The sequence below is a fragment of the Fodinibius sp. GM21 genome (genome assembly GCF_058386955.1).
The window spans coordinates 1-57,671 of record NZ_JBYEIQ010000006.1 but is presented as its reverse complement, the minus strand read 5'-3'; the positions used below and the strand labels follow the sequence as shown (position 1 = coordinate 57,671).

The window sequence follows — 57,671 nt, the reverse complement described above, 5'->3', positions numbered from 1 at the left end:
TTATTTGATGCCATCCGAGAACTGTTCTGAAATTGTAGCGAGTTTGTATAATTTGAAGGAAATGAACAAGAGGTAACGCAATTTGTTCACGCAACCATAAGTATAATAAAAGCGTCACTCTTACCGAAGTGAAAGGCCCTATATTTTTCTAAAAAATCAGGGTTTTCCGCCCAGCTCATCATATCTTTTGCGGAGCAGTTGAATGTCTTTCCATGTAGGACGTTTCCATTTGGAATGCCGAAGTAATGCAGCCGGGTGGTAGGTGGCAAGCAACTCGTAACTGCCTCGAAAATCGTGAAATTGTCCTCGCATTTTTGTTAAGGAAAGGTTCTTATCAAGAAGTGTTTGAGCCGCTACTTTTCCAACAGCTAAGATCAATTTAGGCTCTATTAAGTCGATTTGCCGCAGTAAAAACGGTAGGCTTCTCTCTCGCTCTTCGGGCTTGGGATTTCGATTGTTGGGCGGGCGATGTTTTAGGATATTTGCGATGTATACCTCTTCTCGCTTAAAATCGATAGCAGCTAAAATTTTATCGAGAAGTTGCCCGGCTTTTCCCACAAATGGCTCGCCTTGTTTATCTTCCTCGGCTCCGGGCGCTTCACCAATAATCATTAAATCCGCATTGGGATTTCCCACGCCAAATACTAATTGTGTTCCCTCTAAATCAGTTCGGAGCACATCTGCTTTCCGACACAATGTCTTTAACTCATCCAGAGAATTACACTTATCAATATGGTAATACACATCGTTGGATTCATCCTTATTAAATAATCCTTCCTGAGGGGTAAATCCCTCGTCTTGCTGTTTGTTTCCACCTGATGATGTCTCTTGAAGAGAAGGTTCAGTTACTGCATTATTACCGGAAGATGAGGATTGGATATCATGGGATTCGTCCATGGGAGATTCTTTATTACCAGAATCCATCGAAAAATCCCCATATAATTCGCGTTCTTTTTTTATAAAGGAGATCGCGTCATCTACAATGTTTTTGGGATCTCTGTTTGAATCAGCCATAGAATGTAGTTATCCGACAAGTTCAGCGATTACGTTCTGCTCCTGTTTTGCTTCGGGTGTTAATTCTCCGATCAGGTAGCCTTCTTTTGCTCGTGCCCCGAGTCTGACCGGCAAAATTCTATTTTCATACTGCGGATTATAGGGAATGCCAACGCGGACGTAATTGTCTGTCCAACCCAGCATAGCACCATTCTTATTTGCCCCCTCGAATAATACCGGACGTACTTCTCCGGTAAAAGTGGTATCAAAATTAAATCGCTTTTTCTTGGAGAGCCTACGCATTTTATGGGTACGTTCCTTGCGTACGCTGTTTTGTACGTGGGGCTCGATATTGAGCGCATGCGTATTGGGACGCTCGGAATACGTAAACACATGCAGATAGGAAACGGGCAGACTATTGACAAAATCATAAGACACTTGGAAGAGTTCGTCCGTTTCCCCTGGATGCCCTGTAATGACATCTACTCCAATTGCGGCATCAGGCATCAATTTTTTAATAAGTTCGACTCTTTGTCGGTACAAATCAGATTGGTACCGACGCCGCATAAGCCCCAGCATTTTATCGCTTCCACTTTGCAAAGGCATATGAAAATGGGGCTGAATTTTATCTGATTCTGCTGTAAAGTGGATGATTTCTTCATGCATCAAGTTGGGCTCCACGGATGAAAACCGGATGCGTTCTAGACCATCAACAGTATCTAGCTCCTGCAGGAGCATAAAGAAATTTTCATTTGTATCGCGACCAAAATCTCCGGCATTTACTCCGGTGACCACCACTTCCTTAAAACCTTCCTTAACTAAGAATTTCGCGTTTTCAACAACGGTGTTAATTTTTGGGCTGCGGCTTTCGCCCCGAGCCATGGGTATTGTACAAAACGAACAGTTATAACTGCAGCCATCCTGTACTTTAAGAAATGCCCGAGTTCGGTCATCTGCTGAAAAGGCGTTATGGAAATCTACCGCCTCATTTACATCTGAATTATAAACAATAGGCTCAGATCGTTTTTCAAAGTTGTCAAAAAGTTCGAGTAGCTTGAATTTGTTCTTAGCTCCGAGAACTACATCTACACCGTCAATTTCGGCAATTTCTTCAGGTTCCAGCTGCGCATAACATCCTATTACTGCTACAAAGGCCTCAGGATTTCTGCGAAGGGCACGGCGTACTGTTTGGCGACAAGTGCTATTGGCACTTTGGGTCACTGAACAGGTGTTTACAACATAGATATCAGCCTCATTATCGAATTCGGTGATATCATACCCCTCCTGTTCAAAATCACGCTGTATGGCCATCGTTTCGGAGTAATTCAGCTTACAGCCAAGAGTTTTAAAGGCAACTGTTTTCATGTATTTGCAGATGAGAAGATTTTAGTTTGCTAATCAGACTATAGAAAATACGAAATCACTGTAAAAATATCGATGATGATAATTGTGGTTCACCAAGTAGAATTTTGGCTATTAAAGCATTGTAAAATTATTGCTCATAATGCCCGCTGGTATATAATTATTACTCGTAGATACATTATCTATTAGATCAAATGGGTAAGAGTAGTCTGGTTAGGCTAAGAAAGATAACTTAAAACAAAGATGGTACAGTTGTTGTATCTAAGCTGTATATGAAATGATTATTTCTTTGAATACAGAATATGAAAGACTATAAGATATATATCGCAGGTCATCGGGGGATGGTTGGTGCAGCAACGCTAAAGCTTTTTAAAAGCAAAGGCTATTCGAATATTGTTGCCAGAACCAGCAGTGAGTTGGACTTGCGAAATCAGCAAGCAGTAAAAGAGTTTATGAGTAATGAACAGCCGAACATCATAATTTTGGCTGCTGCCAGGGTAGGGGGAATTTTAGCGAATGATCAAAATCCGTATCCATTTTTGTATGATAACCTGCTTATCCAAAGCAATGTAATAAATGCGGCACATGAAAATGATGTGTCCCAACTAATTTTTTTGGGCAGTTCATGTATCTATCCCAAGCATGCCCCTCAGCCTATTAAAGAAGAATATTTGCTGACCGGTTCTTTAGAGCCTACCAACCAATGGTATGCGATTGCAAAAATTGCAGGCATAAAGCTGTGTGAAGCACTAAATCGCCAATACGGACACAACTATGTTTCTCTAATGCCGACAAATTTATACGGTCCCGGCGATAATTTTGATCTTGAGACCTCTCATGTGGTGCCGGCGATGATTAGAAAATTCCATGAGGCCACAGAAAATGGTCATACCCCGGTAACGTTATGGGGGACTGGAAATCCCAAAAGAGAGTTTCTCCATGTTCAGGACCTGGCTGAAGCTATTCTTTTTGCAGTAGAAAATAATATAAATGGAGAAATTTATAATGTAGGAACGGGTAAAGATATCTCAATTAGAGAACTGGCTTATTTGATACAAAAAATTACTAGTCATCAGGGAGAAATTATTTGGAATACCTCGAAGCCTGATGGGACGCCGAGGAAACTGCTTGATGTTACAAAATTGCATGCTGTTGGATGGAAACATAACAAAGCGTTGCAAGATGGACTTACTGAAACCTACCGGTGGTTTTTGCAGAATATAAATCATCTAAAGGAAGTAAAGCTATAATTTAAAACCTTTTTATAACAACATGAGGGATGGTTTGAAAGAGAAAAGAAAAGTGGCATTAATAACAGGCGTTACGGGTCAGGATGGTTCATATCTGGCGGAATTTTTATTGCAAAAGGGATACGAAGTACATGGCATTAAACGTCGATCAAGTTCATTTAACACCGGTAGAATTGACCATATCTATCAAGATCCTCATGCCGATGAACTCCCGTTTTATTTACATTATGGAGATCTGACTGACTCGACAAATTTAATTCGAATTATTCAGGATACTCAGCCAGATGAAATTTATAATCTGGGTGCGCAGAGTCATGTACAAGTGTCTTTTGAAGCTCCTGAATATACCGCCAACAGTGATGCATTGGGCACGCTTCGCATTCTTGAGGCAATTCGGATATTGGGTTTGACAGAAAAGACCAAGTTTTACCAGGCATCGACAAGTGAATTATATGGAAAGGTGCAGGAAGTGCCTCAGAAGGAAACTACTCCATTCTATCCGCGCTCTCCTTATGGGGTAGCCAAGCTTTATGCTTATTGGATCACCGTAAACTATCGTGAGGCCTATGGGATATATGCAGTAAACGGCATTCTATTTAATCATGAGTCTCCGGTACGGGGTGAAACTTTTGTAACACGAAAAATTACCCGGGCTGCTGTTCGCATTGCAGCTGGGTTACAGGAGAAAACGTATCTCGGAAATTTGGAGGCCAAACGGGACTGGGGTCATGCGAAGGATTATATCGAGGGGATGTATTTGATGCTTCAGCAGAACGATCCCGAAGACCTTGTTTTGGCTACGGGGGTTACTCATACTGTTCGGGAGCTTTGTGAGCTCGCATTTTATCATGCCGGTGTTACGCTCAAATGGGTTGGCGTAGGAATAGATGAGAAGGGGATTAACGCCGAAACAGGCGATGTGGTTGTAGAGATTGACCCCCGCTATTTTCGTCCTACCGAGGTGGATCTGCTTATCGGGGATGCTACTAAAGCCCGCCAAAAATTGGGATGGACGCCCCGATATACCTTTGAAGGACTTATTGAAGAGATGGTTCGTGAAGACCAAGAAAAAATTAACCTAATAATAAATAACAAAGATGAAGACTATTCCAAGCTTTCCAACTACATCCAATAACGTTGGCACTTTAAAGCCAATGCCTATTGTTGAATTACGAGAAGACTTTATTGATCGAATTCGAAATCGAACTGCCAAGGTAGGTATTATTGGTCTTGGTTATGTTGGGCTTCCCCTTATGTGGACATTCCATGAAAAGGGATTCCCGGTCGTTGGTTTTGATGTAGATCAGGACAAAATTAAGAATATTGAAAGTGGCAAGCCTTATATAAAGCATCTGGGTTATGATATGATGGAGAAGCTAGCGGCCTCTGACCATTGCTCTGCTACTCCTAATTTTGCCGAATTGCGAGAGATGGATGCTATTATTATGTGTGTGCCTACACCTCTGAATACCTACCGTGAGCCTGATATGCAGTATGTGGAGCAAACGACCCAGACGATTGCCAAACACTTACAAAAAGGCCAGTTGGTAATATTAGAGTCCACTTCATATCCCGGAACTACCGATGAGCTTATTATCCCGATCTTAGAGAAGGTTTCGGGATTGAAATCGGGCAAAGACTTTTTTGTGGCTTATAGTCCGGAACGTGAGGATCCGGGCAATCCGAATTTTAATACTGCGAAGATTCCCAAGGTTGTAGGGGCCGATGGCGCCGATGCCTTGGCAGTTGCTAAAGCCTTATATGATTCCGTGATTGTGCAGACCGTTCCCGTTTCTGATAATAAAACGGCCGAAGCGGTTAAGCTTACCGAAAATATTTTTCGATCGGTAAATATTGCACTGGTTAACGAGCTGAAGGTGGTATTTCAGGAAATGGGTATAGATATACACGAGGTATTGGATGCCGCAGCTACCAAGCCTTTTGGCTTTATGAAGTTTACGCCCGGTCCTGGATTAGGAGGACATTGTATTCCTATTGATCCTTTTTATCTAACATGGAAAGCCCGTGAGTATGAGCAAAATACACGTTTCATTGAGTTAGCCGGTGAAATAAACACCAGTATGCCGCGATATGTTGTAGAACGGACAATTAAGGCACTGAATGCACACCACAAGGCGGTTAATGATAGTAATGTGTTGATTATTGGTCTGGCTTATAAGCCCGATGTAGATGACCTGCGAGAATCACCGACCTTTAAGCTGATGGATCTGCTGAATAAATACGGGGCTAAAATCTCTTATTACGATCATTACATCCCGGAAATTTGGGAAACAAGAGAGCATAAAGAATGGACTGGACTAAAGACCGTGGCGTGGAATAAAGAGACCATTTCCAGTTTTGATGCAGTAATTATTTCAACGAACCATTCGGATATTAATTACCAGGAGCTGGCAGACTGGAATGATGTTATTATTGATACCCGTAACGCGATGAAAAATGTTCAACCCCGAACCAGTTCTCAGATTTGGAAAGCATAAGGGCAGGGCTTTAAATGGGATTAATAAGTTAACTGTTTTAGTATGAAAAAGTTATTAGTGGTTGTGGGTACGCGGCCTAATTTTATAAAGGTTACGCAGTTTAAAAAGGTGGCGGATCAAGAGTTTTCGGGAGTATTTGATATCAAAATAGTGCATACCGGTCAGCATTATGATGATAAAATGGCCGATGTTTTCTTCAGGCAGTTTGAATTGACTCCTGATTATTTTTTGGAAATTCCTCCATCATCACCAAATAACCAGATGGCAGAAGTGATGAAACGATTGGAGCCGGTGGTGCAAGAGGTACAGCCGGATATGATTATGGTAACTGGTGATGTGAATTCAACGTTGGCAGCATCCGTTACGGCCAATAAAATGGATATTCCATTGGCTCATATCGAAAGCGGACTGCGCAGTGGTGATCGGACAATGCCGGAAGAGATCAATAGAATTCTAACGGATGAAATTTCAGACTATCTATTTATTACAGAAGAGAGTGGGATGCGGAATCTGAATGGGAATGGAAAAACCGAAGATCAGCTATTTTTTGTTGGTAATACGATGATAGATACAATGGTGTCATTTGATGACAAGATTGAAGAATCACCAATTTTGGAGAAACTGGGGCTGAGCAAAGGCCATTTTGCACTTATGACCATGCATCGACCGGCCACGGTAGATCATAAGCCTGAGGTGCTTAAACTAATCCACTTGATTGAAGAAATAACTCAGTCTGAAAAATTGGTATTTCCTATCCATCCTCGAACCGTCAACAAGATTAAAGAGTTTGATTTATATGATCGTTTGGCTCAAAATAAGAATGTGATGTTGACAGAGCCAATGGATTACTTTGCCTTTCAAAAGTTGATTTCAAACTGCAAATTTATCCTTACTGATAGCGGCGGTATACAGGAAGAATCAACCTTTAGACGAGTTCCGTGTTTAACACTTCGACCCAATACCGAGCGTCCATCTACTATTCAAGTAGGAACTAATACACTTGTGCCTTTTGATTTGGATGAGATTAAGAGAGTCATTTGTTCAATAAAAGAGGGACGATATAAGAAGGGATCCATTCCCGATAAGTGGGATGGAAAGGCAACCTACCGGATTCTTAAGACTATCAAAGAAGAGCTTTAGTAACGGATTTTACTATTCTATTTTCGAAAGTAAAAAGGGAACCATGACAATATCCTGGTTCCCTTTTTACGTATGGATTTATAAGTAATAATTAATTTTCTACCTGTGGTAATCCATTTACTACAGCATGAGCAATGAAGTATATGTCGCCGGAAAGATCATTAATATCTGTACCATCTTAAGTTTATCCGGTTGTACAATTAATTTATTTGTTTTAGAGAAAGGGGCCGGATGTCTAAACGGGATTTGTAGAGTAATATTTACAATACCTACTGAGTAAATTTTCAACTTGAATCATTTTTTGAAGGAGGTTGGGTTACTGATATTGTCTTTGAGATCGTTTTCTGACGCATGGTTATAGTTGGCATACTTATTGAATCTCTTTTGCCTGAAGTTGGTCTTGCAAAACAAAAGAGACTGTAACGATTAAATAAATGCTGTTTCGTCTTTTAAAACTTGAGGCGTTTACTGCCAATTATAATAGGGAACTACTATGAAAATATTAGTAACGGGTACAGATGGGTATATAGGTTCAGTTTTAGGTCCATATTTATTGGAGAGAGGTCATAATGTAACTGGGCTTGATACCGGATTTTACCGAGCAGGATGGCTCTTTAACAATGGGGAAACAGTTTATCCGTCATACATAAATAAAGACCTTCGCGAAATTAGCCTTGAAGACTTGGAAGGATTTGATGCCGTAGCCCATCTTGCAGAATTATCAAATGATCCATTGGGACAGCTGAATCCGGAAATCACATATAAAATTAATCATGAGGGTAGCATTCGATTGGCAAGGCTTTGCAAACAGGCTGGAATTCAGCGATTTGTTTATACCTCTTCATGCAGTGTGTATGGAGAAGGGGATGACAGCTATAAAACAGAGGAGTCGGAAGTTAATCCACAAACGGCTTATGCCGAATGCAAAACGAGGGTAGAGCGGGATGTATCGAAGCTGGCTAATGAGCATTTTTCCCCTACGTTTTTACGCAATGCCACCGCGTATGGTGCCTCTCCCAGAATGCGATTCGATATCGTACTCAATAATCTTGCAGGACTTGCCTGGACAACGGGCGTAATTGAGATGATCAGTGACGGAATGCCGTGGCGACCGTTAGTGCATGTGAGAGATATCTGTAAAGCTATTGCCTGCTCGTTAGAAGCACCCATCGAATCGATCCACAACGAAGTGTTTAACGTGGGGGATACCAGTGAGAATTTTAGAGTTAGAGAGATTGCAGAAATAGTGGGCGCGGCTTTTCCGGGATGTAAAACAACCTTTGGTGATAATGGCGGCGACAACCGCAGTTATCGCGTGTCGTTTGACAAAATAAATAACCAATTGCCGGGCTTTTCATGTGAATATACTGCCGAGGATGGAGCAAAGGAGCTTTACGAGGTTTTTAAGCAGATTGACTTGGATCCAGAGATCTTTAATGCAAAACCATATACACGCCTCAAACAGCTAAAATTTTTATTGGCTACTGGTCAAATAAATGATGACTTATACTGGATAAATAATGGACTGCAAACAAAGAAAACGGTATCAACAAAATCAGCTGTGGCGAAATAGCTATTCAAATTAGATAGTTTCTGCATGAGTACCCCGATTCTTTTTCTTTCTACAGGTAATAAACCATAAATATAAAGAGATGAAATTTTTGGTATTAGGGATTGGGAATGCTCAGGCTGATCTGATAAAAAAAATTGCCAAAGACCATGAAATTCATGCATTGAGTTATGTATCTGAAGGGGCAGGCAAAGGAACTGCACATATCTTTAAGCAAATTGATATAAAAGATGAGCAGTCGGTTTATGAGTACGCCAAGTTGCACAGTATTGATGTTATTTATTCCGTTGGTTCCGATCTGGGAATGGTGACTGCTGCAGTAGTAAGTAATAAATTGAAATCACCCTCTCTTATAACTCCTGAAATTGCACGTGTTTGCCATAATAAAGGCTTGTTAAGAAAACAATTAGGGCAATCAGATTGGAATGTAAAGTTTAAGATATGGCGGGAGGGAGCTGAGCTTCCAGAATTCGAATATCCGTTTATCATGAAGCCCATAGACAGCCAAGGACAAAGAGGAGTGTCTTTGGTTAAAAATAAAAATGCATTTAGAAAAAACTCTTCCAATTCTCTGAGATTTTCCAGGAGTAAACGTCTAATTGTCGAAGAATATATACAAGGTCCTGAAATTTCTGTTAATGCTTATATAATAGATAGCGATATTCAGTTTACTTTCATCAGCGATCGAATTGTTTGGCCTGGGTTATCAGGAGGAATTATTCAGAAACATCGTTATCCATCGCAGTTTGTGACTAGTGAGAGTATGATTAAAATTCGTCAACTAATAATGGAGGTAATTAATCGTATTGGTATCAAGAATGGTCCGGTTTATTTCCAAATCAAATTGAAGAATAATAATGAACCTAAGCTTATCGAAGTTACGCCAAGACTTGACGGATGCCATCTGTGGAGATTAATAAAATATGCAACAGGAGTAGATCTATTAGAAATCACTATTAAACACTTGACGGGAGAGGTTAAAAACAGCTTTGTTTTCGGCCGTACTAACGGCACTTCTAAGAATAAAGCAAGTTGGGTATTGGAGTTTATGTGTGAAGAGCCGAAAAAAGAAGTGAATATAAATAAATTCGATACGAGCAATTCACTCTATCAAGATTGGTATTATAAGGACGGTGAGACCGTAAAGCCAATAAATATGCACATGGAAAAATGCGGTTATCAAATTTTAAAACGTAGATGATGAAGATTGCATTAACCGGGGCTTGGGGGCTCATTGGGCGTGAAATCCTGAAAATATTGCCAAAAAACTACAAAGCTGTCGTTTTATCTCGAAACCCTCTAAAGAATCACCCAGGTATAAAATATTCAAATTTAAACTTCACACATTTCGAGACAGATTATTCAGTTGATTCACTTCGCAAAATTCTAAAAGGTTCGGACGGCATTATTCATCTCGCAGCTCAGCGTTTGCAAAAAACGAATACTAACAGCTCATTTAAAAATGTTTTAGTTGATTATAATGTTTTCCAAGCATGCGAGAGCTTAAATATTTCAAACATTGTATTTGCGTCATCATGCGGTATATATGGCAGAAATCCCAACACTCCTTGGCTTGAAGAGTATGAACCTTCTCCCGAAAATCCGTATTCACTGGCCAAGGTGGTTTCTGAAGAAGCGGCAAATTATTTCAATAAAAAAGGGCTATGCATCAAATGCTTGAGACTGGCACATGTATTAAGTATAAATGCCAGAAAAGAATATATGTTAGGAACATTTTTAGAAAATGCGCTAAATGGAGAATTTATTAAACTCTATGCGTCAGATGATCAACGACGGGAATATATTTATGTGAAGGATATAGCTCAGGGAATTTTGGCTGGTCTACATAAACCTGAGGTGAAAGGAATGTTTAATTTCGGATCTGAAGAAGTGGTTAGTATTCCCCAATTAGCTGAATTAATAAATGATACGTTCTGTAATAGAAGACGAATCGTCAAGTGCGAGCAGAATTCTAAAGAAAAAGAACTTTCGCTAATGAATAGTAAATTGTTTTATTCGACTTTTGATTTTCAGCCTAAATGGAGTATTCGAGAAGCACTTATTGATATGTATAATTTGGCAAGTTTAAAGAGGAATAGTCTTATTCGATAAATACTGGTCTCTTGGCTTTTTTTACATAAGCCAACATAATTAATTTGAGTCAGATTATATTAATACTCTATCGTGTCTATCGTTCCAGCTCACATGAATAAATGACCAAAAAATATCAACGCCTTACATTTTGTGGATCAAAAGCCGCAAAAATTACTTTCAGGACTCACAGAAGTGTACAGATCTGAGAGCTATTCTATTCTATCTATTAGAATTGATGAATTGAACTAATCATTAACGAGAGAAGGTGAAAATTGAGACGAGTAAATTCTTTCTACCCAGCAGAAAAAATTACTCATTTATAATTGTTAATGCTATTTATTCTCTCCCATTTAGAATTCTTAAACTACAATTTACAGGTGTAAAATGCATTGGGAGGTCTAAAAGAAGAGTCTCAATCCATCATAAATGATCAATTGCATAGAAATATTAGAAATTGGCACACCTATTGTGGCATGTAAAAGGGATAAAGGTGCGGTTTGTAGAATTTATCTCATGTTGAAGGCTTTTAAAAAATGAGATCAACAACCAAGAGTGAAAAATTATGGAAAAGTTAACATGTCTGAATTGTGGAAGTAAACTGGAGTACACATTCGCAGATTTGGGAACGTCTCCTCTTTGCAATGAGATTCTAAAACCGGACCAACTCAATGAGGGGCAGATGAGTTATCCTCTGCACACCTATGTTTGTGGAGAGTGCTTTTTAGTGCAGGTGGGCAAATGTGTGAGCCCTGAAAAAATTTATGAAGATTACAGTTATTTTTCGTCCTACTCCGATTCCTGGCTGCGTCATGCCGAGGAATATGTAGATTCTATGATAGAGCGGTATGATATTAATAGAGAGAGTTTTGTGGTCGAGATTGCCAGTAATGACGGATACCTGCTTCAGTATTTTAATGAGAAAAAGGTGCCAATGTTAGGCGTAGAACCTTCTGATACCGTTGCCCGAGCAGCATTAGATAAGGGTATTCCCACCGAGATGGTATTTTTTGGTACGGACTCGGCTCAAGCCCTTCGAAAAAAGTATAAGCCGGCCAACCTGATTCTTGGAAATAACGTGTTGGCTCATGTCCCGCGTTTCCATGACTTTATTGAAGGACTTGATATTATGTTGCAAGAAAAGGGAATCATGACGTTTGAATTTCCTCATTTGATGCAGCTTGTCGAAAACAACCAGTTTGATACTATTTATCACGAGCATTTTTTCTATTACTCGCTGCACAGTGTACAGTCTCTGTTTAAAAAACATGGATTTAAAATATTTGATGTACAGGAATTAAGTACGCATGGGGGATCTATTCGGATTTTTGTGACTCGGGATGAGAATCAAAAATATCAGGTATCAGAGAATGTACGAGAATTGTTGCGGGAGGAAGAACGTAAAGGATATCTGAATGTAGAATTTTATAAGTCATTTGGGGAATACGTAGAACAGACGAAAAGAGATATTTTGCGATTGCTAATCAGTCTCAAAAATCAAAGCAAGTCTATTGTGGGTTATGGAGCTCCCGGAAAAGGCAATACACTCTTGAATTACTGTGGTATTGGTACGGACTTCATTGACTATACGGTAGATCGAAGCCCTCATAAACAAGGTCATTATTTACCGGGATCGTTAATTCCCATTTTAGCACCGGACAAGATCAGAGATACCAAGCCGGATTATATTTTTATTCTACCCTGGAATTTGAAAGATGAAATTATAAAGCAGCTTCAGTACGTGTCGGAATGGGGCGGGCAATTTATTATCCCAATACCACAACCGATGATCATCAATTCAAGGCCGATAGAACAGCAGTTGCCGGTATTAACCAGTGGTTTATAGGATTGCCGAGTTAGCCTGACATAGATGTTAAGTATCTGCCGGATGATTTTAACTGCGAAATCTGATGGATGGCTAATTATTCTATGAATAAATGAGATGGCTTTCTGTGATTTGATCCCCTTCTATAATTAGATGGACGAGAATAGTTAATAGAGGTTACATTTGAGCAAGGGGCTTCACTCATATAGAAATTGTGCTAATGATTATGATAAAATTGATATTAAAAAAACTCAGATATTTTGACTTGGTAAAATATCTGAGAAATAACTATGCGTTATTTGCCAAATATTATACCTATTTATCGCTGGTCCGAAAGGAAAAAAAACAACCTATCTTAGTTTATACAATGGGCAAGGTGGGTTCAACTACTGTTACACATTCTCTTAAAAATAAACTGGAAGGGTATTCAGTTTATCATTTGCACTGGCTGAATAAGAGGAATTTGAATACAGACCAGAAGTTTTTAGCTACTCACTTTCGCAAAAATAAAAATGCGGGAATAACAATCGATGTATTTCCCAACTATCTCTCCAGGGGATTTTATTTTAGCAATAAAATTGAACGTTCTGGGAAAGGGGCCGATCAATACAAGATAATAACTCTTACAAGAGATCCTATTGCCAGGAATATCTCATCGTTTTTTCAAAATCTTAAAAAATGGTTTAACTATGATATTCTCTTAAAGCGTAGGCAAATGAGTGAAGATCTTATTGTGGATGAACTACAAACGCTTTTTGTTGTAGAATATATTGTTGGAAATCGAATTCACTTTATTGATTGTAACCCGCTTACCTGGTTTGATCAGGAATTAAAAACGGTCTTTGATATCGATGTATTCCAATATGATTTTTCCAGCAAAAAAGGCTACCACATTTATAAGAAAAACAATATATCTGTGTTACTTCTTCGAATGAAGAATCTTAACAGTAGTTTTGAAGAAGCGTTTAAGGAATTCCTTGGGACAGATTTAACAATTAAAAGCATTCAAAATAAAGGTGATCAAAAAGAATATTCGGGTGTGTACAGTAAGTTCAAGCGCACTATTAAAATTCCTGATTGGTATTTAGATCAGATGTATGAATCACATTATGTTCGTCACTTTTATACGGACAAGGAAATTGCATCCTTTCGAAAAAGATGGGCTTAAAAGTTGTTATTGGGAGTACTCATTTCGAATAATTCATTGATATATGAGTCAAGCCAAGTCAATTACATGTACATTTTAATGAGTATTTATTTCATTGTCTTCTGTAAGAATTACTCGGTTTTTAGATCCTGATCACAGTACTGCATTTCTAAAAACGTTATCCATTATAACATTCTACCCCCCTGAAGCCCTTTAACACAATGGATGGGTCAACTAGCTATGGGGGTTTTTATTTTTATGAGCTTTAATGAATTGGCACAACTCTTGTAATAAAAATTGTGGGTATGAAGGTAGATGGGGAAAAAGTATAAGAGTTAACTATTGCATCTAACATTTAATTAAGAAAACAATGAATGAATCGGGGAATTTGAAGTGTCTTAATTGTGATAACGTACTTAAGCATACCTTTGCGGATTTGGGTACATCACCACTTTGCGAAGAATTTGTAAAGCCGGAATATATTAATAAAGGACAACAATGTTATCCACTGCATGCTTATGTATGTGAAGAATGTTTATTGGTTCAGGTTGGTGAGTACGTGAAACCCGAAGATATCTATTCGGATTATTACTATTTCTCTTCTTACTCAGACTCTTGGCTAAAACATGCCAGTGATTATGTGGATATGATGGTGAAAGATTACGGAATTGACCAGAATAGCTTTGTCCTTGAAATTGCAAGCAATGACGGGTATCTGCTTCAATATTTTAAGGATAAAAAGATTCCAATTCTCGGTGTTGAACCTTCAGAAAATGTGGCGCGAGATTCAGTAGCCAAAGGAATACCAACTGAAAAAGTATTTTTTGGAGAGAAAACGGCTAATAATCTCAAAAAGAATTACCGGCCGGCTGATCTGATTTTAGGAAACAATGTTTTAGCACATGTTCCAAAGATCAATGATTTCATTAAGGGTTTAGAAGTAATGCTGAGTGAAAAAGGAATTATGACGTTTGAGTTCCCTCATCTTATGCAGCTTGTTGATAACAATCAGTTTGATACGATCTATCACGAGCATTTCTTTTACTACTCACTTATTGCCGTGAAATCAATATTTGAAAAACACGGGATGAAAATTTTCGACGTTCAAGAGTTGAGTACGCATGGTGGATCAATAAGGATATTCATTGCCAGAGAGTCTAATGTCAATTATCAAGTAAGTGAGAATGTGGAACGTATAATAGAATGGGAAAAAGAAGAGGGATATCTGGACATCGATTTCTATAAATCATTTGACCAAAATGTACAGCAGACAAAACGAGATATTTTAGCGATGCTTATCGATTTAAAAAATCAGGGCAAGTCGATAGCTGGTTATGGGGCTCCGGGTAAAGGAAATACATTGTTAAATTATTGCGGCATTGGTACCGACTTTATCGATTATACTGTGGATCGGAATCCCCACAAACATGGCCAATATTTGCCGGGTTCGCTAATCCCAATATTACATCCAGATAAAATCAGGGAAAACAAACCGGATTATGTCTTTATTCTGCCTTGGAATCTAAAAGAGGAGATTATGAAACAAATAAGCTATATCTCAGAGTGGGGAGGGAAATTCATTATTCCAATACCTAAACCGGAAATCCTGGATTCCAAATCCAAAATTAGTCAAGAGCAGGTTACAGCCGGTAACGGAAGTATTTAATGGAAAACTTCAAATAGAAAAACAAAAAAATGAAAGTAGTATTATTTTGCGGTGGACTTGGGATGCGAATGCGTGATTATTCAGAAGAGGTTCCTAAGCCAATGATTAAGGTGGGTTACCGGCCGGTACTCTGGAATATTATGAAGTATTATGCTCATTTCGGACACAAGGACTTTATCCTTTGTCTTGGGCATAAAGGCGATTTCATTAAACGATATTTTGTTGAATACGAGGAGTACACGTCTAATAATTTTGTATTGAATAATGGCAAAAGGGAAATTGAACTGCTCAATTCTGATCTGGATGACTGGAATATTACGTTCGTTGATACGGGGATGACCTCGAATGTGGGACAACGTCTTATGAAAGTACGTCCCTATCTTGAAGGAGAAGAGATGTTCTTGGCAAATTATGCAGACGGGTTGTCCGACATGCCCCTCAATGAGATGATCGACCAGTTTAAAAAGTCGGGCAAGACAGGAGGTTTTTTAGCCTACCAACCTACACAGAGTTTTCATGTGGCAGAGCTTGGAGACAATGGCATGGTCAACAGTATAAATCCCATATCGAAGTCAGGGCTATTTATTAATGCCGGCTTTTTTGTATTGAGAAATGAAATTTTCGATTACATAAACTATGGGGAAGAGTTGGTTATGGAACCTTTTCAACGGTTGATAAAGGAGAAGGAATTGTATGGACACCGGTACGAGGGGTTTTGGATGCCGCTTGATACCTTCAAGGATAAGCAACAAATAGATGATATGTATGCCGAAGGGATAACCCCTTGGCAAGTATGGGATCAGAATGGTCAGGAAATTGCAACAACAAAAGTGCAGAATGGAGCTAAGGCGTTATGATAAGTGCTAAGTTTTCCACTCCCAACAAGGAAGGATTAAAAATGCTCTTTTTAGGGGCACATTGTGATGATATTGAAATAGGGTGTGGTGGCACAGTCTTGCATATGATTGAGAATTACAAAATAGATCACATTAAATGGGTTGTCTTTACTTCAAATGAAGTACGTAAAAAAGAAGCAGAATCAAGTGCGAAAGAATTTCTGAAATCAGTAAAGAATGCAGATGTAGATGTTTATGATTATCAGGATGGATTTCTGCCGTCGGTTTGGAGTGAAATAAAAGTAAGATTTGAGGATCTGAAAAAAGAAATTGAGCCTGATATCATATTTACTCATTACCGAAATGATCTGCATCAAGATCACAGAACCTTAAATGAATTGACGTGGAATACCTTTCGGAATCATCTAATTTTTGAGTACGAAATACCTAAATACGATGGAGATATTGGAAATCCGAATTTATTTGTTCCGCTAAATGAAGATCAGATTAAACAGAGAAATGAGATTATAACGAGTTGTTTTAAAAGTCAGCAAAATAAACAGTGGTTAGATGATTCTTTGTTGACTTCAATGCCTCGAATAAGGGGTATAGAGTGTGCTTCAAAAGGTAAATATGCCGAAGCTTTTTACAGTAGAAAATTGACCATTTAGTCAAAAAGAGATTAAAAATATTATCACTGGACTTTTTATGCTGAAAAATAAATCAGAAATATTGAGTATTAAAGAAGAGCCGTTTGTTTCCGTTGTAACCCCGGTATACAATGGGGGAAAGTTCTTGCGGGAATGTATAGAAAGTGTCCTCAATCAGGATTATGATAACTGGGAGTATATACTGCTAAATAACTATAGTACAGACGACAGTTTGCAGATTATGCAGGAATACGCCGAAAAGGACGACCGGATTCGTATTTATGATAATGAGGAGTTTTTACCCCAGATGAAGAATTTGAATCATGCTTTTCGTCAGATATCACCGGATAGCAAATATTGCAAAATGATTTGTGCTGATGACTGGATATTTCCGGACTGCCTGTCAAAGATGGTGGAGATTGGGGAAGAATATCCCAGTGTGGGAATTGTAAGTGCGTATCGGTTGGTAAACAATAAAGTCCATTTAGATGGGCTTCCATATCCCAGCAACTTTAATCCGGGAAAAGATATTGCCCGGAGATACCTATTGAACGGATCTTCTGTATTTGGGTCTCCAACTTCATTGTTGTTTCGGTCCGATCTGATATTAAAAAGGGATAAGGTATTTGAAGAGTCACACCAAGCTTCGGACACGGCAGCTTGTATCGATATACTAAAAGAGTGTGACCTGGGATTTGTGCATCAAGTTTTGACGTTTTCACGTCGTCACGAAGACACGATATCTAATACGGAGGCAAAAGAAAGCTTCGCATTCATTCATGCGAAACTGTATAACCAATTGACCTATGGGCCATTTTTTCTAACTGAGAAGGAGCTCAAGAAAAGTTATATGCAAAGAATAAATCTTTATTACATTCTGCTCGCGAGAAATTTCTTTGACTCAAAGTCAATGGAAGATTTCAAAAGACAGTTGGAAGTACTTGATGAGTTGGGATTAGAATTTGAAACAGGAAGGTTTCTGAAAAACTTTACTCGAGAGCTGCTTTTACAAGTACTTAAAACATTTGGTTTTGAGCTTAGGAGGAGTTCCTAAAATGAAGTTTTCTGTCATCATACCTACTTATAACGATTGGCAAAGGTTGCAACAGTGTGTTATGGCCTTGGAAGATCAAACATTGCCTCGTGATCAGTATGAGATTATCGTGGTAGATAATAGTGAACATGGGGTAAGGCCAGAAGAGGTGCATTTGTCGAGTAATGTTCAACTTATCCATGAGCCCAAACCGGGCTCTTACGCCGCGAGAAATAAAGGAGCAGCCGTAGCTACCGGTGATATTTTTGCATTTACAGACTCAGATTGTATTCCCGATAAAAACTGGTTGAAAAATGCTCAACAATATTTAAATGAAGCGAATGATCTGGTTGGGGGGAAGGTAGAGATTTTTCAGCCGGTAGGTGGGAGTAAATATGGTTATTTATACGAGCGTGTAACTGCATTTCACCAACACAATAATGTGCCTATGGGCAAAGGGGTAACAGCTAATTTATTTGTTAAAAAAGAAGTTTTTGAAAAAATGGGTGGGTTTAATGTGGTAATTAAATCAGGTGGTGACTGGGAGTTTACACTTAGGTGTACCGAGGCCGGTTACCAAATGATTTATGCTGATGATGTGCAGGTTAAACATCCGGCACGGAATTTGTCAACTATATTTAAAAAGCACTACCGCTTAACGTGTGGAGGAGCATTGAATATCAAAAGAGAATATGGACACAGCCAATTGCGGATGCTTGGCAGTCATATTAAAAGCGGATTTACGGGCAGAAAAAAGAGATCAACAATAGCATTAAGCATGAATGAGAGGGTCATTGTGTACTCTATTGACCTAATGAAATTTATGTATCGCGCTATTATTTATCTGGGAGTAATACTTCGATTGATTAATCCTGAAAAAGTAAGGGAATAAAAAGGAATAATGCTCAATACAGAAGTATTACCACAAAAAAATTATAAAAATGAAGAAAAAAATTTTAATAGTATCCCGCTCTTTTTTTCCCATGAATTCTCCCCGCTCCTTTCGGACGACGGAGCTTGTAAAGGAGTTCGCACGTCAGGGTCATGAGGTTACGCTTTTAACGGTAAAAGATGATGAACACCATATTTCTTTTGAAAAAAAGTACGGTGTAACAATTAAAGATTTAGGTCCTTTACGATTATCTAATATCAATTTCAATGGTCATACTGGTTTGTGGCGATTGGGGAAACGGGTAATTCGTAGAGGACTGTATCAGTTCTTTGAGTATCCAGATATCGAATTAATGTATAAGGTGAAGAAAGCTTTAGCTATCGAATTCGGATATAATTTAATGATCTCTATTGCAGTTCCTCATCCCATACATTGGGGCGTAGCTTGGGCATGGAGAGAAAACAATCCTATAGCGAAAACGTGGGTAGCAGATTGTGGAGATCCCTATATGGGGAATACACTCGATTCGTTAGATAAAATGTTTTACTTCAAATATTTAGAGAAAAACTTTTGTTGTAAGTGTGATTATATAACAGTGCCTTTTGAGGAGGCCAAACAGGGATATTATCCAGAATTTCGGGAAAAGATAAAAGTAATTCCTCAGGGATTTAGTTTTGATGATGTTGGTATTGATCAATCAGTATATAAACCGAATGCAGTTCCGACATTTGCCTATGCGGGTGGATTTATTCCGGGAGGGCGTGATCCAAGGGCTTTTTTAGAGTATCTAACCAAGCTCGATTGGGATTATGAGTTTATCATTTATACCCAAACCAGAGATCTTGTTGAGCCTTATGTCCAGAAATCACAAGGAAAAATTGAAGTCCGTGACTATATCCCAAGAGAAAAATTGTTGCAGAAGTTAGCTTATATGGATTTTCTGGTTAATTTTGAAAACAACTCTTCCTTGATGATGCCTAGTAAACTTATCGATTATTATCTGACTAGACGTCCTGTACTTTCAGTTTCAAGTACCTACATTAATACCAAAGTAGTAAATGAATTTTTGTGTGGAGATTACAGTCATAGTTATAAGTTTGGGGATATGAATCAATATCGTATAGAAAATGTCTGTAAGCGGTTTTTAAGTCTATCTCATCGTGGTGAATTACAATGCAGAATGTAAACGACAAATCTGGATTTTATGCTGTTTTCTTGTTTTTTATCTGGCCTCTGTTAGCGGTGGCTTCGGCTTTCCGGAATTATCAGTCTAGTTGGGGTAAAAATATACTTTGGGCATTTACCGCCTTTTATGGATTTGCATTTGCGATTGGTGCTGAAAATCAAGGGAGTGATATAGTCCGATATATTACTGAAATACAGATGCTTGCTTCTGAACCGATGACTGTCGCTTCTGCTTTTGACTTTTTCTTGGAAACAGGAGAGATAGATATAATAGATACCTTAATCTCTGTTTTAGTATCTAGATTTACCAGCAACCAGTCTTTGATAACATTAATATACGGCCTCATATTTGGTTTTTTCTTTTCTCGGAATATGTGGTACGTGCTTGAAAGGTTGAAAGGTAAGATTAAGCCAGTAACCATTTTGCTTTTTGCATGCTTTTTCTTGATAGTCCCAATTTGGGACATGAATGGATTTCGTATGTGGACTGCTGCGCATGTCTTTATCTACGGATTACTCCCATATTTATTTGAGGGAAAAAAAGAGGGAGTTGTTATTTCTTCTCTGTCTATACTAGTCCATTTTTCTTTCTTTGTGCCCGTTGGTGTATTATATGCCTATATGATAGCCGGAAATCGTATTATCCCTTATTTTATTTTTTTTATAACTACATTTTTTATTTCCCAAATTAATTTGGATGCATTTAACCAGATTGTGGAAAATTATGCTCCTGAAATAATTCAAGAGCGAACAGCTGGGTATAGGGGGGAACAGTATGTTGAGAATTTCAGAGAAGGCGAATTGCAGGCAAGTGCGTGGTACGTAATTTGGCATGGAAGAGCTCTAAGCTGGTCGGTGATGGGTTTCTTAATAATCCTTTTTATTCAGGGACGTACGTTTTTTGCAAAAAATAAGAAATGGTTGAGCCTATTTTCTTTCACACTTCTTTTTTATGGGGTGGCCAATATTTTTAGTTCACTTCCGTCGGGAGGACGTTATTTGTCAATAGCAAATTTATTAGCTCTTGCAGTTATAACACTATATATCCAAAATCGAAATCAAGAGATGGTTATGGAGAGGTTTGTTTGGGTAGCTATTCCGGCCCTTTTGCTTTTTATCGTTGTTGCATTTCGGATTGGGCTTTACTCGATGAGTGCTACCTCGGTACTGGGTAACCCTATTATTGCCATATTTTTTATGGGAGAACACATTTCTTTGAATGATGTTATGAAAATGATTTTATAGGACAAACTATGTTGCAAAGATTAAAAAAAATAGCATATCAAAACTTGGTCAACATTCCTGGCTGGAGAACCGATCGAAAGATTGTGGTTTTTGAGAGTGATGACTGGGGAAGTATTCGGATGTCATCTAAAGAAAATTTACAAAAGCTTACCATGATGGGTATTGAGATGGAAAAATGTCATTATATGCAAAATGATGCGCTAGCTTCTGAGGAGGACTTAAATCTACTTTTTAATTTGTTGTACTCTTATAAAGATTCAAATGGGAGTAACCCTACAATAACAGCAAATGTAATAATGGCAAATCCAGATTTCGAGAAGATTAGAGCGTCTAATTTTTCAAAGTACTGTTACGAACCATTTACCGATACACTAAAGCGATATCCTAATCATCAGAATAGTTTTGAGATTTGGCAAGAGGGAATAAAGGAAGGCGTTTTTTATCCTCAGTTTCACGGAAAAGAACATATTCAAGTTATTAGGTGGATGAATTTTTTGCAAAATCCAAAATCCTATACTCGAGAGGCATTTTATTTAGATGTATTTGGGATAAGTACAACAGTTGTTGCAGAAAAAAGGGGAAGTTTTTTGGCAGCCTATGACTGGGATGATGAAAAAAGTAGAAGTTATGTATTAAATGCAATAACTGAAGGGCTTGCACTCTTTGAATCTTTATTTGGATTTCAATCATTGACAACGGTAGCTCCCAATTATACTTGGCATCCTGACGTAGAAAAAGTTTTTAATAACAATAATATAAAATACATCCAGGGTTCTTCAGTACAAAAGTCACCAGACTATAGGCATAAAAAGGTTAAAAAAATTCGCCACTTCACAGGCCAAAGGAATAGTATGGGGCAAAGGTATTTAGTTCGAAACTGCAAGTTTGAACCAAGTTCATCACCAAATAATGATTGGGTCGATAGGTGTATGGAAGATATAAGAAATGCATTTATATGGAAGAAACCTGCAATAATTGCTACACATAGGGTCAACTATATTAGTAGTATTAATACGCTAAATCGAGATCGGAATCTGAAAAAGTTGGAAACTTTAATAGGTGAAATTATAAAGACTTGGCCTGAAGTAGAGTTTATGACATCAGATCAACTAGGAAAAGTAATCGATGAAAATGAATGACAAGATTAAAATAGTAATTACGGGAGATACCTATTTAGGTGGAGGTAGAGTAAAAGAACTGGCACTAAAAAACAACGTTGAACAATTATTTGGAAGTTTCATTGAAGTAATAAAGAGCGCAGATCTTGCAATAACTAATTTGGAAGCACCTTGTATAGATAAAGGTACTCCATATCCAAAGATAGGCCCTAATTTAAAAAGTCCGACTAAATCATTGAGGATACTAAAAAGTGCGGGATTTCATCTTCTTACTCTTGCAAATAATCACATTATGGACTTTGGGAAAAAGGGGTTGCAATATACACTTAAAGAATCAGCAAAAATTGGGATCAATTGTGTTGGGGCAGGAGTAACTACTAAAAAAGCTAAACAACCATTATCAATTGAAATGCACAGAATTAGCATAGCAATCATTAATATTGCTGAGAATGAATTTGGTACTACAGTAAGCGGTTCAGCTGGTGCAAATGCTTTAAACCCGGTTAAAAATTTTTATCAAATAAAAGAAGTTCGCAGCAATTTTGATCATGTCATTGTGATTATCCATGGTGGTCATGAAAATTATGAGCTTCCAAGTCCAAGAATGAAAGAAACGTATCGTTTTTTTGTTGATGCTGGAGCAACTGCAGTTGTAGGTCATCATACACACTGTTGCAGTGGATATGAAGTCTATAAAAATGCCCCTATATTTTATAGTGTGGGTAATTTTCTGTTTGATGACGGCTCTTTTGCAAAAAGAAAATGGAATGAAGGGTTTATTTGTCAACTAAAAATTAAAAAAGACAAGTTGGATTTTGATATCATCCCATATATACAAAATGCTGAAAAAGCAGGTCTGCGGAAATTGAGTAACGAAGAGCATCAAATGTTTAATCAGAATATCAAACGTTTAAATGACGTAATACACGATGATGAAAACTTGAAGGAGGGATTCAAAAACTTTTGTAAGTCATCTCAAAAATTGTACAGTTCATATATTGAGCCACATTCCAACAGATATTTACATGCGCTGAGAAATAGGAAATTATTTCCTTCGTTTTTATCTGATAGAAAAAAAAGACTTTTACTTAATTTAACCCGATGTGAGTCTCATAGGGATATCCTCCAAAATATACTTGAAAATGAAAATAGCTATACATCATAAAGAGAACGATTTTAGTTCTAAATGGGTCGAATATTGTCAGAAAAATAGTATTCCCTATGGCATTGTAGATTGTTACAATTCTGATATTATCGATCAGATGGAGAGTTTTGATGCTTTAATGTGGCATTTCAACCAATCAAATCCTAAAGATGTGTTATTTGCCAAGCAGCTTTTGTATTCACTGCAAATAGCGGGAAAATTAGTATTTCCTGATTTCCATACAGCCTGGCATTTTGACGATAAGGTAGGTCAAAAATATCTTTTAGAGTCAATAAAAGCTCCATTAGTTCCTTCCTATGTTTTTTATGACAAAGAAGTAGCTTTGAAATGGGTGGAGGAAACGGATTTTCCAAAGGTTTTTAAACTACGTCGAGGGGCAGGTTCTGCTCATGTAAAACTTATAAGAAATAAATCAGAGGCAAAAAAATTAGTATATAAAGCATTTGGCCGTGGATTTAGCCAGTATAATAAAATTACAAACTTAAAAGAGCGATGGTATAAATATCGAAAAGGGCATACTGGTTTCTGGAATGTTATAAAAGGGACAATCCGATTAGGGTATAGTACTGAGTTTGCAAAAATTGCTGGCAATGAAAGGGGATATATTTATTTTCAGGACTTTATACCCGCCAATGATTATGATATTCGTGTTATTGTAATTGATGGTAAAGCATTTGCGATTAAACGTATGGTTAGAGAGGGTGATTTTAGGGCCTCTGGAAGTGGCAATGCGCTATATGAAAAACAATATTTTGATGTCCAAACTATCAGCCTTTCACTTGCTCTTGCCAAAAAGCTCAAAAGTCAATGTCTGTCCATAGATTATGTCTATCAAAATGAAAAGCCATTAGTTGTGGAAATTAGTTATGGCTTTCCTCCTTCTGGTTTTATTGAAGATTGTACGGGCTATTGGGATTCTAACCTAGATTGGCATGAAGGTTCATTTAACCCCTATGGGTGGATGGTTGATAGCATTATTTCTAATTCCGAGTAGTAAGTATTTTAATATAAATCGTTTGCAGCTTACCGAGTCTATTTTTCTTATTGCTGGCGCAGCAATAAGTATTCCTACCTAAGGTATGCGAACAATTTGAACAAAAATCTTCTCTTTCAGGAGATTTTATTCTTTTCATTTCTCATAATTATGTTTCTCCTTGAGAGTTGGATTCTATAAACATATGTGTGCCAATATATTACAATAAAAAATTTTCCACATTAATTTTTAACTAAAAAGTGGAACAATCTGTGTAGGAGAAAGTACTATATACCTTGTAATAATTATCGGTAAGTTACTGTAATTATTACGCTTAAAAATACATCTATAAACGGTATGTAGCAGGAAAAATAATCCCACTTCCTGCTCTTCTAAACCCCAAAAGCACTCATCTACTATGAGATCTAGATTACTATACCTAATAACGGGTATCGTTATGCTCGTTATGCTCACCCAATGCGACACAGCCCCTACAGCGTCAGAAAACTCTGACTTCGAAGAACTACCTAAACCAGAGTTGGTTTCTCCAACTCAGAACACACAAAGTGATGGAAATGCAGTAGAGCTTTCTTGGGAACAAATCAAGGATGCCGACAAGTATAGGCTCCAAATATCTGAGAGTCCGGACTTTTTGTCATTTCATATTGATTCTACAGTAACCGGGACTAGCTATACGGCTTCTTCGCTTAAATTGGAAACAACCTATTACTGGAAGGTCAAAGCAGTAAAAACTGTTGGACAAAATGGCCGCGACAAGGTTGTTGGTCCATGGTCTGATGTTTGGCAGTTTACCACTGGTTCGGAAGAAGTAGAAGTTGTCGATTTGTTAAGTCCTGATGATGGTAAAACACTTTCAACGACTTCTCCCAGCTTTAAGTGGGGTACTGTTTCTACGACCGACAGTTATCACTACCAATTATCGAGAAGTTCTGATTTTTCAGACTTGGTGAAAGATTTAGTAATAGATTCTTCCCAAGCAACAATCTCAGGGCTTGAAAGTGGAAGTCAATACTACTGGAGAGTAGAGCCTGAAGCTGACGGAACTAGTGGCAATTGGTCCAATGTTAATGACTTTACAATTGATACAGATACAACAACTACAACATTATCTGTCCCAGTACAATTGTCTCCGGCTGATGGTGCCACGGGTGTTTCACTGCAACCCAGCTTTGAATGGGAGGCGGTGGACGGAGCTGATTCGTATGAAATCCATGTAAGTCACGACAGTCAGATGGTTATTGAGAAACAGGTCATCGGCACCACCTTTACTCCGTCGAATGATCTTATTTCTTCTGCAACGCACTACTGGAGAGTTCGTGCTGTTAGCGATGGAAATAGTGGAGACTGGTCTGCTATTGATGAGTTTATCACCACTTCCAGTTCTTCCGATGGCACATCTACTGTAACACTTACGTCCCCTGAAGATGGTTCTACAGGTCAGTCCACGACATTGACCCTTGATTGGGAGCCCCTCTCAGGAATCAGTAATTATCAAGTACAAATGGCTACGAGTAGTGATTTTTCTTCTCCTGTTCTTGATCAAATAGTTTCCAATACCTACTATGAAGTATCGGGATTAAGCAACGATCAGCAGTATTACTGGAGAGTACAAGCAGACGGTGATGGCAATACAAGTAATTGGTCAACGGTAAATAATTTCAGGACTAAAACATCGACAACTACCAATCCCTCAGGCAGCGTAGAAGTAGACCGTCAGGCGCTGATGGATTTGTATGCGGCGACCGACGGGGACAGCTGGGACAATAATGCGGGCTGGGGTGACGGTAATCCCTCCGGATCCTGGCATGGGGTGGAAGTAGATGCCAACGGCCGGGTGGTGCGACTGGACCTATGGAAAAACGGACTGCAAGGGCAGTTACCAGCCTCTATCGGTAATCTAACAAAGCTCACCTATCTAAATATCAAGCAGAATCAGTTGACAGGTACTATTCCTTCAGAAATAGGGAATATGTCGAGCATGGAATGGTTAATATTGTCCGGCAATTCATCTGTTAAAGAACCTCCACAAGATCTTAATTCTGCATATCATCCAGGTAAGGGAGATAGGGCAACGAACGACTTTAGTGGGGCGATTCCATCAACAATTGGAAACCTAACGAACCTGAAACGATTTGAACTTTCGGGGTCTTCCATAACCAGCATTCCAGATGAACTTTTTACCATTACAAGTTTAGAAGGAATATATTTGAATATGAATTACAATTTATCAGGGGCTACCCTTTCAAATGATATAGGGAATCTTACGAACATACAGCACTTGTATATGTGTTGTAATGAATTAGAGGGTGAGCTTCCTGCGTCGCTATCAAACCTTACCAAACTCACGTATATAAGTTTAGGTGAGATATCGAATTCATTGCCCAATAATAATTTTACGGGATCTTTGCCTGATTTTAGTGGAGCTACCAATCTTAGATCAATCATTCTTGATAAAAATGATTTAAGTGGTGATTGGCCGCACTATTGGAACAATGGGAGTTTTGACAAGCTGAATACCCTTCGCGCTTCATGGAATGAGTTTACAGGTACGATGCACGATTTTGACAACCTTCCATTGATGAGAAGTTTTGCTATAGCAGGTAACAATATGACGGGGGGAGTCGATTGGCTAACCACCATCGACCATGGGGTAATAATTATTGCGGCTGGATGGAACAACTTTAGTGGAGAATTGCCCCAAAATTGGGGTGATGAATATTGGGATCTGCGCCTTTTCCGGCTAAACGATACTAGTGTCAGTGGACATGTTCCTTGTGATTTTTGGAACAGCGTTGATGGCAGTGATGATCTGAAGTGGATCTATTTGCAGGATAACGAGCTTGATAGCAATGCCACCAGCTGCATGGAAGCAGTGGATAGTCCGGAACTACAAACTATTAATGTCGGGGGTAATAATTTCTGACTCTGTGTATAAATATTGATTTAGTTCTTGGGCCGGAATTGTCATCTGACAGTTCCGGCTTTTTTTCTGTAATTTTTCAAAAACTGGTATAGTTTTTGAGCTAATATTTAGCTAAACAACTATTACTATCTTCAATGGGCTTTAAAAGTATTTACTTGATAATTTTTTTCTGTAGCTTAGTTTTTAGTGGTTTGAGTCAAACCTCAGGCAGCGTAGAAGTAGACCGTCAGGCGCTGATGGATTTGTATGCGGCGACCGACGGGGACAGCTGGGACAATAATGCGGGCTGGGGTGACGGTAATCCCTCCGGATCCTGGCATGGGGTGGAAGTAGATGCCAACGGCCGGGTGGTGCGACTGGACCTATGGAAAAACGGACTGCAAGGGCAGTTACCAGCCTCTATCGGTAATCTAACAAAGCTCACCTATCTAAATATCAAGCAGAATCAGTTGACAGGTACTATTCCTTCAGAAATAGGGAATATGTCGAGCATGGAATGGTTAATATTGTCCGGCAATTCATCTGTTAAAGAACCTCCACAAGATCTTAATTCTGCATATCATCCAGGTAAGGGAGATAGGGCAACGAACGACTTTAGTGGGGCGATTCCATCAACAATTGGAAACCTAACGAACCTGAAACGATTTGAACTTTCGGGGTCTTCCATAACCAGCATTCCAGATGAACTTTTTACCATTACAAGTTTAGAAGGAATATATTTGAATATGAATTACAATTTATCAGGGGCTACCCTTTCAAATGATATAGGGAATCTTACGAACATACAGCACTTGTATATGTGTTGTAATGAATTAGAGGGTGAGCTTCCTGCGTCGCTATCAAACCTTACCAAACTCACGTATATAAGTTTAGGTGAGATATCGAATTCATTGCCCAATAATAATTTTACGGGATCTTTGCCTGATTTTAGTGGAGCTACCAATCTTAGATCAATCATTCTTGATAAAAATGATTTAAGTGGTGATTGGCCGCACTATTGGAACAATGGGAGTTTTGACAAGCTGAATACCCTTCGCGCTTCATGGAATGAGTTTACAGGTACGATGCACGATTTTGACAACCTTCCATTGATGAGAAGTTTTGCTATAGCAGGTAACAATATGACGGGGGGAGTCGATTGGCTAACCACCATCGACCATGGGGTAATAATTATTGCGGCTGGATGGAACAACTTTAGTGGAGAATTGCCCCAGTTGGGATGGCCAGACTTCTATCAGCTGCGGTTGATATCTCTTAACAATAACAGCCTCAGTGGATATATTTCGGGTAGTTTCTTGGAAGCCATTGATAATGATGATTTGAAATGGATCTATCTTCAGAATAATGACTTTTCCGATATTGATATTTATGCATTAGGAAATATCTCGAGCAAAAGTCTTAAGTTGATTGATATCGGTGGAAATCATTTGGTTAATAAGGAGCATATTGAAAAAGCTGTAAAACAACTGCCTGAAAATAAGGTTAAGTATGGAAATCAACGTCCGCTATCCAATAGTTTGCTAGACAATAATATGTAACTGATCAAGGAGTAAAGAATCTGCTAATAGTCTTTTTTTGAGTAATTTTTTCCCTCCATTCTTATCTATATTGCAGTCTTTTATTTTTAAACATTCGCTCTCTCTATTAGGATGTAGGAGAATATTACTTAATGGAACCAATAAATAGAGGTATTAGGTAAAGTCTCGGGAATAAATGTAGACTGGCATAGATATTGTTTAATAATATTCTAAAGATTGCAATAGAGCATTACTTGTTGAAACAATTGAAAAGGTAAAATTTGATAATTAATGATTAAGATTGGCCTTGTTATACCGTCACTGCAAACAGGTGGAATGGAGAGAGCGATGTCTGAGTTAGCTAGGTTTTTTAGTAAAAAAAGGGGAGTAGAAGTACATCTCATATTATATGGAAAGAGCAGAGATATCTTTTATTCTCTACCTGAGAACATCAAAATATACACACCTCCATTCAACTTTACGGATTATTCAAGAATTAGAAGCACATTAAAGACGCTAATATTTTTGAGAAAAACGATAAAAAAAATTAGCCCGAAAGCTATTTTGAGTTTTGGTGAATACTGGAATAATTTTGTGTTACTTGCTCTCTTTGGGATTAAGATTCCAGTAATTGTTTCCGATCGTTGTCAACCAGATAAATCACTTGGGTTAGTACAGGACTTTTTACGAAATCATTTATATCCAAGTGCTGCTGGTATTGTCGCTCAAACTTCTACCGCAAAAAAAATATATCAAAAGCAATGTTTAAATGACAATATCAGAGTAATTGGAAATCCAATTTATCAGATTTCAAAAAATGGGGAACCTTTAGGAAAAGAAAATATAATTTTGTCCGTCGGACGACTCATTGAAACAAAGAACCATGACCGGTTAATTAAAATATTTTCAAAAATATCTCCACCTGGGTGGAAATTGGTAATCATTGGTGGGGATGCTTTAAAACAGTCTGGAATTGAAAGATTAAAAAAGCTCATCAAAGATTTAGGAGTAGAGGAGCGTGTAGAATTGACGGGAACTGTATCTAATATTGATCCCTACTATTTAAGAAGTAAAATATTTGCTTTTACATCTAGTTCAGAAGGATTTCCAAATGTAATAGCTGAAGCAATGTCAGCCGGTTTACCAGTAGTAGCCTATGATTGTGTAGCTGGACCTTCAGATCTTATTGATGATGGAGAAACTGGTTTTTTGATACCTCTTTTTGAAGACACAAAATTTGCGCAAAAGTTAAAATTATTAATTGAGAAATCTGACTTAAGGTTGAAGATGGGGGGAAAAGGCATGGAAAAAATTTCTGCTTATGATACACAAAAGATAGCAGAAGAATTTTATTCATTTATATCTTCTGTCCAGTTGAATGGATATAAGCAAAATTAAGATGAATACACACTATAAATGTAAGCTTTGGCTTAGACATTTAATCTCAAGTAAAATTTTATGGTATAAAATGTGGTTTTATACCATAAGAAAATTTAGGGGTGATCAAGTTAGGTTACCAGCAGCGGGTGACGACTTTTATTTCGATGGATACCCCAGATCAGGAAACACTTTTTTGTCAGAATTATTGAGGAATGTATATCCTAACAGAGAATTTGCTAGTCATTTGCATTCTATTTCGGGATTAAAAATTGCTTTACAATTGGGGCTCCCAATCTTTGTCGTAGTTCGAAATCCTAAAGATGCTGTAGTATCAAATCTTTATAGAAAAGCTGTGGGAAAAAATAAGCCATTTAATCCTGACCTGCTAGAAATGTTGATCATTAATTATTTCCAGTATTATTCGTTTGTAAAGGAGCATATTACGGATATAAATATCCTAAGCTTTGATTCATGTATCCATAATCAACTGTTGTTGATTAAAGAGATACCTAAAAGAATAGGATTTCATTCTAAATCAGATGCATCTTTACAAGAAAGTCTGTCTAATTATGAAACGATGATGAAAAATAAAGAAAGTCAAAAAAAGTCCCACGCTTCGAGTTTACCAAACAGTGATAGGATCGCGTTTAAAAAAGAGTATTTAAATAAAGTAATAATGTCATCCTCGTATAATCTTGCAGAAAATATTTATAAGAAGCTTTGTGATTATGACATGCTTGAAAAGATAAATGTAAAAAATGATTGTTAAATATTATTGTACTAAGAAATGAAAGTCCTGCAAATAAATACAACTGTAAATACGACGAGTACCGGCCGGATCACTGAAGAAATTGGACAAATTTTGCAAGAAGATGGTCATGATAGCTTTATCGCTTACAAAAAAGCAGGACCTAAAGGGAGTACGTCTAGGTTGATCGGAATCGGTCATAAGCTCGATAATTACTGGCATGTACTGCAAACTCGAATGCTGGATCGTCATGGATTTGGATCAAGAACGGCAACAAATAATTTAATCAAAAAAATTGAAAAGATTGCCCCTGATGTAATCGGATTACATAATATTCATGGTTATTATCTGAACATTGAAGTCCTTTTTAGTTATTTAAAGATTGTCCAAAAACCTGTCATCTGGACTTTGCATGACTGCTGGCCGTTTACGGGTCACTGTAGTTTTTTTGATTATGTAGACTGTAAAAAATGGAAAACAGGATGTCATACATGTCCACTCTCTAACAAATATCCCGCTAGTTGGTTTATCGATAATTCAAGCCAGAACTATCAACAGAAAAAGGAGCTTTTCAATGGTTTGGAGAATTTAACGATTGTAACTCCGAGTCGATGGTTGGCAGATCTTGTTTCTCATTCTTTTTTATCGTCCTATCCTGTAAAAGTAATACCCAATGGGATTGACTTGGAACAATTTAAACCGGTAGATAGGCAGCAAATTATAAATACGTATAATCTTGATGGAAAAAAGGTCTTATTAGGCGTTGCAAGTGTTTGGGATCGCAGGAAGGGGTTAAAGTATTTTCTAAAGTTAAATGAGCAGTTGGATGATAGCTTTAGAATAATTTTAATAGGCTTACCTAAGGAAAATATTCAAGATCTCCCGGAAAAAATTATTGGGATTGAGAGGACTGAAGACATCAATGAGTTGGTAGCTTTTTACAGTGCTGCAGATCTGTTTGTGAACCCAACACTGGTTGATAATTTTCCTACAACTAACCTAGAAGCACTTGCCTGTGGAACGCCGGTTATAACATTCAACACCGGTGGGAGTCCAGAGGCTATTGACGAAAAAACTGGATATGTTGTTGAAAAGGGTAATTCTGAAGAACTGCTTAATGCGGTTCAGTGGTTTTTTGAAGGTCAATTGCCTATTAATATAGAACACTGTCGGGAAAGGTGTACACGGCTATTTAACAAAGAAGACCGGTACAAAGATTATGTAAACTTATATGAGCGTAAGAAAGAGGAGCATGAATATTCTATTCGTAACAATATCTTGGCCTGAAAATGGTAAAAGAAATCTTTATACGGATTTAATCCAGAAGTTTTCGCAAGAGGGACATCAGTTGTGTGTGGTTTCCAACCAACCCCGGAGAAATGGGAAATCCACTTCATATAAAACAGAAGATGGAATACATGTATTACGGGTAAAAACCGGTAATATCACGAAAACCAACCCACTGGAGAAAAGCCTGTCATTACTTTTATTGGGTTGTCAATTTAGAAAGGGTATCAAGAAATATTTAGGTGAAAAGTCTTTTGACTTAATTCTATTTAACACACCACCGATTACTCTTTCAAATTTGATGAAGTATTTAAAGCAAGAATGTAACTGTCCGCTTTATGTACTATTAAAAGATATTTGGCCTTATGGTTTCGCAGATATGGGGCTCATTAAAAGAAACGGATGGGTATATAATTACTTTAGAAAACATGAAAAAAAGCTATATGAGCTCGCGGATTACATCGGTTGCATGTCACCAAAAGGAGTTGAATTTGTATTGGATAAGCACCCCTATTTAGAGCCTGGGAAACTAGAGGTATGTCCCAATTCTATTTCTGTAAATGGTAATATTGTTGAAAAGAACAGTTCCATCAGGAAAAAGTACGGTATACCTAAAGATGCAACTGTATTTCTTTTTAGTGGGAATCTCGGGTTGGGGCATGGGCTTGATTACCTCAGTGAAGCTATCCTGAAGATGAGGGACTATAAAAAAGCCTTTTTTATGATTGGTGGGGCAGGGACTTATTATTCAAAACTCAGAGAAGTATTTGACAAAGAAGATCCTCAAAATGCATTGTTGTATAGCTACTTGCCAGACAAGGAGTATGAAGCATTAATTGCTACTTGTGATGTAGGGCTCATTTTGTTGGATCAGAAATATACCTACCCGCAGTTTCCCTCACGCCTTTTGTCATATCTTGAAAATAAAATGGCTGTATTATGTGCTGTCAATCAAGAGACAGATATAGGTGAAATAGTAGAGGAATATGAAGCTGGAATAACTACAATACACGGAGATTATGAAAGCTTTAGAAATGCTGTACAAAGGTTATGCGAAGATAAACAGACAGTAAAAAATATGGGAGAGCAAGCCTGGCAGCTATTGAAAGACAAATATGAGGTTACTCATTCATATCAAACGATTGTAAACCATTTTGAATAAAAATAATCACCATAACACTTTTGATGTTGTTTTAATTGGGATGACGGATAGGCCCCAATCGATCAATGCCGTATTGGGTATACTTGAAAAAAGTAACCATAATCTTCGTGGAGTCATTCTGGAGAAAAGGTTCGCCAGGCGTGCCAGTTCAATAAAATTTTATAAAGATCTCTTTGCGAAATTTAGTTTCTCTTTTCTTAAATCGAGGTTGATTGAGCTTGTTAAAATAAAATTGAAGAAACTAAACAAAAAGGTAAGCTTCGAAAAACAGTTACAGTCCCGAGGAATTGCATGTAATGAAGTGAACAACATTAATGGGCAAGATGTAGAATTGCTTTTAGAAAAGGCGAAACCAGATGTAATTGTATTGGCAGGGGCACCTATTATCAAGCCAAATATTTTAAACAATGCTAACTATGTCATAAATGTACATCGGTCTTTATTGCCCAAATATGCTGGATTAGATGCAATATTCTGGGCGTTATATCATGGAGAGGATAAAATTGGAGCAACAGTCCATACGGTAAGTGAAAAGATTGATGCTGGCAAAATAATCCTGCAGAAAGAAAAAAAAGTGCTTCCCGATGATGACTTGGATTCACTTACAACATGGTATAACAATATAGTTCCAGATATGTTGGTGGAAGCTTTGAGTTTACTTGCTGATCCGAAATTTGTCCCAAGAGAACAAGATTTTAGCAAAAGGTCATATTTTTCATGGCCAACCAAGAAACAGCGAAAGGAATTGCAAAAGAGATTAAGCAAGAGTATGGATAAACCAAACAATTTGGACTTCTCCAATGTCTAAAAAGATTCTCATACTGGATGGGAACTCGAGTCAATGTCTTCCGTTGATGCGTTCTTTTTATCAAGCAGGCCATTGGGTAACATTAGTTTGTCCAGGTAAACTTTGTTCTGGTTATTTCTCCAGATATGCCAACAAAAGGATTGTTTGGTCAACAGTTACAGGGAAAGAAGAACAGTTTTATCAGCAACTATTAGAACATCTTAAAAAAGAAAAATATGATTTGGTCTTGGGATTAAGTGATGCTAGTTCCAATTTAATAGCCAGCCACAAATCAGAGATCGAGGAATATGTGCAAACGACTGTCCCGGAGTATCCAATATATTCAATAGCCGCTGATAAATATTTAACAATGAAACTTTGTATGGAGCAAAACATCCCATGTCCGGTTTCTTGTGCTGTTGATGAATTTGAAAACAATGATTACAAAATAAATTTCAAATTTCCTGTTGTTGTGAAACCTAGAAAAGGAGTAGGGGCAGTTGGTTTTACGATCTTGGAAGATCAGGAGGGCTTGTCTGAGCAACTTCCTGAATTGAAAGAAAAATTTGGAAATTTACTAATTCAGGAGTACATCCCTAATAAAAAACAATTTACGGTCGAAGCATTCTGTGATAATAATAGTGAACTTAAAGGCTGTGTTGTCTCAGAAAAAACTCGATTCTTCCCGGTGAGTGGTGGAACCAGCAGTTGCAATGTTACGGTTGACCGTCCTGAGGTGGTTTTAATCGTTGAAAAATTACTTAAAGCCCTAAAATGGGTGGGTGTAGCTAACATTGATTTTGTATTTGATCCCAGAGATGATACCCCAAAGGTGATTGAAATAAATCCCCGGATTGGTGCAACAGCAAAAATAGCATTTATGGCAGGTATCGACTTAGCCCAAATGTTATTGAGTTTAGCAGAAGGAAAAAGAATGCCTAAATATTCCAATCATGAAAAGGGCATAGTCATGAGAAATCTACTTCTCGACATATTGTGGTTTCTGTTTTCTTCGTGGGAACGAAAGCGCAATACTTATCCTGGCTTTTTACAATTTTTAGGTAGAAAGGTGCATTACCAATCTTTTCGGATGGATGATCCTGCCCCTCTGCTTGGATTTGTACTAGGATACATTATGAAATATGCAGATTTGAATTTACTGAACAAGAAACTTGGGGCTGGAACTAAACCAAAATTAAAAAGTAAAGTTAAAACGTCTTGAAACCTGGAAAGGCAGCATTTACGGTTGATGTCGAAGATGGCATCAGTATTGCCATGCGAGATATTTTTTCCGTTGAATCAAAACAAACCAATAGGGTTGTTAATTTAACGGAAAAAATTCTTGATCTGTTGGCTCGACATGAAACAGAAGGTACTTTTTTTGTTTTGGGGCAGGTTGCAGAAGAGTTTCCACAGCTTGTAAAAAAAATCGCCGAAGCAGGACACGAATTAGGTGTTCACGGTTATAAGCACTATCAATTTTTTAGGATGAAAAAGGAGCAGGCTTTTGAAGAACTAAGCAGTGCCAAAAAACTAATCGAGGATCTTACAGGCCATGAAGTTTTTGGCCATAGGGCACCTGCATTCTCAATTACACCTAAAACCGAGTGGGGACTAGACGTTATTGCTGAAGCAGGATTTAAGTATGATAGTAGTGTCATGCCTGCTAGTGGTATTCGCTATGGTTGGCCAGGTTTTTCAAAAGATATCCATGAACTAAAAACTCCTTCTGGCCAAAACCTCATAGAAGTGCCCTTATCTACTGTAAAACTATTTTGGAAAGATATACCGGTTTGTGGAGGCGGATATTTGAGGCTTTTTCCTTACGCTTTAACTGAGGCAGCTTTTAAAAAAATCCAAAAGGAACGACCTGTAATCCTGTACATGCATCCCTATGAGCTGGATACTCAAGATTATCCAGACTACTACTTTGAACAACTTGACAAAGTAGATCTACTTACAAGATATAAGATGAAATCAATGTGGTTTAACCGAAAATCAGTATATCCCAAGCTGGCACGACTATTGCAAAACTATACATTTGACAAAGTTATAAACTTAGTAAACAGGCAATAGGGAGTCGGGAATTACATAGCTGAAGAATTTTTATGATAAAAAACTTTAAAAATAACTTCCTTTTAAACGCGAAAAACCTGTTCGGTTGGCGAGCCAATCGAAAGATTGTGGTATTTGCGGTCGATGACTATGGGAACGTTCGGTTACATTCAAAAGAAGCCCGGGAGGAACTAGACACAGAAGGCTATCCGGCAGAAAATCGGTTTGATGCTTTTGATACTCTGGAGACCCAAGGAGACCTTGAAATGTTGTACGATACACTACAGTCAGTTGAGGACAAAAATGGCAGAAATGCTGTTTTTACCCCTCTTGCTGTACCATGCAATATCAATTTTGAGAAGCTTTCCGAGACTGAATACCAGGAATACCATTATGAATTACTGCCTGAAACATTTGGAAAACTGAGTGCTATCGACCCTGGTAATTATGAAGGTACTTGGGACTTTTGGCAACAGGGGATGGAAGAAGGATTGATCAAACCCCAGTTTCATGGGCGTGAGCATCTGAACCTTAAGGTATTTGAAGAAAAACTCAGAGCCCAAGATCACGAGTTACTGACATACCTAAAAAATAGGTCATTTGGTGCGATATCTGAAAGCGGATACAATACCATTTCGCCTATGGGGGCTTTTGAGTTTTGGGATTATGAAGAGAACGAGCGTTTACAAAGTATTATTGAAGATGGGCTTGACCAGTTTGAGAATGTTTTTGGTTATCGCGCTACGAATTTTACTCCCCCTGTATATAATTTTCACCCGGTTTTAAACTCAACATTGAAAAGAAATGGAATTCGATTTATCGATACCGCTCTAACAGTAAATGAGCATCAGGGTAAGGGAAGTTACAAGCGAAAATTTAACTTTACAGGTAAAGAAACGGCTGAAGGCTTGCAGTTGATCGTCCGGAACATAGTGTTTGAACCTAGTGAGGATCGTGGAATCAACTGGCCGGCCTATGCAATGAAACAGATTGAGGCCGCTTTTCGATGGAATCGTCCTGCGGTTATCAGTTCTCACCGGGTTAATTTTTGTGGTCATATCGATGAAAAAAACAGGCAAAAAGGGATTAACGCTTTGAGAGAGTTATTAAAAAAAATTGTCCAGCGATGGCCTGATGTGGAGTTTAGGGCAGCTAACGAATTGGGGGATATAATATCAGATAGTAAAAAAATAGGATCAGCTAGCCTACAGTATTGAGTATTTTTTACTTGCCAGAGTGAATAAACGTACCATCTGCAATACTTTTATTGATAAAAGCTTTCAAAAAAAGTGGTTTTTAAATAAGTGAAAGGGATAAAATTTCTATAGTGGGCTAATTTCAATGTTGGCATAGCAATTGTAACTGTATGTGTGGAATCTATTTGTTAATTGAACCACACAGCATGAAGGCAAAACGAAGCGTATATCTGGGTTACTATCTAAAACAGTTAGACCGCCAGAAATTCAATCATTTTCTCGAGTTTGCGTCCAGTGAAACGGGGTTATCGAAATCAGCCATTATCCGAGATATAATCCACTCTGTTTTTGAATACAATATTTCTATCCTTGAATATTTTCAATTTCGATTTTTTGAATTAGATCACCGGCAGCGGAGTGAATGGGCGGGCACCGGCTATATGTATGAGTACCAGCTGGTGATGAATCCCCCAGACCATCGACAGATTCTTGATGACAAAACCCTTTTTTATAAGCACTACGGCGATTTTGTGGTTCACGCTGTTGCTGATGTAACTGATCTCAAAAACTATCCCCAAAAAGCGGAAAGATTACTGAATAATACATCCGGCAAATTGGTGTTTAAGCAGTCGGATGGGAAATGTGGTGCCCAGGTTGAAATCAAGGATTGTAGTGCGTTTGACCGAGCTGGGATGATTGCCTTTATGGAGAAAGGGAATTACGGATTGGTTGAGGAGTTTATTATTCAGCATCCGGATATAAATCGTCTTTCGCCATCAGCAGTCAATACGGTCCGTATTATAACGCAAATTAACGATCAGGGACAGGTAGATATATTAGGTTGCCGATTACGGATTTCAGTTGATTCACCTGTTGATAATATGGCGGCGGGAAATCTTGCCGCTCCGATTGATGAGGATACAGGATTGGTGAGCGGACCGGGTGTATACAGTGATATCACAAAAATTGATCAGAAAGTTCATCCTGTTACCAGAGTACAAATACCGGGCTTTCAAGTTCCTTTTTGGAAAGAAACGCTAGAAATGGTGAAAGAGGCAGCATTAAGGCATCCACAAAACAGATCTATTGGATGGGATGTAGTAATCACCGAAAAGGGACCGGGATTAATTGAAGGCAATCATGATTGGTGTAAATTGTTATGGCAGCTTCCGGTTAAAAGGGGTTTAAAATCTATGTTAACCGATTATGCCTATACTTATGGTTTATAAACGTTATATAAAACGGATTATGGACATCATGGGCACAATAGTGGTATTTGTGCTGATATCACCCATTTTTTTGATGATCTCGCTGGTCTTGTTTATTCAAAATAAGGGCAAGGTATTTTATTATCAGCATCGTATCGGATACAAGGAAAGGGATTTTGAGGTTGTTAAGTTTAAGACGATGACTGATGAAAAAGATCAGGAGGGAAATCTATTGCCTGATGTGGAACGTATCACTCGTTTTGGAGAGTGGATAAGAAACTTGTCGCTGGATGAGTTACCACAGTTGATTAATGTAGTAAAGGGGGATATGAGCTTGATTGGACCTCGTCCACTGCTACCCAAATATTTGCCGCTTTATTCTGAGCGCCAGCATCGTCGGCATGTTGTAAAGCCGGGCATTACCGGTTGGGCCCAAGTGAATGGACGAAATTCAATAAGTTGGACGCAAAAGTTTGAGCATGACCTCTATTATGTTGAGCATCTCTCATTTCTGCTAGATGTTAAAATTATTGGACTCACGATCTTGAAAGTAGTACAACGTGAAGGAGTCAATCAATCTGATGTTCGCCCTATGCAACCATTTGATGGAACAAACTAATGAATAAAGAACTTTATATTATCGGAGCTGGAAGTGTCGGTGGTCATATTGCTAATAATATTAATGAATACTCCGATGATTTTATTGTGGCAGGTTTTTTTGATGATAATTATGAAAAAGTAGGAACTTTGCAGTTTGGTATTGAAATATTGGGTACGGTTAATGATGCTTTGGAGCTTAAGGGCGCTTGTATTTGCATTGGAATTGCTTTTCCAAAAATTAAGCGAAAGATCTTTGAGCTTTTATCTGCAAATCCCACACTGAAATTCCCAAACCTAGTACATCAAAAAGCATGGATATCATATGGTGTATCGATGGGAAAGGGATGCATTATTTATCCTGGCACTACAATTAATTATGGATCAAGCATTGATGATTTTGTATGTATCAACATGAACTGTTCCTTAGGGCATCATACTGATGTTGGATGCTATTCTAGTTTTGCACCAGGGGTAAATACAGGTGGATATACTAAGTTAGCGGAAGGTGTGGATATGGGTATTGGTGCTTCAACGTTGCCTAAAGTGTGCATTGGAAGGAATAGTATTGTAGGAGGCCAGGCAATGGTCATTAAGGATGTGCCAGCAAGTTCAACAGCAGTAGGAGTACCAGCAAAGAATATTTCAACATCTTCAACAATTCTAAGTAATCCTGAAATCTGATATTATAACTATTCCTTTTATTAAAATTGCGATTGATGAAAAGTGATTAGATCTCAATAGTTTTGACGAGATAAATTAAAATGACCAAAAGAAATTATCTACGCCACTATTGAATCCATTTTAGGCGTGTTCAAGACGGTAAAGTTGCTTGATAGTTGAATTTTTGGTAACAAATTGTTGTAGCTTTGCCAGATCTGATGTAGTGACATGGTCTGTCAGATTAATTTCAAAAATCGGGATGCCTAACATCTTAATAAAACCGAAATTGACTCTCGCAATTTTATGAGTATAAGCGACCAATTCTTCCAGCTGACCTTTATTTAGGTTGTTATGAATGGTGCTAATACTCCCTGTAAGTGCCAACCTGTTTTTGATACGCTCAATATTATCAGCTATACCTAAAGTGCAGTAAATAACAGCATTAGGTAAGGTGTTTGGGGTTATATTATTAGGATGAATTTGATCGAGCCCGTGATGATTTTTTAAAGGTCCTTCAGCAAAAAGTACTGTTTTGGCATACCCGAATGTTTCTAACACGAATAATTTTTTAAGAGCTTGTATGTGCCAGTTTAAAAAGCTGCATTTATTTATTGGTGAAATGTCAAGGCTCAATGTTTGAATAGCTTGTAATTGGGCCTCTACCAGATATTCATACTTTTTTTGTATTGCACCGGCAATTTGAGGGACAAGTTCTTTTAGAATGGTATTGCTGATACCAAGTCTTTTAAAGTTAGTAAAATTAACTTTATTGATTAGATAGAGGAGTTTGCTTTTTGAGTTATTAAGTTGATTCCAGTCAAGAGTATCAATGATATTGTAGGTTGCCTCTACATACGTATTCCATTCATTCGTATGCCTTGAATCAGCAAGAGTATTGAGGAGTGTTGTTTTACCAACACCCGGTGGACCAATCAGCTCGATATAGTTCATTATAATAATTGACGAGTTAGAAACTTTTCAATCAAGTGTAAAGGTATATACTCTACTTAGATCGAAAAGTTCTTCGAAAATATTGGGACTACTCGCTGTCTGTGGAAATAGATCTTATGATCTAAGGGAAGGAGAAAAGTTAATGGCTGAACGAACTGTGCTTTAAATCTATTACTTTTAGAGTCTACCGCTGTTTTTTATAACAGTAAATAAACTGAAAAAGTAATGGCCATATTTTGATGCTTGAAGAATGGTTTTTCAGGATCATCAGCAGAATCTATAACAGAAAACTGGGCTCGGGTTTCAAATCCTAGCTTACGATAATGACCATGCTCAAATCCCAATCCAAAAACAGCCCCTGCGTCGTATTCGGAGTATTGAGCTATAACATCATTAGCAAAGTCACCTTCAAATGCGATGCCGATTGGGGCGCCGGTGTTTGTTCCTTCAAACTGGGCATCCAATAAATATGCCCCAAATATACCACCACTTAAATGAAAGGTCGTTTTAGGTTTTTTGCGTCCGTATGTGGTGTGCTCTTTTGGTGCTGTCGTGAGTTGGAGTAACAATGGAAGCTGAATATAGGTGAGTGATGTTCGACTATCTGTTTGAAACTCCGTGCCCCGAAGTGTAAAGGTATCATCATATTTGGCCCCGAGCAGAATTAGTGACGGCTCTGCTTGCAGTCGCAGTTTTCGTGAAAGCTTAGTCCGGGTTATAAATCCAACGTTGTATCCTACTGCAACATTAGGTTTCAGTTCCAAATTGATGTCATCTTCGATATACCAAAAATTGTGGAGGTGTGAGCTTACCGAGATTCCTGCGGTTAGTCCCCAATCAAAAGATTGTGCTTTTGTTGTATTAATAATTCCTGATGCAACAAAAAATGCCAGGAATGTGAGAATGGGTTGAATTCGAATATTACGCATTATTTTTTTCAGAATTAGGATGCCTGTTACTTTTTTAAATACACATTGCGCTCAAACGGATTCAATAATTTTCCGTTAGGTGCTTTTTCAGTTCTCATAAACTGGCAAGCTATTTGGATATAAAATCATGCAAGAATGGGTCCAAAACTAATTAATGCTGATGTATTTTTAATGTATCATCCATAGAGATTTGTATTGAACTGTTATCAAATGACAGTAGCTTAATCTTATGATAAAATGAGGGAGAGATGTTTGCGATAGGTAAAACAAGTGAATTCACAAGTAAATATTACTCACCCATTTGCATAAAAGTAACACCTTGAGTTCTTGGAGCTAATGTTTAATCCTCATTGGATTCACTTATTTGGTAATAGCTGAGGCCGTGCTAGGTCTTATCGTGGGATACCTACTTATAGGATATTGAGTTGGCATAACTATTGTATCACTGTAAATCACATTACAACAATTGGTGGTATACCGATGAGTTTTTATCCGGTGATATATGAATAAGGCCAACCCTCGAATTTATCTTTCCTCTCCACATATGGGTGGTGATGAGCTGAATTATATCCATGAAGCATTTGCAAAAAACTGGATCGCCCCGCTGGGTGCCAATGTAGATGGATTTGAGAAAGACTTACAGGATTATACCGGAAGAGAGCATTCTGCTGTTCTAACATCCGGTACTGCTGCTCTACACTTGGCTCTTATCTTGTGCGGTGTAAAAACGGGCGATGAGGTGATTTGTCAGTCGATGACATTTGCAGCTTCGGCCAATCCGATTTTATACCAAGGGGCAACGCCGGTTTTTGTGGATTCGGAACCTGAAACCTGGAATATGGATCCGCAATTATTAGAGAAAGCAATAAGGGATCGCATCCAGAAGAAAGGGAGGCCTAAGGCAATTATCGTTGTCCATTTGTATGGAATGCCGGCAAAGATGGATGCTATTTTAAAGATCTCTGAGAAATATGATATTCCTGTAATCGAAGATGCTGCTGAAGCCCTGGGTTCATCAATGGCTGGACAGCAATGTGGTACTTTTGGACTACTTTCGGTGCTTTCGTTTAATGGTAATAAAATTATTACTACTTCCGGCGGCGGGGCTTTGTTAGGAGATCGGCAAGATCTAATACAAAAGGCTCGGTTTTTAGCTACGCAGGCTCGCGATGATGCTCCCCACTATCAGCACTCTGAGCTGGGTTTCAATTACCGAATGAGTAACATTTCTGCAGGAATCGGGCGGGGACAGATGAAAGTTTTAGAAGATAGAATTTCAGCCCGCAGAAAGAATCATGAGTTTTATTTTGATGAGTTGGGAAAAACGTGGTTGAATGCTACTGATCTGAAGTTCCAAGATGAGAAAGCATTTCAGTCTTCAACCTTTGAATTAAGATCTGAGTCCACGACCGGTATTTATTTCTTGAAAGAACCAAAGGGGTATTTTAGTAATCGATGGTTGACAACTATTCTTATTAACCCTGCAGAAACCGGGGGGATAACTAATGATGATATACGCCGTAAATTAGAAAGAAAAAATATTGAAACACGTCCGCTTTGGAAGCCCATGCATTTACAACCTCTCTACTCTGATTATCCTTTTTATGGACAGGGTGTTTCAGATATGCTTTTCAACTATGGACTTTGTTTACCGTCGGGCAGTAACCTCACAGATACTGATAAGGAAAAAGTATCGGCTGCAATAAGAGAAGCATTAAAGGCAAAGCAAGCACTTACATAGCCTATTAGCCAGTTAATGTTTTTATTACGATCAATCAGTCGCGTAACATTTACCCGATTCCAGATAAAAAATAACACATTCTGTACTTGAGCTGATATTTCAATGCGTATTTATCAATAATTATTCTAGGCATAGAAATGCTGAATAAGTAATTAAAAGGTCGGTTGTAGTATTTGAAGAAAATATAGAAGAGAGTTTAGCCCGCCGCATACGAATTGGCATAACTATTGTAACAGTTATTATTCGAAGATACATCATAGAGTTAAAATGGGGTATGTATGCATATTGAATTGAGTGAAAACAAGCCAAAGTATATGAATAAGTATACAAGAGGGATATTTCTTTTTCTGGGGGACGCGTTTGCACTGGCGCTTTCATCTGCGTTGGTCTATGGATTGCTGATGCCATTTATTGCTGCAGAAAAACCATTTCCGATTGAACACACCCTTATCATAATTGGATCGGTGTTGGCAGGATTGATGATTTTTCGCATGTATATGGTCAACTGGAGATATACAAGTTTAAATGATCTGGGGAGAATTATATTAGGAATTACGCTGGGGGGCGGTCTTTCATTTGGGTTATCTGAATTTGTAGTTGATATGGGAAGTTATGAGGCTACGTTCACAACTTTGGTATTAAGTAATAGCGTTTTAACAATAAGTGGTTTTCGAATTAGCAAGCGGATGTACTTGGGACTGATTAAATCCCAAAACAAGAAAAATAAACATGCAATTATTTTCGGGGGTGAGAGCGAAGGGGAACAAATACTTCGTGATATACTGACGAATGACAATTGGAATTTATCGGTGTATGGGATTTTTGATGATCGCGTAATACGCGGGCTGATGCTGCACGGTGTTCGCGTAATGGGGGGTAAGAATGAAATGATCGAATACATAAAAACCTATCCCGTGGATCAACTGATTGTAGCCTTTCCACAATATCCCAAAAAAGATCTCAAAGAAATTATTGATAGGGTTAAGAGTATCCGACCCCAGATGGACATTAAGGTCTTGCCGTCCTTTCACTCACTGACGGATAATCCCGTGGGATTCGAACATGTTCGTGAAATTAGTATCGAAGATATTTTGGGCCGTGAGCCGGTGACTATTGATTTGCAGTCGATTAAGGCTAGTATAACTGATAAGACGGTGCTGGTAACAGGGGGAGGAGGATCTATCGGCAGTGAATTGGTGCGACAGTGCGCCAATCTAAAACCGGCTACACTTATAGCTTTGGATATTGACGAGACAGAGCTTTTCCATATTGAAAATGAATTTAAAAATAGGGATGCCAACGTCATTCCCTGTGTAGCAAGTATCACAGATAGCAAGAAAATTGATAAGGTACTTGAGCGGTACCGACCTGATGTCATTTTTCACGCTGCTGCATATAAGCACGTGCCAATGATGGAGAGTTTTCCCGGGGAGGCCATTAAGGTTAATATCGGTGGAACTCGGCTGTTGGCTTCGCTGGCATGCAAACATGAAGTGGATAAATTTGTGATGGTATCAACGGATAAAGCGGTGAATCCGGCAAACGTGATGGGAGCGACCAAACGTGTTGCAGAAGAAATTTGCATGGCTTATAACGGAACGTGCATCACAAAATTCATTTCAGTTCGATTTGGGAATGTATTGGGATCAAGAGGATCGGTTGTACCATTATTTATCAATCAAATTAAAAGTGGGGGGCCGGTTACTATCACCGATGCTGAGATGATGCGATACTTTATGACTATTCCGGAGGCCGTATTACTGGTAATGCAGGCCGGGTCAATGGGTAAAGGAGGTGAAGTGTTTGTACTTGATATGGGAGAGCCGGTTAAAATATTGGACATGGCTAAAGAGCTTATTCGCTTGCATGGACTTGAGCCCTACCGGGATATCCCGATAAAGATTACGGGATTACGACCGGGAGAAAAGCTTTTCGAAGAATTATTAAATGCTGAGGAGGGCGTAATCGAAACGGAGCATGAGGAGATTTTCAAGGCGATTTGCAGCAGGAAGTTGTCAGCTACAATGCTTGAAAAACGAATTATTCAATTATTTAATCTGCTCGAAACGGATAACCATGATTCTGTTCGTACGCTATTGAAATCGATAGTTCCAACATATGCTCATACAAAGTCAGAAAAGGTTAAGGCTGTTAATGGAATTCATAAAATAAAAGAAGCCGATGAATCTTTAATCGGCTGATTTGTAAGGAATAACCCAATATGGTATTAAACAAAGTAAGTAAAATAAGGTCATAGCGATGTCCGATTCACTTCAAAAATTTAACAGTGAAACTCGTAATGAGTTAACCAAGTTCGAATATATACCTCACTTTCCCTCTAATTCGGAAAACAATAGTCTTGATCCCAAGAAAATCATAGCTATTCTCTTACGCTATAAATGGCTGGTATTGTTTTTTCTGATTGCCGGTGGTACCGGAGCTTGGTTTTATGCTGATACGATAGAACCGGTGTATGAAAGCAGAGGATTATTAATGATTAGCTCAAATGGCGGAAACGAAGAACTTTCTCAAACTATTACACAGGCAACAGGATATGGCACAAGTTCAACACTCGAAAATGAACTTCAGGTCCTTCAATCCCGGACTTTTTCTGAGCAAGTAGCTCAAAAATTACTATCTGATCTTCCGGAGAAAGTTTATGAATTGCCCATATTTTGGGCAACAGAAGAGGATGGCGAAAGCTATAGAGTTGGAGAAGCAACAGTTGCTTCCAGGATTAAAAGGAATCTCACCTTCAAACTTCCAGAAAAAGAATCAGATGTAGTTGCCGTTAGTTTTCAAAGCACTTCGCCTCGTGAAGCTTCTATTATTACGAATCTTGCGATGCAGAATTATGTCGAAAATTCAACAAGGCTGAATCGCCAAGCTGCGACATCAACTGCTCAGTTTTTGGAGAAAGAGAAAGCTGAAGTAAAGAAAAAACTTGATGAGTCGGAAAGAAAGCTGGAAGAGTTCATGGATAAAACAGGAATTGTTAAAGTTAATGAGCAGACCACAGGGATGGTTCAACAGCAATCAGATGTTGCGCTTGAACTGCAACGATCTAAGTTAGATTTACAAACGGTTGAACAAACGATCGAAAATCTTGAAAAGCAGCTTGAACGGATAAAACCCGGTCTTGCTGATCAATTCTCGGATGCTATAGGTCCAAAGATTCGTAATTCGCAGGAAGATTTGGCACGCTATGAAAGAGAGCGAACACTGATCATTACTAAGAATCCCGGCGTTTTAGAGAGAACTCCGGTACCAGCTCGACTTCAATATCTGGATAAGCAAATTGATCGACTAAAAAATGAAATTCAAGAACTTTCTGATCAGCTATTTACTGAAGACGATGAGTATATGGGTATGGATAGTGAAGATCGAGCACAGATTGTCTCGGATTTGCAAAGCCGTTTAGTACAATTGCGAATTGAAAAAAATCAATTGGATTCGAAAATTGATGCTTTAAGTCAGTTTGAGAAGGAGATGGCCGCCAATATAAATTCACTACCCGAGGGTATTGTGGAGCTGGCGAAACTACAGCGTGATGTAAAAATAAATGAAGACCTTTATATCAATATTTCTAGGAAATATGCTGATATGTCGGTTTGGAAGCAGACCCAGTTTGGGTTTGGACGAGTTATTGATCCCGGTGAAACTCCAATTATACCGGTAAGTCCCAATAAAAAGATATTACTATTGCTGGGTATTATGTTAGGTGGGTTGGTTTCGGCCGGTTTCATTTTTATCAACGAGTTCCGTGATAATACAGTGAATAACATTGGTGAACTAAAAACAATGTATATGCCGTCTATTACTGTTATACCCACTTTCGACAAAATATCGAGAAAAAAGAGAAAGTATTTCTCTGTGGGGGAAGGTAAAATTCCGGCCGAGCTGGTTTTATTCCAGGATCGATTGAGTATTTCCTCCGAAGCTATTAGGCGACTTAAAAATAATATTATCTATCAGTATGGCGATAAGCCACCTAAAACGGTTGCAGTTACGAGTGCAGAAAAAGGGGATGGTAAATCAACGATAGTTGCTAATATGGGGGTTGCTTTTGCTGAAGATGGATACAAAACGTTATTGATTGGCGCGGATTTCCGCCGACCCAAGTTGGGGAAATATCTGGGACTTGCTGCTAAGAAGGGATTGTCTGAATACCTGGACGGACAACTTTCGTTTGAGGATTTGATACAGGATACCGATGAAGAGAATCTTAAAGTTATAGTCGCAGGTGATAATACACAGACGCCAGAAGTTTTAGGGAGTAGCATGTTATTTAAGCAGCTACTGAGGAAGATGGAGGATGTTTTTGATGTTATTATTTTAGATACGCCTCCTTTTGGTATTATCAGCGATTCTACGGCCATTCTGAAATATGCTGAATCGACAGTAGTTGTGGCAAAATATCGAAAAACTAACCGTGGAATGCTCCTGCGCACATTAGAAGAGTTGGAAAATATTAAGGCTAATGTCACAGGTGTAGTGTTAAATGATTTTGATTATCGTAAGGAAACCAGCAATTACTATGGGGCCGGCTATTATCAATCCCTGTACACCAACTATGAAACCTATGTGAAATAAGTGTTAATGAAGTTCAAACAGTTGTCAATATATCAGAGATAATTAATTGTGTTCAGGAAAATCATGAAAATAAAAAGTATTTACATTATCGTTCTTTTCTCAGTTGTGTTTTTGCATCCAATAAAAGCATATGCACAAATGGAAGAAGGTACAGGTGACCGATTTATCCGTGTTGCAGAGATTGGCGAATTGGCTGATTCGGTAAATGTTTGGGGAGATGTGGGCAGTTCGGGGCGATATATTGTGCCGGAGCGGACCACTATCCCTGAGTTACTGTCATTTAGTTTTGGATTTTCACAGTTGCGTGGAAATGATGCAAATATCGATTGGGCAAAAACACAGATTGAAGTCAAAGTGTCCCGATATAATGAAGAAAGAAAACGGATAGATGTAGCTCTTTTTCGCTATCGATATCATGACCCGGAACCGGTAGAAATGTTTGAATTCGATTTGCAAAATAATGATATCGTAACCGTTCAAGTAAGGCGTCGTCCCGCATTTACAGATTACGTGGGGGTAGTCGCACCGGTAGTAGGTGTTGTAGCTACTTCGTTGTTGCTGATTGAAAATTTGCGAGGCAATTGATAATGACTAAAAATAAACTCTTAACCAGTGGTGGGCCAAGGTGTTAATAACATTAAAAAAATTATTTTACATCCTACCGAAGGGTGATGTTTTAAAACTCTTTGTATTGTTTGTGCTTATGTTGGTAGCTGCAGCTCTTGAAGTGGCCGGTATTGGGATGATTCCTGCTTTTGTGGCAATTGTTGCAGATCCCGAACGCGTATTGTCGGTGCAGTGGTTGCAGCCGCTTATCGAGATGCTAAATATCTCAAACGCTCAGGATCTGCTGATTTGGGGGTCGGCGGCATTGGTAGGTATTTTTATCATTAAGAGTATTTATATCATAACATTTAATTATTTTGAAGCTCGCTTCATATTCAATCGGCGGTACACCATTAGTTTTCGATTGATGCGTTCATACATGCAGGCACCTTATACCTTTCATCTCCAAAGAAATACGGCCGAGCTGCTTCGAAATATCAGTCAAGAAATCAACGTGCTGATTAATAATGTAGTTACTAATATTTTGATGATGGGGCGTGAGGGGGTAATGACAGTAGCCATTTTAACTTTTCTTTTTACTGTTGAACCGCTTATCACTCTGTTGGTTATTTCGCTTTCGGGCTTTGGGGCAGGTACTTTTATCCTGTTAAATAAGAAAAAGATGAAGGAGTACGGAGAGGAAGAACAGGAGCGCCGTACAGAAATGATTAAAGCCGTTAATCAGGGTTTGGGGGGTATTAAAGAAGCGCGCGTCTTAAACCGAGAAAGTGAATTTATTGAAAAGTTCCGTATCGAAGCCTTTAAGAGTACTCGCTTGATGGCCTATTTGCGATTTATTCAGCAAATACCCCGCCCGGTAGTAGAAACGACAGCAGTAGTAGGGATGTTGATGATCGCTGTTCTATTGGTATGGCAGGATCGTCCAATGGGAGCAATTATACCAATACTTACGCTTTTTGCTATGGCCACTGTGCGCTTGATGCCCTCTGTACAGCAGCTGGTAACCATGTATACAAGGTTGCGATATAATATTGTTTCGCTTGATCCTGTATACGATGATCTCAAAGAATTAGCTAAATACAATACCCAATTTATGAAAGATCGGGAAAAGAAAAATCAGCTGCAGCTAAATGACCGCATTGAAATTAATAATGTAAGTTATCACTATCCCGGTAGTGAAGTTCAGGCGTTGAAAAATATCTCGCTGACAGTACCCAAAGGTAAGGCCGTAGGTTTTGTGGGTTCATCCGGTGCTGGAAAAACAACAGTTGTAGATCTTATTCTTGGATTGCTCGAACCTGACAAAGGAGAGATTTTATTAGATGGTACCGACATACAGCAAAATCTATCTGCCTGGCAGAAGACACTTGGATATATACCGCAGTCTATTTATTTGGCGGATGAAACATTGCGTTCCAATATCGCTTTTGGAATTCCCAAAGATGAAATTGATGAGCAAAAAGTATGGAATGCCATAAAATTGGCTCAGCTTGAGACTTTAATCAACCGCATGCCCAATGGGTTGGATACGATTATTGGTGAAAATGGTACGAGGCTTTCGGGAGGACAGCGTCAGCGAGTTGGAATAGCGAGGGCTCTTTATCACGATCCGGAAGTATTGGTAATGGACGAGGCGACATCAGCTCTGGATAATATAACTGAAAAACAGATTACCAGTGCTATAGAATCGTTAAAGGGAGAGCGTACGTTAATCATGATTGCTCACCGACTGACTACTGTTAAAAATTGTGATGTGCTTTACTTCATGGAGAATGGAAAGATCATTGAGCAGGGTACTTACGATGACTTAGTTCACTCAAATGTACATTTTAGAGAGATGGCCCTTGAGGTATAAAACGAATTAAGTAATTTTTTTTCGGGTAAGCTTTTTAAGTCAAGGTGTAATATTTACTCGTTCGGGTTTGTAAAAAAATAACATCCGGTACTTAAGGTGGGTTTATCAGAGCATAGGCGTAGATAAAATTTAGCATCTGCTATGTGGCATATTTTTTGAGTAAATAAAAAATACTATTTATCAGTTGAGTGAGTTGGGTTAAGTGATAGTTGGATGGCAACAAGATCAATTTGAAAAGGGAGTATAATATGAAAGCAGTGCTATTAGCAGGTGGGTTTGGAACAAGGCTAAGCGAAGAGACAAGTGTTCGCCCAAAACCCATGGTTGAGATCGGGGGGAAGCCTATTTTATGGCATATTTTAAAAATCTATTCTCACTATGGGATAAATGATTTTATCATTTGTTGTGGGTATAAAGGATATGTTATTAAAGAATATTTCTCGAATTATTTTCTACATCGGTCAGATGTCTCATTTGATATAAGAAAAAATGAGATGAAAGTGCTGCAAAATGATGTGGAACCGTGGACCATAACCCTGGTTGATACAGGAAATGGTACCATGACGGGAGGTCGACTAAAACGAGTTAAAGAATTAATAGGAAATGAAACGTTTTGCCTTACCTATGGCGATGGTGTAAGTGATGTAAATATCACCAACTTGATAGACTTTCATGAAAGTCATAAACATATAGCAACCGTTACCGCCGTACAGCCTACCGGACGTTTTGGGGCATTCCGCTTGGAATCAGAGGAATACAAAATTCCATCATTCAGAGAGAAGCCTAAGCGGGATGACACTTGGATTAATGGGGGCTTTTTTGTGTTGGAACCATCGGTCTTTGATTTTATTGCCGGAGACGAAACTGTTTTTGAGCGGGAACCAATGGAGCAGCTTGCCCAAAGTGGAGAATTATGTGCTTTCCGCCACGACTCGTTTTGGGAGTGTATGGATACGCTTCGAGATAAAAATTATCTCGAGGATTTGTGGAGTTCTGATGATTGCCCGTGGAATATCTGGGAACGTACACCGGAGAAAATGTATGTATAATTATATCATTGTAGGAAGTGGAATTGTTGGACTTGCAACAGCATATGCTTTAAAAAAAACTGCATCAGAGGCATCCGTTCTTATTCTTGAAAAAGAAGATCGTCCTGCTGCTCATCAAACAGGTAGAAATAGCGGTGTAATCCATTCCGGGGTATATTATAAACCCGGCAGTAAAAAAGCCGAACTTTGTACGCGCGGCAGTAGTCGAATGATGGACTTCTGTGGGATTTATAATGTGCCATTTGAACAATGCGGGAAAGTGATAGTAGCAACGGATGAATCCGAACTGTCCTACCTTGATGAATTGGAAGAAAGGGGAAAGGCCAATGGATTATATGTACGAAAGATAACCCAAGGTGAGCTCAAAGAAATTGAGCCGTTTGTAAATGGGATTGCTGCCTTACATGTCCCTGAAGCAGGTATTGTTAACTATAAAAACGTGGCGGAAAAACTGGTTGAATTGCTCAAAAAGCAAGGAGTGGAAATTATATTTAACCAGGAAGTTTGTTCTTTTGATTCAAAAGACACAAGATGTACCGTTGAAACTCTGAATCACACATTTGTAAGTGAATATGTAATTAATTGTGCTGGTTTATATAGTGATACACTGGCAAAAAGTGTAGGGGCTGAAATAGAGCATCGGATAGTTCCATTCCGCGGAGAGTACTATGAGTTAGTCAAAGAACGGCGACATTTAGTGAAGAATCTTATATATCCCGTTCCAAATCCTAACTTTCCATTCTTAGGCGTACACTTTACTAGAATGATTGACGGGAGTATTCATGCTGGTCCGAATGCAGTTTTGAGTCTTAAAAAAGAAGGGTATTCAAAATTCGCCTTTAATGCTACAGAAGCCTGGCAATCGTTGAGCTACAAAGGATTTTGGAAACTTGTAGGTCAACATTGGAAAGAAGGATTTCGTGAGCTATACCGTTCAATGTCCAAAGCACAATTTGTTAAAAGCTTGCAGAAGCTGATTCCTGAAGTTCGTGTTGAAGACTTAATTCCTTCTGATTCCGGAGTAAGAGCACAGGCCTTAAATCCTGATGGCAGTTTAGTGGATGATTTCCTGATTACATGTCATGGAAGAACCATTCATGTTTGTAATGCGCCATCGCCGGCAGCGACATCGTCTCTTGAGATAGGGGATCAAATAGCAAAGTATGTCATGAAACATAAATCCAAAAAGGTTGCAGTCGTGTAATTAAATGATTGAGGAAATCTATAACCGATGATTATTGTCGATAAGAAGCTGGAAGAACTTGAAAAGGAGGGGACTCCCATCCGGGTTGCCATGGTTGGGGCCGGATTTTTTGCTCAGGGAGTGGCGCTGCAGTTTGAGACAGTTGCAAAAGGGATGCAACTAGTAGCTATTGCCAACAGGACGATTTCGAATGCCGTTAAAGTATATCGAGAAGCAGGGGTAGAAGAAGTCACAAGGGTATCATCCCAAGAAGAATTGGATACGGCTATTTCCCGGAGACATAAATGCGTGACCGAAGATCCTTTTTTGATATGCCACTCAAATGAAATTGATCTAGTTATTGAGGCTACGGGTAACATTTCATTTGGGGCAGAAGTAGTTCTTGAGGCTATCAAGAACAGAAAACATGTAATTGTTAATGCTGAATTGGATGGTACGGCGGGCCCAATTTTGAAGATATATGCAGATCAAAATGAGGTTATTTATACTGACATTGATGGAGACCAACCGGGAGTGATTATGAATCTCTATCGATTCCTTGAGGGAGCTGGAATAAAGCCCGTGTTGTGTGGGAATATCAAAGGATTGCATGATCCGTATCGAACTCCTAAAACACAGGAAGCCTTTGCTAAAAAATGGGGACAAAACCCGCCAATGGTAACCTCCTTTGCGGATGGAGGAAAAATTTCCTTTGAGCAGGCTGTTGTAGCCAATGCTACTGGTATGCAAGTAGGAAAAAGGGGAATGTATGGCCCAACGGTCCCCTCCCAAACACCTATAGAAGAAGCCATTAAAGCCTATCCGGATGAAGCATTTACGGTGAATGGTGGAATCGTGGATTATATTGTAGGGGCTTCGCCCGGTCCGGGGATATTTATTGTTGGAACTTGTGATCATCCGTTGCAACAGCACTATTTAAAACTCTATAAAATGGGAGAGGGGCCATTGTACTGTTTTAATAGGCCTTTTCATTTATGTCACTTTGAGGTCCCCAATACGGTTGCGCGTGCAGTGTTATTTAATGATGCTACCATTGCTCCCCAAGGGGCGCCAACAGTAGAAGTGGTTGCGGTAGCAAAAAAGAATTTGAGTACTGGAGTTCAACTTGATGGCATCGGATATTATATGACATATGGAATTTGCGAAAATGCCGCGGTGGTCGAGCAAGAACAGTTGTTACCCTTGGGTATCGCTGAAGGTTGTATACTTAAAAGGGATATTCAAAAAGATGAAATATTAACATACAACGACGTAGTGATATCTGAGGGTAGAGTAATCGATAAGCTTATAAAAGAGCAGAGAGCATATTTTGGAGTAACAAAAAGTGTATAGAAAAGTTAGATTTGAAGTAGTAATAATTGGGAGAGAAAGATGGACACCGATGCATTGAATGGGATGGAACATCATAAAGGAGAGAGGTTTTCAACGACACTCTTTGAGACTGTAAATGAGTGGTTAAACAATGGATTTACTTACTACAATGATGCGATCGCACTGGAGTTTGGTCAGCAGAGAATGACCTATGGAGCGTTAAATTCATTGTCGAATAAAGTTGCAAACTATCTTGTCAAACAAGGGATAAAGCAAGGTGATCGTGTTGGGATCTGCCTCGATAGGTCATCGGAGATGATCGCATCAATAATTGGGATATTAAAATCCGGAGCGGCCTATGTACCCTTAGACGCAAATTATCCTATTGAGCGTTTGAGAATGATGAGTGAAGATGCTGGGCTAAGCTTACTTATTATACACCAAGAGTATAAAGATCGATTTAACGAGAAGCTGGATTATATTGTACGGTGGGAAAGTATTGAACAGGTGCTTGAGCCCCATTCTCCATTATTTGAGTCCCCCAAAATTAATGGGGAAGACGTAGCGTATGTTATTTTTACATCCGGATCTACCGGTAGACCCAAAGGCATAGAGATGCCACATCGGGCATTGGCTAATCTTATTAGCTGGCAAATCGAGCGATCATATTTTAAGCTAGAAGCCAGAGTTTTACAATATTCTAGTATAAGTTTTGATGTTTCATTTCAAGAGATTGCTACAACCTTTGCGTCCGGTGGAACCCTGATAATGGTAAAAGATAGTGATAGACGAGATCCAAGGATATTGTTAGAAATAATGAAGGATCACCAGATAGAGCGTCTTTTTATTCCTTTTGTGGCCCTCCGAAGTTTAGTTGAAGTCGCAAATACGTTGCATAAATATCCTGATTCTCTAATGGAGGTAATTACTGCTGGAGAACAACTACGGGTAGACGAAGGTCTCAGATCATTCTTTAAAAAAATACCAGAGGCAATACTTGATAACCAATATGGTCCCTCTGAAACTCATGTTATTTCAGCATATTTATTAGATGAGGCCCCCTCCAAATGGCCTGATTTACCTCCCATAGGCAAATCCTTAAAAAATAATAGGATATATATTTTTGATAAAAACTTGGAGTGTGTTGCGAAAGGAGAACGTGGCGAATTATATCTTGCCGGTAAAAACTTAGCTCATGGATACATTGGCAGAGATGATTTGACGGAAAAAGCCTTTATTAAGAACCCCATTAACGTACCGGACTATCCCGTACTGTACAAGACAGGTGATTTAGGTTTTTATAATGAACAGGGAGATATTGAGTTTCTTGGGCGTGTCGATCATCAGATAAAAATACGAGGACATCGGGTAGAACCAGGAGAAATAGATACCATTGGGGCAACCTATCCGGGAATTGCTCAATGTATTACCCATGCAATGCAAGATAATAATGGTCGTAATCAACTTGTTACTTATTATCTTTCTAAACGTGAAGGCAAGATAAATGAGGAAAGATTTAAAGCCTTTTTGGGTAATAACTTGCCGACATATATGATCCCCTCCTTTGTTGTTGAGATTAGGGAAATACCTTACACGCCCAGCGGAAAGATTGATTTAAAATCCTTGCCGACCCCCCGCTTACATGATGAGAAAGAGTTAACGGATGTGGTTTATAAAACCAAAACTGAGGCAAGATTAGCCCAAATATGGGCTCAATTACTTGGTGTGGAAAATATCTCACGTCATGCTGATTTTTTTGAGTTAGGTGGTGATTCGCTCAATGCCGTGACTCTTTTTTTAAAAATTGATGAACACTTTGGGAAAGATTTGCCACTTTCAACACTTGCCAGAGAATCCACATTAGCAGGACTTGCAGAATTAATAACAAGTGCCCATGTAAAGGATAATAGTCGAAAATTTAGATCGCTTCAATTTATTCAAAAGGGGAGTAGTGAAAAGATCCCACTATTTATGGTTCACGGCGGAGCAGGAAATGTGCTAATGTTTTTTGAGTTAGCTCAATCATTTCCCCCGGATCAGTCAGTCTATGGGTTTCAATGGCCCGGATGGGATGGTTTTAAAGGCATTGATGATATTGTGGAAATGGCTAAATTTTATAAAGATGAGCTTAGGCAAGTGCATCCGAATGGTCCCTATCGTTTAGGAGGATATTGCATAGGTGGTACTATCGCAATAGAAATTGCGGAACTCCTAAAAAAGGAAGGGGAAGAAGTAATTGATCCCATTCTGGTTGTAGACGCCCCAAATATTTATTCGAGGCACTTTCATTCGGGTTATCCGGAATTTTCGCAAGAAAATCGAGAAGCTTTTGAACGCCTAAAATTAAAGCTGGCTTCCCACCTTCCCATAAAACAAACCTTGGAACACTCAAATGATGATCAGGGTGACGAAATAGCAAAGGATCCGTCGGAGAGAAGATATCCTTTGTTAGCAAAGTATTTACCTTTTTATTTTAAGTTGGGTAAATGGTATTTGACCCTTGAAAGGTTTTTAAAAGAAAAAGTACAAAAACTGAGAATCTGGAGTCGGATTAAATTCTCGTTAAAAATATCGGTAAATGACCGTAGGAGATATTGTCAGCTTACTCAAATTGCAGCTGTTAAGAAGTATAAAAAAAGAATTTATGAAGGGGATATTCTTTATTTGAAATCGGAGGTTCTCCATGGAAGAAATCTTTCTATCGAAGGTTGGTGGAATGATCTGTTTTTTGGATTTGGAGAGTTATGTTCTGGTCGATTTGAAACTCATATTATTGATAAGGGGCACAATGATGTACTCAAAAGCCCGATTGCACATCAAATTATTAAAGACAAAATGCTGAGAGTCAATGAATAGCCAAAAAGAAATAGTTGGGTTAATACCTGCTGCAGGGTTTGCAAGTCGAATTGCTTCACACTTAACTTGTAGTAAAGAGGTACATCCCATATCACTGGGTGATGGAAAAATGAGAGTCGCTTCGTCATTTCTTTTAGAAAGTTTTCAAGAAACGACAGCTACGAAATCATATATCATCCTGAGAAAAGGCAAGTGGGATATTCCTGAAAATCTTTTGGATGGTCGGGCTGCAGGGGTACCACTGGCTTATATTGTTAGCGAATCTACGAGAGGGGTCCCATATACCTTGGATAAAGCATATCCATTTATTAATGATAATATCATACTATTAGGATTTCCGGATATTATTTTTGAACGAGAGTGTAAATCTAACTCTGTCTAGGTTGGTAATTTAAAATCTACTAACTTAGACAAATCATGACACAAAAAGAA

Annotated in this window: 47 protein-coding genes (1 of these 47 running past the window's edge); 42 read left to right on the top strand and 5 right to left on the bottom strand. The window is 38.5% G+C overall.

The window, feature by feature from the left end:
• The 3 genes from dnaB to mtaB form a co-directional block, all read right to left on the bottom strand.
• Positions 1–14 carry the beginning of a replicative DNA helicase gene (gene dnaB, locus ACT3IB_RS14115; RefSeq protein ID WP_491539671.1) on the bottom strand. It extends 1,498 nt beyond the left edge of the window, so the window shows 14 of its 1,512 coding nt (coding positions 1–14); the start codon lies at positions 12–14; the stop codon falls past the left edge of the window.
• 142 nt (positions 15–156) lie between these two features.
• Positions 157–1,014: a uracil-DNA glycosylase gene (locus ACT3IB_RS14110; protein ID WP_491539670.1), complete on the bottom strand. Its 858-nt coding sequence runs from the start codon at positions 1,012–1,014 to the stop codon at positions 157–159.
• A 9-nt stretch (positions 1,015–1,023) separates the two neighbouring features.
• Positions 1,024–2,358 (bottom strand): tRNA (N(6)-L-threonylcarbamoyladenosine(37)-C(2))-methylthiotransferase MtaB, encoded by a 1,335-nt coding sequence (gene mtaB, locus ACT3IB_RS14105; RefSeq protein WP_491539669.1) that lies wholly within the window; start codon positions 2,356–2,358, stop codon positions 1,024–1,026.
• A 299-nt stretch (positions 2,359–2,657) separates the two neighbouring features.
• Here mtaB and ACT3IB_RS14100 point away from each other — a divergent pair, with 299 nt between their 5' ends.
• The 32 genes from ACT3IB_RS14100 (at position 2,658) to ACT3IB_RS13945 (ending at position 40,204) form a co-directional block, all read left to right on the top strand.
• Positions 2,658–3,605, top strand: coding sequence for a GDP-L-fucose synthase family protein (locus ACT3IB_RS14100; protein WP_491539668.1), 948 nt, complete (start codon positions 2,658–2,660; stop codon positions 3,603–3,605).
• A 22-nt stretch (positions 3,606–3,627) separates the two neighbouring features.
• Positions 3,628–4,740 carry a GDP-mannose 4,6-dehydratase gene (gmd, locus tag ACT3IB_RS14095; RefSeq protein WP_491539667.1) on the top strand — a complete coding sequence of 371 codons (1,113 nt, stop codon included), beginning with the start codon at positions 3,628–3,630 and terminating at the stop codon, positions 4,738–4,740.
• Between the two features lie 19 nt (positions 4,741–4,759).
• Positions 4,760–6,103 (top strand): nucleotide sugar dehydrogenase, encoded by a 1,344-nt coding sequence (locus tag ACT3IB_RS14090; protein WP_491539755.1) that lies wholly within the window; start codon positions 4,760–4,762, stop codon positions 6,101–6,103.
• Between the two features lie 42 nt (positions 6,104–6,145).
• On the top strand, positions 6,146–7,243 hold the full coding sequence (gene wecB, locus ACT3IB_RS14085; RefSeq protein WP_491539666.1) for a non-hydrolyzing UDP-N-acetylglucosamine 2-epimerase: 1,098 nt from the start codon (positions 6,146–6,148) through the stop codon (positions 7,241–7,243).
• A gap of 493 nt (positions 7,244–7,736) precedes the next feature.
• A complete protein-coding gene (locus ACT3IB_RS14080) occupies positions 7,737–8,816 on the top strand; it encodes an NAD-dependent epimerase/dehydratase family protein (protein WP_491539665.1) in 1,080 nt (359 codons plus the stop codon).
• A gap of 79 nt (positions 8,817–8,895) precedes the next feature.
• Complete coding sequence (locus ACT3IB_RS14075; RefSeq protein WP_491539664.1) at positions 8,896–10,014, top strand: ATP-grasp domain-containing protein; 1,119 nt, start codon at positions 8,896–8,898, stop codon at positions 10,012–10,014.
• Positions 10,011–10,925 (top strand): NAD-dependent epimerase/dehydratase family protein, encoded by a 915-nt coding sequence (locus ACT3IB_RS14070; protein ID WP_491539663.1) that lies wholly within the window; start codon positions 10,011–10,013, stop codon positions 10,923–10,925. Before ACT3IB_RS14075 ends, ACT3IB_RS14070 begins: the two co-directional genes overlap by 4 nt.
• A gap of 544 nt (positions 10,926–11,469) precedes the next feature.
• Positions 11,470–12,750 (top strand): methyltransferase domain-containing protein, encoded by a 1,281-nt coding sequence (locus ACT3IB_RS14065; protein ID WP_491539662.1) that lies wholly within the window; start codon positions 11,470–11,472, stop codon positions 12,748–12,750.
• Between the two features lie 205 nt (positions 12,751–12,955).
• On the top strand, positions 12,956–13,897 hold the full coding sequence (locus ACT3IB_RS14060; RefSeq protein ID WP_491539661.1) for a putative capsular polysaccharide synthesis family protein: 942 nt from the start codon (positions 12,956–12,958) through the stop codon (positions 13,895–13,897).
• Positions 13,898–14,264: 367 nt separating this feature from the next.
• Complete coding sequence (locus ACT3IB_RS14055; RefSeq protein ID WP_491539660.1) at positions 14,265–15,542, top strand: methyltransferase domain-containing protein; 1,278 nt, start codon at positions 14,265–14,267, stop codon at positions 15,540–15,542.
• Positions 15,543–15,571: 29 nt separating this feature from the next.
• Positions 15,572–16,399, top strand: a complete 828-nt coding sequence (locus ACT3IB_RS14050; RefSeq protein ID WP_491539659.1) for a sugar phosphate nucleotidyltransferase — start codon at positions 15,572–15,574, stop codon at positions 16,397–16,399.
• A complete protein-coding gene (locus ACT3IB_RS14045; RefSeq protein ID WP_441000167.1) occupies positions 16,396–17,049 on the top strand; it encodes a PIG-L deacetylase family protein in 654 nt (217 codons plus the stop codon). The genes ACT3IB_RS14050 and ACT3IB_RS14045 overlap by 4 nt, the downstream gene beginning before the upstream one ends.
• Before the next feature lie 61 nt (positions 17,050–17,110).
• A complete protein-coding gene (locus ACT3IB_RS14040) occupies positions 17,111–18,082 on the top strand; it encodes a glycosyltransferase family 2 protein (RefSeq protein WP_491539658.1) in 972 nt (323 codons plus the stop codon).
• A gap of 1 nt (position 18,083) precedes the next feature.
• Complete coding sequence (locus ACT3IB_RS14035; protein ID WP_491539657.1) at positions 18,084–18,953, top strand: glycosyltransferase family 2 protein; 870 nt, start codon at positions 18,084–18,086, stop codon at positions 18,951–18,953.
• 49 nt (positions 18,954–19,002) lie between these two features.
• Positions 19,003–20,139 (top strand): glycosyltransferase family protein, encoded by a 1,137-nt coding sequence (locus tag ACT3IB_RS14030; protein WP_491539656.1) that lies wholly within the window; start codon positions 19,003–19,005, stop codon positions 20,137–20,139.
• On the top strand, positions 20,127–21,383 hold the full coding sequence (locus ACT3IB_RS14025) for a hypothetical protein (RefSeq protein WP_491539655.1): 1,257 nt from the start codon (positions 20,127–20,129) through the stop codon (positions 21,381–21,383). The genes ACT3IB_RS14030 and ACT3IB_RS14025 overlap by 13 nt, the downstream gene beginning before the upstream one ends.
• 8 nt (positions 21,384–21,391) lie before the next feature.
• Positions 21,392–22,522, top strand: coding sequence for a hypothetical protein (locus ACT3IB_RS14020; protein WP_491539654.1), 1,131 nt, complete (start codon positions 21,392–21,394; stop codon positions 22,520–22,522).
• Entirely contained in the window at positions 22,515–23,666 is a 1,152-nt protein-coding gene (locus ACT3IB_RS14015; RefSeq protein ID WP_491539653.1) for a CapA family protein, read from the top strand. Before ACT3IB_RS14020 ends, ACT3IB_RS14015 begins: the two co-directional genes overlap by 8 nt.
• Entirely contained in the window at positions 23,644–24,660 is a 1,017-nt protein-coding gene (locus ACT3IB_RS14010) for an ATP-grasp domain-containing protein (protein ID WP_491539652.1), read from the top strand. The genes ACT3IB_RS14015 and ACT3IB_RS14010 overlap by 23 nt, the downstream gene beginning before the upstream one ends.
• 397 nt (positions 24,661–25,057) lie before the next feature.
• Positions 25,058–27,583, top strand: a complete 2,526-nt coding sequence (locus ACT3IB_RS14005) for a fibronectin type III domain-containing protein (protein WP_491539651.1) — start codon at positions 25,058–25,060, stop codon at positions 27,581–27,583.
• A gap of 191 nt (positions 27,584–27,774) precedes the next feature.
• Complete coding sequence (locus ACT3IB_RS14000) at positions 27,775–29,121, top strand: hypothetical protein (protein ID WP_491539650.1); 1,347 nt, start codon at positions 27,775–27,777, stop codon at positions 29,119–29,121.
• 270 nt (positions 29,122–29,391) lie between these two features.
• Positions 29,392–30,498 carry a glycosyltransferase family 4 protein gene (locus tag ACT3IB_RS13995; RefSeq protein WP_491539649.1) on the top strand — a complete coding sequence of 369 codons (1,107 nt, stop codon included), beginning with the start codon at positions 29,392–29,394 and terminating at the stop codon, positions 30,496–30,498.
• Position 30,499: 1 nt separating this feature from the next.
• A complete protein-coding gene (locus ACT3IB_RS13990) occupies positions 30,500–31,249 on the top strand; it encodes a hypothetical protein (protein ID WP_491539648.1) in 750 nt (249 codons plus the stop codon).
• Between the two features lie 18 nt (positions 31,250–31,267).
• The gene (locus ACT3IB_RS13985) at positions 31,268–32,515 is read left to right on the top strand and encodes a glycosyltransferase family 4 protein (RefSeq protein ID WP_491539647.1); all 1,248 of its coding nucleotides are present in this window, start codon (positions 31,268–31,270) and stop codon (positions 32,513–32,515) included.
• Positions 32,481–33,677, top strand: coding sequence for a glycosyltransferase family 4 protein (locus ACT3IB_RS13980; protein WP_491539646.1), 1,197 nt, complete (start codon positions 32,481–32,483; stop codon positions 33,675–33,677). The genes ACT3IB_RS13985 and ACT3IB_RS13980 overlap by 35 nt, the downstream gene beginning before the upstream one ends.
• Positions 33,670–34,485, top strand: coding sequence for a formyl transferase (locus ACT3IB_RS13975; RefSeq protein ID WP_491539645.1), 816 nt, complete (start codon positions 33,670–33,672; stop codon positions 34,483–34,485). The genes ACT3IB_RS13980 and ACT3IB_RS13975 overlap by 8 nt, the downstream gene beginning before the upstream one ends.
• Positions 34,478–35,686, top strand: coding sequence for a carboxylate--amine ligase (locus ACT3IB_RS13970; RefSeq protein WP_491539644.1), 1,209 nt, complete (start codon positions 34,478–34,480; stop codon positions 35,684–35,686). The genes ACT3IB_RS13975 and ACT3IB_RS13970 overlap by 8 nt, the downstream gene beginning before the upstream one ends.
• The gene (locus ACT3IB_RS13965) at positions 35,683–36,540 is read left to right on the top strand and encodes a polysaccharide deacetylase family protein (RefSeq protein WP_491539643.1); all 858 of its coding nucleotides are present in this window, start codon (positions 35,683–35,685) and stop codon (positions 36,538–36,540) included. The genes ACT3IB_RS13970 and ACT3IB_RS13965 overlap by 4 nt, the downstream gene beginning before the upstream one ends.
• A 32-nt stretch (positions 36,541–36,572) precedes the next feature.
• Complete coding sequence (locus ACT3IB_RS13960; RefSeq protein ID WP_491539642.1) at positions 36,573–37,736, top strand: hypothetical protein; 1,164 nt, start codon at positions 36,573–36,575, stop codon at positions 37,734–37,736.
• Positions 37,737–37,921: 185 nt separating this feature from the next.
• The gene (locus ACT3IB_RS13955; RefSeq protein WP_491539641.1) at positions 37,922–38,944 is read left to right on the top strand and encodes a sugar-transfer associated ATP-grasp domain-containing protein; all 1,023 of its coding nucleotides are present in this window, start codon (positions 37,922–37,924) and stop codon (positions 38,942–38,944) included.
• The gene (locus ACT3IB_RS13950) at positions 38,934–39,542 is read left to right on the top strand and encodes a sugar transferase (protein ID WP_491539640.1); all 609 of its coding nucleotides are present in this window, start codon (positions 38,934–38,936) and stop codon (positions 39,540–39,542) included. The genes ACT3IB_RS13955 and ACT3IB_RS13950 overlap by 11 nt, the downstream gene beginning before the upstream one ends.
• Positions 39,542–40,204 (top strand): NeuD/PglB/VioB family sugar acetyltransferase, encoded by a 663-nt coding sequence (locus ACT3IB_RS13945; RefSeq protein ID WP_491539639.1) that lies wholly within the window; start codon positions 39,542–39,544, stop codon positions 40,202–40,204. Before ACT3IB_RS13950 ends, ACT3IB_RS13945 begins: the two co-directional genes overlap by 1 nt.
• Positions 40,205–40,324: 120 nt before the next feature.
• Here the strand turns inward: ACT3IB_RS13945 and ACT3IB_RS13940 are convergent, their stop codons facing one another.
• Together ACT3IB_RS13940 and ACT3IB_RS13935 are read right to left on the bottom strand one after the other, a co-directional pair.
• Positions 40,325–41,134, bottom strand: coding sequence for a P-loop NTPase fold protein (locus ACT3IB_RS13940; protein WP_491539638.1), 810 nt, complete (start codon positions 41,132–41,134; stop codon positions 40,325–40,327).
• A gap of 197 nt (positions 41,135–41,331) precedes the next feature.
• The gene (locus ACT3IB_RS13935; protein ID WP_491539637.1) at positions 41,332–42,063 is read right to left on the bottom strand and encodes an outer membrane beta-barrel protein; all 732 of its coding nucleotides are present in this window, start codon (positions 42,061–42,063) and stop codon (positions 41,332–41,334) included.
• Between the two features lie 502 nt (positions 42,064–42,565).
• On the opposite strand from ACT3IB_RS13935, the gene ACT3IB_RS13930 reads away from it, so the two are divergent.
• The 10 genes from ACT3IB_RS13930 (at position 42,566) to ACT3IB_RS13885 (ending at position 57,621) form a co-directional block, all read left to right on the top strand.
• A complete protein-coding gene (locus tag ACT3IB_RS13930) occupies positions 42,566–43,804 on the top strand; it encodes a DegT/DnrJ/EryC1/StrS family aminotransferase (protein WP_491539636.1) in 1,239 nt (412 codons plus the stop codon).
• Positions 43,805–44,118: 314 nt separating this feature from the next.
• Positions 44,119–46,005 carry a polysaccharide biosynthesis protein gene (locus tag ACT3IB_RS13925; protein ID WP_491539635.1) on the top strand — a complete coding sequence of 629 codons (1,887 nt, stop codon included), beginning with the start codon at positions 44,119–44,121 and terminating at the stop codon, positions 46,003–46,005.
• Positions 46,006–46,063: 58 nt separating this feature from the next.
• Complete coding sequence (locus ACT3IB_RS13920) at positions 46,064–48,397, top strand: GumC family protein (RefSeq protein WP_491539634.1); 2,334 nt, start codon at positions 46,064–46,066, stop codon at positions 48,395–48,397.
• Between the two features lie 138 nt (positions 48,398–48,535).
• Positions 48,536–48,982, top strand: a complete 447-nt coding sequence (locus ACT3IB_RS13915) for a hypothetical protein (RefSeq protein WP_491539633.1) — start codon at positions 48,536–48,538, stop codon at positions 48,980–48,982.
• A gap of 40 nt (positions 48,983–49,022) precedes the next feature.
• A complete protein-coding gene (locus ACT3IB_RS13910; protein ID WP_491539632.1) occupies positions 49,023–50,819 on the top strand; it encodes an ABC transporter ATP-binding protein in 1,797 nt (598 codons plus the stop codon).
• Between the two features lie 248 nt (positions 50,820–51,067).
• On the top strand, positions 51,068–51,868 hold the full coding sequence (rfbF, locus tag ACT3IB_RS13905; protein WP_491539631.1) for a glucose-1-phosphate cytidylyltransferase: 801 nt from the start codon (positions 51,068–51,070) through the stop codon (positions 51,866–51,868).
• Entirely contained in the window at positions 51,861–53,072 is a 1,212-nt protein-coding gene (gene lhgO, locus ACT3IB_RS13900; RefSeq protein ID WP_491539630.1) for an L-2-hydroxyglutarate oxidase, read from the top strand. Before rfbF ends, lhgO begins: the two co-directional genes overlap by 8 nt.
• Positions 53,073–53,099: 27 nt before the next feature.
• The gene (locus ACT3IB_RS13895; RefSeq protein ID WP_491539629.1) at positions 53,100–54,404 is read left to right on the top strand and encodes an NAD(P)H-dependent oxidoreductase; all 1,305 of its coding nucleotides are present in this window, start codon (positions 53,100–53,102) and stop codon (positions 54,402–54,404) included.
• 39 nt (positions 54,405–54,443) lie between these two features.
• A complete protein-coding gene (locus ACT3IB_RS13890) occupies positions 54,444–57,239 on the top strand; it encodes an amino acid adenylation domain-containing protein (protein ID WP_491539628.1) in 2,796 nt (931 codons plus the stop codon).
• Entirely contained in the window at positions 57,232–57,621 is a 390-nt protein-coding gene (locus ACT3IB_RS13885) for a glycosyltransferase family protein (RefSeq protein ID WP_491539627.1), read from the top strand. Before ACT3IB_RS13890 ends, ACT3IB_RS13885 begins: the two co-directional genes overlap by 8 nt.
• Positions 57,622–57,671: the final 50 nt, after the last annotated feature.

Excerpts from the sequence above, each read along its gene's own strand:
- ACT3IB_RS14090 (WP_491539755.1), top strand. The coding sequence starts at position 4,760 with ATGCCTATTGTTGAATTACGAGAAGACTTTATTGATCGAATTCGAAAT.
- ACT3IB_RS13960 (WP_491539642.1), top strand. The coding sequence starts at position 36,573 with ATGATAAAAAACTTTAAAAATAACTTCCTTTTAAACGCGAAAAACCTG.
- ACT3IB_RS13930 (WP_491539636.1), top strand. The coding sequence starts at position 42,566 with ATGAATAAGGCCAACCCTCGAATTTATCTTTCCTCTCCACATATGGGT.
- ACT3IB_RS14050 (WP_491539659.1), top strand. The coding sequence starts at position 15,572 with ATGAAAGTAGTATTATTTTGCGGTGGACTTGGGATGCGAATGCGTGAT.
- ACT3IB_RS13895 (WP_491539629.1), top strand. The coding sequence starts at position 53,100 with ATGATTATTGTCGATAAGAAGCTGGAAGAACTTGAAAAGGAGGGGACT.
- ACT3IB_RS14015 (WP_491539653.1), top strand. The coding sequence starts at position 22,515 with ATGAATGACAAGATTAAAATAGTAATTACGGGAGATACCTATTTAGGT.
- ACT3IB_RS13980 (WP_491539646.1), top strand. The coding sequence starts at position 32,481 with ATGAATATTCTATTCGTAACAATATCTTGGCCTGAAAATGGTAAAAGA.
- ACT3IB_RS14100 (WP_491539668.1), top strand. The coding sequence starts at position 2,658 with ATGAAAGACTATAAGATATATATCGCAGGTCATCGGGGGATGGTTGGT.
- ACT3IB_RS14070 (WP_491539663.1), top strand. The coding sequence starts at position 10,011 with ATGATGAAGATTGCATTAACCGGGGCTTGGGGGCTCATTGGGCGTGAA.
- ACT3IB_RS13955 (WP_491539641.1), top strand. The coding sequence starts at position 37,922 with ATGAAGGCAAAACGAAGCGTATATCTGGGTTACTATCTAAAACAGTTA.
- wecB (WP_491539666.1), top strand. The coding sequence starts at position 6,146 with ATGAAAAAGTTATTAGTGGTTGTGGGTACGCGGCCTAATTTTATAAAG.
- ACT3IB_RS13985 (WP_491539647.1), top strand. The coding sequence starts at position 31,268 with ATGAAAGTCCTGCAAATAAATACAACTGTAAATACGACGAGTACCGGC.
- ACT3IB_RS14060 (WP_491539661.1), top strand. The coding sequence starts at position 12,956 with ATGATAAAATTGATATTAAAAAAACTCAGATATTTTGACTTGGTAAAA.
- ACT3IB_RS13920 (WP_491539634.1), top strand. The coding sequence starts at position 46,064 with ATGTCCGATTCACTTCAAAAATTTAACAGTGAAACTCGTAATGAGTTA.
- rfbF (WP_491539631.1), top strand. The coding sequence starts at position 51,068 with ATGAAAGCAGTGCTATTAGCAGGTGGGTTTGGAACAAGGCTAAGCGAA.
- ACT3IB_RS13990 (WP_491539648.1), top strand. The coding sequence starts at position 30,500 with ATGAATACACACTATAAATGTAAGCTTTGGCTTAGACATTTAATCTCA.
- ACT3IB_RS14005 (WP_491539651.1), top strand. The coding sequence starts at position 25,058 with ATGAGATCTAGATTACTATACCTAATAACGGGTATCGTTATGCTCGTT.
- ACT3IB_RS13970 (WP_491539644.1), top strand. The coding sequence starts at position 34,478 with ATGTCTAAAAAGATTCTCATACTGGATGGGAACTCGAGTCAATGTCTT.
- ACT3IB_RS14025 (WP_491539655.1), top strand. The coding sequence starts at position 20,127 with ATGCAGAATGTAAACGACAAATCTGGATTTTATGCTGTTTTCTTGTTT.
- ACT3IB_RS14035 (WP_491539657.1), top strand. The coding sequence starts at position 18,084 with ATGAAGTTTTCTGTCATCATACCTACTTATAACGATTGGCAAAGGTTG.
- ACT3IB_RS13935 (WP_491539637.1), bottom strand. The coding sequence starts at position 42,063 with ATGCGTAATATTCGAATTCAACCCATTCTCACATTCCTGGCATTTTTT.
- ACT3IB_RS13885 (WP_491539627.1), top strand. The coding sequence starts at position 57,232 with ATGAATAGCCAAAAAGAAATAGTTGGGTTAATACCTGCTGCAGGGTTT.
- ACT3IB_RS13950 (WP_491539640.1), top strand. The coding sequence starts at position 38,934 with ATGGTTTATAAACGTTATATAAAACGGATTATGGACATCATGGGCACA.
- ACT3IB_RS14110 (WP_491539670.1), bottom strand. The coding sequence starts at position 1,014 with ATGGCTGATTCAAACAGAGATCCCAAAAACATTGTAGATGACGCGATC.
- ACT3IB_RS13915 (WP_491539633.1), top strand. The coding sequence starts at position 48,536 with ATGGAAGAAGGTACAGGTGACCGATTTATCCGTGTTGCAGAGATTGGC.
- ACT3IB_RS14030 (WP_491539656.1), top strand. The coding sequence starts at position 19,003 with ATGAAGAAAAAAATTTTAATAGTATCCCGCTCTTTTTTTCCCATGAAT.
- ACT3IB_RS14045 (WP_441000167.1), top strand. The coding sequence starts at position 16,396 with ATGATAAGTGCTAAGTTTTCCACTCCCAACAAGGAAGGATTAAAAATG.
- ACT3IB_RS13945 (WP_491539639.1), top strand. The coding sequence starts at position 39,542 with ATGAATAAAGAACTTTATATTATCGGAGCTGGAAGTGTCGGTGGTCAT.
- ACT3IB_RS14075 (WP_491539664.1), top strand. The coding sequence starts at position 8,896 with ATGAAATTTTTGGTATTAGGGATTGGGAATGCTCAGGCTGATCTGATA.
- ACT3IB_RS14065 (WP_491539662.1), top strand. The coding sequence starts at position 11,470 with ATGGAAAAGTTAACATGTCTGAATTGTGGAAGTAAACTGGAGTACACA.
- mtaB (WP_491539669.1), bottom strand. The coding sequence starts at position 2,358 with ATGAAAACAGTTGCCTTTAAAACTCTTGGCTGTAAGCTGAATTACTCC.
- ACT3IB_RS13940 (WP_491539638.1), bottom strand. The coding sequence starts at position 41,134 with ATGAACTATATCGAGCTGATTGGTCCACCGGGTGTTGGTAAAACAACA.
- ACT3IB_RS13890 (WP_491539628.1), top strand. The coding sequence starts at position 54,444 with ATGGACACCGATGCATTGAATGGGATGGAACATCATAAAGGAGAGAGG.
- ACT3IB_RS13925 (WP_491539635.1), top strand. The coding sequence starts at position 44,119 with ATGAATAAGTATACAAGAGGGATATTTCTTTTTCTGGGGGACGCGTTT.
- ACT3IB_RS14010 (WP_491539652.1), top strand. The coding sequence starts at position 23,644 with ATGAAAATAGCTATACATCATAAAGAGAACGATTTTAGTTCTAAATGG.
- ACT3IB_RS14020 (WP_491539654.1), top strand. The coding sequence starts at position 21,392 with ATGTTGCAAAGATTAAAAAAAATAGCATATCAAAACTTGGTCAACATT.
- ACT3IB_RS14080 (WP_491539665.1), top strand. The coding sequence starts at position 7,737 with ATGAAAATATTAGTAACGGGTACAGATGGGTATATAGGTTCAGTTTTA.
- ACT3IB_RS13995 (WP_491539649.1), top strand. The coding sequence starts at position 29,392 with ATGATTAAGATTGGCCTTGTTATACCGTCACTGCAAACAGGTGGAATG.
- gmd (WP_491539667.1), top strand. The coding sequence starts at position 3,628 with ATGAGGGATGGTTTGAAAGAGAAAAGAAAAGTGGCATTAATAACAGGC.
- lhgO (WP_491539630.1), top strand. The coding sequence starts at position 51,861 with ATGTATAATTATATCATTGTAGGAAGTGGAATTGTTGGACTTGCAACA.